Raw genomic sequence first — 57,671 nt, 5'->3', positions numbered from 1 at the left:
TTCGGCCCGTCGACGTCAGCCAGGCGGTTGAGCTTGGGGTCGTCGTTGGCGCGCAGGAAATCGTCGAAGGCCCAGCCGGACAACTCCCACAGCTCGTCATGCAGGAATTCCTTGCTGACGATGCCGCGGTTGTACACGGTCGGTGCGCCCGGGCGATCCCCCTCGCAGTTGGAGACCAGCGGGAAGTCGGTTTCCACCACTTCGGCGCCTGCCGCCTCCAGCGCCTTGCGGGCTTGCTCCCAGAGGTCGATGACGCTGGCGCGGGTGTTGATGCGCTGTCCGGTCGGGCCACCGATGCCTGGTTTTTCCGACGTGCCGGCCTCGGCGTCGGCATTGATGTACATGCGCGGTACGGCAAAGCGCTTGCCCTTGAGCGCGCCGGCGCCGACGGCGAGGTCGAGGTAACTGGCCGGGCGCACGCTCGAGGCTGCCGGGATCGGCACCCAGGGTTGCATGCGCCATAGGTCGCCACGGGTGTCGGCGTCGTCGGCCACCACCACGTCGAGAATTTCCAGCAGATCGGCCATGGTCCGTGCGTACGGCACGACCACATCCATGGTTGGCGTGAGCGGCCAGTTGCCGCGCACCGAGATCACCCCACGCGACGGGGTGTAGGCGCACAGGCCGTTGTTCGAAGCAGGTCCACGACCGCTGGACCAGGTTTCCTCGGCCAGGCCGAAGGCGCTGTAGCTCGCCGCAGTGGCGGTACCGGCGCCGTTGGAGGAACCGGAGGCGAAGGGCGCGGTGAGGTAGGCGGCGTTGTACGGGCTTTCGGCGCGGCCGTAGACGCCCCGCTGCATGCCGCCGTTGGCCATGGGCGGCATATTGGTCTTGCCCAGGCAGATCGCGCCGCCAGCGCGCAGGCGCTCGACGGTGAAGGCATCGCGCTGGGCGACCAGGTGCTCGAATGCCGGGCTGCCGGAGGCGGCGGTCAGGCCCTTGACCAGGTAGCTGTCCTTGGCGGTGTAGGGGATGCCGTCCAGCGGGCCCAGGGTGGTGCCGGCAGCGCGGCGGGCGTCGGAGGCCTCGGCCTCCTTGAGCGCTTCGGGGTTGCGCACCACGACGGCGTTCAGCGCGGTGGCGGTGTCGGCTCCATCGTAGGCGTCGATGCGGGCCAGGTAGGCCTTGACCAGTTCGACCGCCGTCGTGCGGCCGGACTCGAGCGCGTTGCGCAGCTCGGCAATGGAAACCTCGGTTACCTCGATCATGCTGTCACCAAAATGTACAGGTGGATTTTATGCAGGCGAGTGTACAAGAAGCCCTGCGCGGGCGCAGGTTTGCACCAGGGAAAAACCTGTTTGCAGCACGGCATGTGCCGGCAGGCGGGCGTGCGGCGTGGGGGCATGTTCTGAAAGATTCAGAAACATCCGATATGTCACGACGGGCAAAACCATCAGCGTCTACCGTTTGTCGTAGCTAACCGTGCGCATTAAGCGCCCTGATGGAGATTACCCGTACATGGCAAGTTCGCCCGAACAACCTCGCAAGCCCACCATCAATCCACCGGTTTTCTGGATTTCCGCGATCCTGCTGCTGATCCTGGTGCTGTACGCCAGTGTGTTCCAGGCCCATGCCCAGGCGTTGTTCGCACATATCCAGGGCTGGATCATCGGCAATGTCAGCTGGTTCTACATTCTCGGGGTGGCGCTGATTCTCGGCACCGTGGTGTTTCTGGGTGTCAGCCGCTATGGCGATATCAAGCTCGGCCCCGACCACAGCACCCCCGACTACAACAACGCCACCTGGTTCGCCATGCTGTTCTCCGCAGGCATGGGCATCGGCCTGATGTTCTTCGGTGTCGCCGAGCCGGTCATGCACTTTCTCAAACCGCCCATTGGCGAGGGCGGGACGGTGCTGGCTGCCGGTGAGGCGATGCGCATTACCTTCTTCCACTGGGGCCTGCATGCCTGGGCGATCTACGCCATCGTCGCGCTGATCCTGGCCTACTTCAGCTACCGTCATGGCCTGCCACTCACTCTGCGCTCGGCACTCTACCCGTTGATCGGCGAGCGTATCCACGGCCCCCTGGGGCACGCGGTCGACATCTTTGCGATCATCGGCACGGTGTTTGGCGTCGCCACTTCGCTGGGCTTTGGCGTGTCGCAGATCAACACCGGGCTCAATGCGCTGTTCGGCGTGCCGGTATCCACTCCTATCCAGATCGCGCTGATCATCGGCACCACCTTCCTGGCCACCCTTTCGGTGATGTCCGGGCTGGACAAGGGCATTCGTCGCCTCTCCGAACTCAACCTGGGCCTGGCCGTGCTGCTGTTGCTGATGGTCATGCTGCTGGGCCCCACCGTACTGATCCTGCAGACCTTCGTGCAGAACACCGGCGGCTACCTGAGCGAGATCGTCAGCCGTACCCTCAACCTCTATGCCTACCAGCCCACCGACTGGATTGGTGGCTGGACGCTGTTCTATTGGGGCTGGTGGCTGGCCTGGTCGCCCTTCGTCGGGCTGTTCATCGCGCGCATCTCGCGCGGGCGCACCATCCGTGAATTCGTGACCGGCGTGCTGCTGGTGCCGACTGCGTTCACCCTGCTGTGGATGACGGTGTTCGGCAATACAGCGATCCACATGATCCTTGACGAGGGGTTGACCGACCTGGCCGCGGCGGTGGAGCAGGATACGTCGCTTGCACTGTTCGCCTTCCTCGAGCATTTCCCCTTCGCCAGCATCATCAGCACCCTGGCGGTGGTGATGGTGGTGGTGTTCTTCGTCACCTCGGCCGATACCGGCGCGATGGTGGTGGACATGCTGGCCTCCGGCGGCAAGGACGGCACACCGATCCGCCAGAGGATCTTCTGGGCCTCGAGCATGGGCATCGTCGCCATCGCACTGTTGCTGGCCGACGGCCTCAAGGCGCTGCAGACCGCGACCATCGCCAGTGCGCTGCCATTTACCCTGGCGTTGCTGCTGAGCATGCGCGGGCTGCTCAAGGCGCTCAAACTCGACGCCACCAAGCGTGACCTGCGCTACCAGGCGCTGGCTATCTCGCCGACCGCTTCGCGTGCTGCGGGCAACTGGCAGCGACGTCTGCGCACCCTGGCGATGTTCCCGCGCCGTTCACATGTGCAGCGCTTCATCGCTGACGTAGCGCTGCCGGCCTGTCAATCGGTGGCCGAGGAGTGGCGTCGCCAGGGGTATGAATGCAGTGTCGAGGAAGGCGAGGGTGGCCGAGTGACGCTCAAGGTAGGGCCGAGCGATGAGGTGTTCGTCTACGAGATTCGTCCACGCGCCTATGCCATGCCCAGCTTCGTCCTGAGCGATGCCGCCGGGGAGGAGCGCAAGTACTTCCGTGCCGAAGTACATTTGCGTGAAGGTGGCCAGGACCACGATGTGATGGGCTGGTCGAAGGACGAAGTGATCGGTGACATTCTCGACCACTTCGAACGGCACCTGCACTTCCTGCACCTGGTGCGTTGAGCCGGGCGCCCGCGAAGCGGGCGCCGCGACGTCGAGCTCAATCCAGGTCGGCTGCTGAATGCCGCTCCGGCACCTGGCTGGCCTCATCGCCCCAGGTGCGGTTGACCCGGGTGCCGCGCTGCACGGCCGGGCGCTGGGCGATCTCTTCGGCCCAGCGCTGCACGTGCGGATATTCGTCCACCGCCAGGAATTCGGCCGCGCCGTACAGGTTGCCGCGCACCAGCTGCCCGTACCACGGCCATACGGCGATGTCGGCGATGCTGTACTCGTCGCCACCCAGGTAACGGCTCACCCCCAGGCGTCGCTCGAGCACGTCGAGCTGACGCTTGGCTTCCATGGTGAAGCGGTTGATGGCGTACTCGATCTTCTCCGGCGCATACACATAGAAGTGGCCGAAACCACCGCCCAGGTAAGGCGCCGAGCCCATCTGCCAGAACAGCCAGTTCAAGGTCTCGGCGCGTGCCGCAGCGTCCTTGGGCAGGAAGGCACCGAACTTTTCCGCCAGGTGTAGCAGGATCGAACCGGACTCGAACACCCGCATCGGCGGTTCGACACTGCGGTCGAGCAGGGCCGGGATCTTGGAATTCGGATTGACCTCGACGAAGCCGCTGGAGAACTGGTCGCCATCACCAATGCGGATCAGCCAGGCGTCGTATTCAGCGCCGCTGTGCCCCAGGGCCAGCAGCTCTTCGAGCAGGACCGTGACCTTGACGCCGTTGGGCGTGGCCAGCGAGTAGAGTTGCAGGGGATGCTTGCCGACGGGCAGGTTCTTGTCGTGGGTTGGGCCGGCGATCGGGCGGTTGATGCTGGCGAACTGGCCGCCGGCTGCGGCGTCGTTTTTCCAGACCTTCGGTGGGACGTAGGGGCTGCTGCTCATCCGATTAAATCTCCTGATGGTCTTCGATCCCATTGCGATCGCCTGATGCGATCAGGGTGCGATTGGCCAAGACTAGGGCAGGAGAAGTGGTCAAGGGAAGTGAAGTATTGCGCAGGGGTTATAACCGCTGCGCGTCTGCCAGCGGCTTGCAGACGCGCAGCGGGCTGCATCAGGCCACAGGGATCAAGGGGTCGGCTGCGGCGAGGGCGGCCGCGCGTTCGGCCGCAGGTGGGTAGATCCAGATGCTGTTGATCTGGCTCTTGAGTGCCTTGGCCTCGTGCTTGTCTTCCGGCGGGCTGACCTTGCGGTCCCAGCCTTCGGTGTACACCGCGCCCCACGCACCGAGGTCCAGGCAGGTCACGTACTTGGGCTGGCTGTAGGTCATCGGCGCCACGCCGATCAACTCGGCGGCGGCGTTGTTGCCGGCGTAGCGCCCCAGCGGGATGGCGTGCTGGCACGACATCACCGCGAAATTGCCCACCTCGTCGCAGGCGGCATAGGCGACGTCACCTGCCGCGTAGACCGCCGCATTACCCTTGACCTTGAGGGTGCCGTCCACATGCAGACGGCCCTGACGGTCGTGCTCACCGCTGACCTGTGCGGTAAGTGGGTTGGCCACGAAGCCGACGGTCCAGATCACGGTATTTGCCTCGATGCGCTGCCCGTTGTCCAGCGTGACGCCGGCGGCGTCCACTGCGGTTACTGATGCGCCGCAGATCCACTCCACGCCCAACGCTTGCGATGCCTGGACGATCGCCGGGCTGATGCCGTCGCCCAGCGCAGCACCGATTCGTGCACCGCGATCGACCACGACCACGCGATGCTTGACCTGGTCGCCGAGGATCTTGCGCAGCCGTGCGGGCAGTTCGGTGGCCGTCTCGATACCGGTAAAGCCTCCACCGGCAACCACCACGGTATTGCGCGCCGGTGTATCGGGTTGGGCAGGCAACGACTTGAGATGCTCTTCCAGGCGTGTGGCGCTGTCGATCTTGTCGACATCGAAGACCCGCTCGATACCCGCAAGCGCCGGACGATTGAGGATGCTGCCGCACGCCATGATCAGCCGGTCGTAGGCCAGGGTCGCCTCGCTGCCATCTGCGCTGCGATAGCCGACGCGCTGGCCTGCCTCGTCGATGTGGTGGGCCGTGCCTTGTACGAAGCGCACGTTTACTGCGTCGAACAGCGCCTGCAACGGGGCAGCCATCTGGTGAACGTCAGGCTCGTAGAAGCGTGGGCGGATGTGCAGCTCGGCCTGTGGTGCGAGCACCGTGATCTGGACGTCGTCGCGTCCGTGCAGGTCGAGCTGGCGCGCAGCGCCCAGGGCGCTCCAGAGGCCGGCAAAGCCTGCGCCGAGGATCAGGATCTGTTTCATCGTTGTGCTCCTGGAAAATTCCGGATACCGCAAATTATGGGTGTTGTCGGAAACGGGCACGGCACGCGATGACGCAGGAAGAGTCGCTCGAACGGCTGGCGGCGCAGTGCGGTTCGCCTGACTGGCCGAAGTCGATGATAAGGCTTCCCGTCGGCGCACGGCCGTGGCCCGACAGGCGTAGCCGCAAGGCTCGATCTGTCACGGCGATGCTACGTGCGCTGCCGGGCAGGCCCTAGGTCAAAGATCCCTGGATTTCGGCCAGGGGCACGCTACGTGCGAAACGGGCGCGATAGTCGCGCGGGCTGACCTGCAGGTGGCGCTGAAACGCCAGGCGCAGCCTTTCTTCGTTACCGAAGCCGCACAGGCGGGCGATCTGCTCGATCCGCTGCGCCGAGTTCTCCAGCAGGCGGCGCGCGGCTTCCACGCGAAACAGCTCGAGGGTCTTGGCGGGAGTTCGCCCGGTCTTCTGCTTGTACACCCGGGTGAAGTTGCGCAGGCTCATGTTCGCCTGCTCCGCCAGGCGTTCGACGCTCAGGCGCGGGTCGCCCAGGTTGTCGTTGAGCCATAGGTGCAAGGCTTCGAAGGCGCCGCTGTCTTCGCCCTGGACCTTGAGCAGTTGGCTGAACTGGGTCTGGCCGCCGGGCCGCTTGAGAAATACCACCAGCTCCCGCGCCACCTGCATGGCCACTTCGCGGCCACAGTCGGCCTCGACCAGGGCCAGCGCCAGGTCGATGCCAGCGCTGACGCCGGCCGAGGTCCACAAATGCTCCTGTTCGACGAAGATCGACTCGGCATCGACCTGCACCTCAGGGAACAGCCGCTGCAGGTCGTCGCACATCGCCCAGTGGGTGGCGGCACGACGCCCCTGCAGTAAACCGGCTGCGGCAAGCAGGAAGGTGCCGCTGCACACTGATGCAGTGCGTCGTGCCTTGTGGCTGGCGTGTCGCAGGGCTTCGATCAACTCGCCCTGGTCGGGTAGCAGCCCGATCATCTGCGGAGCACCGGGCACTACCAGCGTGTCCAACGCTTGATCGAGCAGGACTTGCAGGCATTCGCTGGCCACCGCCAGGCCCTCGGCTGTGGTGATCAGTCCGCCGCCAAGACTTGCCGTACGCACTTCATAGCCTGGCAGTCCTCGCTCGTTGCGAGCCTTGGTCGCCGCCCAGAACACGGTCTGTGCGCCCGTCAGGTCAAGCAGGCCCATTTGCGGGTAGGCCATGAACAGCACCCGACGCGGCAGGTCGTGGCAGACGTGGGGGGTATCCGGGAAGCTGGCGGGATGGGTCATGGGCATGTCGACGCAGGAAGGACGTCTACATGGTACTGCACCGCGGGTGAGGCCGCGGTGCCGAGCTGCCGGGTGGCGTGCCTTGCAGGTTCAGCACCAGCCGTGCGCTGCGGATCGCTCATCAGTGAGTAGGCATTGCTGAACTGGCGCCCGTCGGCACCTTGCATCTGCACGATGACGTGGCTGCCACCGCTGGAGGCCGGCAGTTCTTTGCCGAGCGGTATCGGGTGCCGGGGTGATGGCGCAGGTTGGTGTCGCTCTCTTCGCGAGCAAGCTCGCTCCTACAGAGAGCGGGCTTGCTGCGAAGATGCCCTTCAGTGTGCGCCGGCAGCCTTGCTCAGGTCACTCTCGGCCCACTCGGTGTACACGCAGGCATCGGCCACCGCCCAGCGTACCTTGACCGTGTCGCCCGGCTGCATCGGCATGCCCGCCGCCGACAGCGCCTTGACCGTCATTTCTGTACCGCCTGCCGTCACCACGTGGCAGGTCTGGCTTTCGCCAAGGAACAAGACTTCGCCGACCTTGGCGTTCACCTCGTTCCAGCCAGCGGGCAGCGGCTCGCGGGTCGCCTGCTCGGTGCTCAGCGCCAGGGCCTTTTCCGGGCGGACCATGATCAGTGCATCCTGACCCGCGGCCAGCCCTGAGGTCAGGCGAATGGCCAGCGACTGGCCCTCGAACGCCGCCGCGCCATGGCTGCTGGCGGTGACCCGGAGGAAGTTGGAGTTACCCAGGAACGAGGCGACGAAGGCGTTGGGTGGGTTCTGGTAGAGGTCGTAACCGCTGCCCAGGCCGACGATCTTGCCGTGGCTGAAGATAGCGATGCGCTGGGACAGGCGCATGGCTTCTTCCTGGTCATGAGTGACGTAGACGATGGTGATGCCCAGGCGCCGGTGCAACTGGCGCAACTCGTCCTGCAGGTCTTCGCGCAGCTTTTTGTCCAGGGCACCGAGGGGCTCGTCCATCAGCAGGATGCGTGGCTCGTACACCAGCGCCCGGGCGATCGCCACCCGTTGCTGCTGGCCGCCGGAGAGCTGGGCCGGGCGTCGGTGTGCGAAGGTTTCCAACTGCACCAGCTTGAGCATGGCGTCGACGCGCTTGGCGATTTCGGCGCTGCCCAGCTTGCGGATGGCCAGCGGGAAGGCGATGTTGTCGCGCACGCTCAGGTGCGGGAACAGCGAGTAGCGCTGGAACACCATGCCGATGTCGCGCTTGTGCGGGGGCACGTTCACCAGCGAGCGGCCTTCGACCAGGATCTCGCCGCTGCTGGGCGTCTCGAAGCCCGCCAGCATCGACAGGGTGGTGGACTTGCCCGAGCCGCTGGAGCCGAGGAAGGTGAGGAATTCGCCGTCCTGGATGTCCAGGCTGATGTTGTCGACCGCGGCGAAGTCGCCGTAGTGCTTGTTCAGGTTGCGCAGGGTGACCAGGGTCTTGCCGTGCGCGGCTTCTTTGATGACTGCACTCATTATTGTTGTCTCCGGCACTCAGGCGTTGGTTTCGTTGCGACGGCGCAGGGCGCTGGCGATGAACATGACCAGGATCGACAGGCCGATCAGCAGCGTCGAGGCCACGGCGATCACCGGGCTCAGGTCCTGGCGCAGGGTGGTCCACATCTTCACCGGCAGGGTCTGCAGGTCGGGGCTGGCCATCATCACGCTGAGCACCACCTCATCCCACGAGACCAGGAAGGCGAACAGGCCGCCGGCGATCATGCCCGGGCGGATGGCCGGGAAAGTCACCTTGACGATCGCCTGCAGCCGCGAAGCGCCGCAGATCACCGCAGCATCCTCGATCGATTGGTCGAACAGCTTCAGCGAGTTGATGATCGAGATGATGGTAAAGGGCAGGGCGACGATCACGTGGCTGACCACGAAGGCGAACAGCGTGCCGGTGTAGCCCAGCTTCAGGAACAGCGCGTAGACCGCGACCGCGATGATCACCAGGGGCACGATCATCGGCATGGTGAACAGGCCGTAGAGCAGCTCGCGCCCGGGAAAGCGCCCGCGTACCAGGGCAAAGGCGGTCGGCAGGCCCAGGGCCACGGCGGCGAAGGTGGTCAGTACGGCAACCTTGAGGCTGGCCAGCGCGGCGTCCATCCACTCGGGGTTGGAGAAGAACTGGTCGTACCATTTGAAGGTCCAGCCGGGAGGCGGGAACACCAGCCACTGAGAGGAGCCGAACGACAGCAGGACGATGAACACCACCGGCAGCAGCAGGAAGGCGGCGATGATCCCGGTGGTCAGGTACAGGCCCGTGCGCAACGGGCGACCCATGGCGTTGGGGGACAGGAGCATGAAGAATTACCTCGCATTGCCGACCGGGGATTCCGGCTGCAGCTTCAGGTACAGGTAGAAGAGCACCAGGGTTATGACCACCAGCAATGCCGCGGCGGCGCTGGCCAGGCCCCAGTTCAGGAACGACTGCACCTGCTGGATGATGAACTCGGGCAGCATCATGTTCTGCGCACCGCCCAGCAATGCCGGGGTGACGTAGTAACCGAGCGACATCACGAACACCATCAGCGCACCCGAGAACAAGCCTGAGCGGCACAACGGGATGAACACCTTCCAGAAGTTGGTCCAGGGGCTGGCGCCGCAGATCGAGCCGGCCTGCAGCACCATCGGGTCGATGGCCTGCATGGTCGCCTGCAGTGGCAGCACGATGAACGGGATCATGATGTAGCTCATGCCGATCACCACGCCCGTGAGGTTGTGCACCATCTCCAGCGGCGCATCGATGATGCCCAGCGCCATCAGCAGCTTGTTGATCACCCCCGAGCCCTGCAGCAGCACCAGCCAGGAGTAGGTGCGGGCCAGCAGGCTGGTCCACATCGACAGCAGCACGATGTTCAGCAGCCAGCGACCCCAGCCGCGAGGCACCAGGGTGATCGCCCAGGCCAGCGGAAAGCCCAGCAACACGCTGATCACGGTCACCAGGCCCGCCACCGAGAAGGTGTTGAACAGCACTCGGGCGTAGGCTGAGTTGGCGAACAGTTGCTCGTAGTTGCCCAGCCCTGGCACCGGCTCCAGCACCCCGCGCAGCAGCAGGCCGATCAATGGCGCGAAGAAGAACAGGCCGAGGAACAGCAAGGCCGGCAGCAGGTTGCGGCTGCCACGCCAGCGCTGGCTCAGCGGCGGTCGGCGCACCGCCGCGCGTGGGGCGCCGGTGCCGGGGTCGGCACCTTGAGCGTTGTGCAGGGCGTTGATGGCGACTTTCATTTGACCAACCACTCATTCCAGCGCGCGGCGATTGCCTGGCCGTTCTTGGCCCAGTAGGCGAAGTCGAGGGTCACCTGGTCCTGGGCATAGGCGGTTGGCAGGTTGGGTGCGAGTTTCTTGTCGAGTTCGGCCACGCTGTCGAGGTTGACCGGGGCGTAGGCGGTAAGGTTGGCGAAGTCGGCCTGGCCCTTGGCGCTGCTGGCGTTGGCCAGGAACTTCATAGCCGCGTCCTTGTTCTTGGCACCTTTGGGGATGACCAGAAAGTCGGCCATGACCAGATTCTGCTTCCAGCTCACGCCCACCGGGGCGCCGTCCTGCTGCAGGGCATAGACGCGGCCGTTCCAGAACTGCCCGAGTGCTGCTTCACCAGAGGCCAACAACTGTTGCGACTGGGCACCGCCGCCCCACCAGACGATGTCTTTCTTGATGGTGTCGAGTTTCTTGAAGGCGCGGTCCAGGTCCAGCGGGTAGAGCTTGTCGGCAGGCACGCCGTCGGCGAGCAGGGCCAGCTCGAGCACGCCGGGGCTCGGCCACTTGTACAGCGCGCGCTTGCCGGGGTAGGTCTTGGTGTCGAACAGCGCGCTCCAGTCGACCGGCTTGTTGGCGCCGAGCTTGCCCTCGTTGTAGCCGAGCACGAAGGAGAAGAAGAACGAACCGACGCCATGGTCGGAGACGAAGCGCGGGTCGATGCGATCACGCTGGATGGTGGAGAAGTCGAGGGGTTCGAGCAGGCCTTCGCTGGCGGCACGCAGGGCGAAGTCGGCTTCGACATCGACCACATCCCATTGCACGTTGCCGCTTTCGACCATGGCCTTGAGCTTGCCGTAGTCGGTCGGGCCATCCTGTACGACCTTGATGTTGCTGCTCTTGCTGAAGGGGTCGGCCCATGCCTGTTTCTGGGCGTCCTGGGTGGTGCCGCCCCAACTGACGAAGTTGAGGCTGTCGGCGGCCTGGGTGGCCTGGCAGGCCAGGGCTAGCAGGCTTGCGGACAGCACAGCGGTGACTCGTTTGCTCAACAGCATGGTTACGCCCTCGTTGCTTTTGTTATTCGAGGCGGGGCTTTTGTCGCGCCCGCCAACTGTGTTCGGGAGCAGCTATTTCAGGTGGTTCGTGGCCGTTGTGTGATTGTAGGTGTGGCCGGCAGATTTAAGGTCTACGGGATATCATATTATGGTATTCCAAGCTTTTGGCAAGACTTCGGTGGTACCAGTCATCCTGCTGTGATGGATGTGGCCCCGCCAGGATCAGTGCTCTTGGAAGGGAATACTCTGCACCACCTCCAGCTCATACCCCGCCAACCCCGCGTACTTGAGCGGTGGGCCAAGATGGCGCAGCTTGCCCACGCCCAAGTCCTGCAGGATCTGGGCGCCGGTGCCCACCTCCGAATACACCTTCGACTGTCCGCGCTGGTAGGGGCGCTGCGGCTGGGTGAGTTGTGGCACGCGTTCGAGCAGGGCCTGGGACGATTCGTGGTTGGCAAGGACCACCACCACCCCGGCGCCCTCCGCCGCGACCCGCTCCAGCGCCGCCCACAGCGTCCAGTTGGCAGGGCCTGCGTATTCGGCGCCGACCAGGTCGCGCAGCGGATCGATGACATGCACGCGCACCAGCGTCGGCTGCTCGCGGCGGATGTCGCCCATCACCATCGCCATGTGCACGCCACCTTCGATGCGGTCCTCGAAGGTCACCAGGCGGAAGGTGCCGTGTACCGTTGGCAGCTCACGCTCGCCGATGCGCCTTACGGTCTGTTCGGTGCTCAGGCGATAGTGGATGAGGTCGGCAATGGTGCCGATCTTGATACCGTGGCGCTCGGCGAACAGTTCCAGGTCCGGGCGGCGGGCCATGGTGCCGTCGTCGTTGAGCACTTCGACGATCACCGAGGCCGGTGCGAAACCTGCCAGGCGTGCCAGGTCGCAACCGGCTTCAGTGTGTCCGGCGCGGGTCAGTACGCCGCCTTCGCGGGCGCGCAGGGGGAAGATATGGCCAGGCTGGACCAGGTGCTCGGGGCGGGCGTCCGCGGCCATGGCTGCAGCCACGGTCCGCGCGCGGTCGGCGGCAGAGATGCCGGTAGTGACACCGCTGGCGGCCTCGATCGATACGGTGAAGGCCGTGCTGAACACGCTGCCGTTGGTCGGCACCATCTGTTCGAGGCCCAGGCGTTGGCAGTGTTCGTCGGTCAGGGTCAGACAGATCAGGCCGCGTGCTTCGCGGGCCATGAAGTTGATGGCATGCGCGTCACAGCGCTCGGCGGCGATCAGCAGGTCGCCTTCGTTCTCCCGGTCTTCGTCGTCCACCAGCAGCACCATCTTGCCCTGGCGGTAGTCTTCGAGAAGGTCTTCGATGCTGTTGAAAGCCATGCTGCACGCTCACTGTGGTCAGGTGTTTTTATGGTATACCATAATACACAAATAACCCTATACAGGAGATCGACGGATGAAGGCTTACTGGATCGCCCATGTGGACGTCACCGACCCGGAGCAGTACCAGCAGTACACCCAGCGAGCGCCAGCGGCGTTCGTGGCATTCGGCGGGCGCTTTCTGGCCCGGGGAGGCAGGAGCGAGGCGATGGAAGGGCGGGCGACGCCGCAGCGCAACGTGGTGATCGAGTTCGACTCGTATGAGCAGGCGCTGGCCTGCTATCGGTCGGATCTGTATCAGGAGGCGTGCCGCTATCGGCAGGGGGTGGCCAAGGCCGAGGTGATCATCGTCGAAGGGTTCGAGCCGTAGAGGTGTTCCGATTCATCCGCGAAAAAACCAGCTTGCCCTGCACAAGTGCAGGGCAAGCGCGTTGCATCAATGTCCGGCAGCGAGCTTGGCGCCCATCTGACGGCGACGGTAGACGCTGTCACGGCTGGCCAGCCACCAGTACAGCGGTGTGGTCACCGCCAGCCCGACCAGCCACGACAGGTCGGCACCATTGATGTGTTCCGATACCGGGCCTACGTACAGCGGCGTGTTCATGAACGGAATCTGCACCACGATCCCGACGGCGTAGGCGATCAGCGCCTGCGGGTTGTAACGCCCATAGATCCCGCCGTCGACCTTGAAGATCGACTGGATGTCGTACTCGCCCTTGTGGATGGCATAGAAGTCGATCAGGTTGATCGCGGTCCACGGCACCAGCACGACCAGCAGCACCAAGACCATGTCGACGAAGTGACCGATGAAGTCGGACGAGGCGAAGACTGCCACCACGCTGCACGCGGCCAGCACGATCAGCGAGAGGACGGCGCGGGTCTTGGCGGTCGGGATCCAGCGATAGGCGAAGGTTTGCACCAGGGTGATGATCGACAGTACCGCACCATACAGGTTGAGCGCGTTGTGGCTGATCACACTGAGCAGGAACAGCACCAGCATCAGCGGGCCAATGGCGCCGGTGGCCAGCTTTACGGCGTCCATGGTGTCCATCCCGGCGGGGATCGCCAGCACGGCGACTGCGCCGAAGATGAACGACAGGCTCGAACCCAGGGCTGAGCCCAGGTAGGTGGTCCAGAAGGTCGACGACACTTTCACATCGGCCGGCAGGTAGCGCGAGTAGTCCGACACGTAAGGGGCGAAGGCGATCTGCCACAGCGCTGCCAACGACACAGTGGCCAGCCAGCCGGAGATGTTGAAGTTGCCACGGGTCAGGAAGTCATCGCTCTGCACGTGGGTGAAGATATAGCCAAAGCCCACCACGATGCCGATGCCCAGCACCCAGGTGCCGATGCGGTTGAGCACATGGATGAAGCGGTAGCCGATGATGCCAATGATCCCCGACCCCAGGGCGCCGATGACGATGCCCACTGGCACGGGCACGCTGTCGACCACACCGTGCAGCGATTTGCCCGCCAGCACGATGTTGGAGGCGAAGAAGCCGATGTACATCACCCCTGCGATCACCACCACCAGCAGCGCGCCGAGGGTGCCGAACTGGGCGCGGCTCTGGATCATCTGCGGGATGCCCATCTGCGGGCCCTGGGCCGAGTGCAGGGCCATCAGCACACCACCGACCAGATGACCGACCAGGATGGCGACGATGCCCCAGATCAGGTTCAGGTGGAACAACTGCACGCCCAGGGCGCCGGTGACGATGGGCAGCGGCGCGATGTTGCCGCCGAACCACAGGGTGAACAAGTCCTTTACCTTTCCATGGCGGTCTTCGGGGGGCACGTATCCGATCGTGTGTTTTTCTATGAGAGGTGCCGATGTGGCTGCGCTGGTCATGACGGACTCCAAGGCAAGGATGGGCACTTCAAAGGTGCCCGGATGCGCGTCGGCAAAAGGCGACGCTTTCTTGTTGGAAGCGATCATGGGGCGTGGGCGCAGATGGATAAATTAGTAAATATGTGCTCATGAACGTTAAAAAAACTAAGTTCGCGAATGGGGCACGGTAGGCCGTCGCAAAGGCTGTGCCACTGGGCTGCAGCGCGCACGGGACGGGGTAGGCAGGGGGAGGTTGCGGCGCTTTTGCACCAAAAGAGTGCCTGTGGTGCGCTGGTGGGGCGGGTCAGGAAAAATCGGGGAGGGCGTCCGGGGCGCTGGAGAGCGCCCCGGAGTCGAGGAGGGTCAAGCCTGGGCGGCGACCGTTCGCGGGGTTACCGGCCGGAGCAGGGCGCTCAAGGCAAGCAGCAGTACAGCGCCACCCGCCATGACGGCCCAAGCCCAGTGCAACGAGCTGAACTCGTCACGCACCAGCCCGGCCACCACCGGCATCGAGGCAGCAATCAGGTAGCCACCCCCTTGCACGAAGGCCAGCAGCGACCCGGCTTCGGTCGGTGAGCGTGCATGATCGAGGGTGACGATCAGCGACAGCGGGAACAACGCACCGATGCCCAGCCCCAGGCACAGGATGGCCAAGGCGGCCAGTTGCAGCGGCGCCGCCATCAGGCAGGCCAGCCCGCCGATCAGTAGCAGGATCACCAGCGCCAAGGGTTGGCGGCGATCCGGGAAACGGTGAATCAGCGCCGACACCAGCAAACCGGCGATGACCTCGGTGATGGTCAGTGCGCCGAGCAGGTAGCCGGCACTTTTCGCTGTCCAGCCCAGTTCGATGTAGAAGGGCGGCAGCCAGGCGAGCACCAAGGTGTACGCCCCGGTGCCGATCCCGAAGAACACCAGCAGCAGCCAGGCCCGGCCACTGCGCCAGGGCAGGCCGGCCGCCGTGGGATAGGCATGCACGTTGCCTGCGGCGAGCAGCCAGGCGATCAGCGCAATCATTGCCGGAATGGCGGCATAGCCGAGAGTGAGGTTCCAGCCCAGCTTGCCCGCGCTGGGAGCGGCAATGGCGGCGGCGATGGCCGCACCGCCCATGATCCCCGTGGTGAACAGCCCCATGAGCATCCCTGCGCTTTGCGGATGGTTGCGCTTGATGAACGCGGGCATCAGCGACTGGATCACGGCAATGCCGACGCCACCCACGGCAGCGCTGGCGATCAGTGCAGAGGACGATTCGACGTAGGTGCGTACCGCACAGGCTGCGGCAATCAGCGTCATGCCGATGGCCACGCCCTTGACCTCACCGAGCAGGCGCAGCAGCCAAGGCCCGGCGAGGGCGAACAGGCCCATCATCATCACCGGCAGTGTGGTCAGCAAGCCGCCCTGGAAGTTGCTCAGGCCCAGGTCGCGTTGCAGCAGATCGAGCAGCGGGCCGACCGAGGCCATGATCGGTCGCAGGTTGATGCCGACCAGAATCGCCAGCAGCACTACGCTGGCCTTGGAGGGTGTGTCACCCATGTCGCTGTTGCTCCTGCAGGAAACCACTGAGTGCCCGGTTGAAGGCCGGGGCATGGGAAACGTTGAAGACATGGCCGTCGCCTGGAAAAGTGATGAGCTGGGCGTGAGCAATACGTCTGGCAATGGCCTCGGCCTCGCCAGGTGGGCTGATGCGGTCGCCGTCGGCGGCAAGCACCAGGGTGGGTGCCTGGATGTGTGACAGTCGATCGCTCGGGTCGTAGGTTTTCATACCCTCGCACCAGTTGGTCTGGCAGCGCGCCCGTTGCATGGCAGCCTGGGCATGCCAGGCCTGGTAGAGGCTCTGTCCTTGGCTGGAGGCGGCGAAGGAACTGCCGACCAGTTGCGGCCATGTCGTCTTGAAGCGCTTCAGGCAGCCGTCCGGTTGGCAAAGGTTTTCGACCCACTCATCGAGCTGGTGATGGCGCGCGGAGCTGTTCATGCTGGCGAAGGTCGCGGCCACTACCAGTTTGTCCACGGCATCTGGGTAGGTGCAGGCCAGTTCCAGGGCAATCATGCCGCCCAGCGAAAGCCCGATCAGTTGAGTGCTGGCCAGCCCAAGGTGATCCAGCAATGCGATCAGCTCCTGGGCTTGCAGGTGAGGCGTGATGTGTTCCGGCGCATTGCTAGACGCGCCATGGCCGAGCAGGTCCGGTACGATGACGCGATGGCCCAGGCGCAGCAGGGCCCCGACCTGGTCCGTCCAGGCGCGGCCACTGTTGCCCAGCCCGTGCAGGAGCAGGGTGGGGGTGCCGGCCCCGGCGTCAAAGTAGTAATAGCGATTTCGGTTGTGTTCGAAGAACGCCATGTTCCCTCCCGATTCATACCTCGTGCATATCAAGATAACTTAACGTTAAGATACTTGGAAGGTGCCGGGGTACGGCAGGGATGTGGCCCTTGGGGAGTTCAGGGTGAACGGACGGTTATGCCAATGAAAGATCATGTCGATTTCGTCGTCGCGCAATGGGCGCAGGCGATGCCCTCGGTGGACGCTTCGTCCATGGAAGTCTTCGGGCGCATGGCGCGCCTGCAGAAACACCTCGAGCGCCGACGTTGCGCGGTGCTCGATCAATACGGTTTCAAGGAAGGGGAGTTCGATGTCATGGCGACCTTGCGCCGCTCCGGCGCACCGTACCAGCTGACCCCGACCGAGCTGTACAACTCGTTGTTGATCACATCCGGGGCGATGACCAATCGACTGAGCCGTCTCAAGGAGGCGGGCATGGTCGAGCAGATCCACGACCCTGCCGACAAGCGCAGCTACAAGGTGGCGCTGACTGCAGCCGGGCTTGCGGCCATCGAAAAAGCGGTTTTCAGCCACACCGACTTGCAAAACCAGTTCCTGGCACCGCTGCTGCCCGAGCAGCGCGAAGCCCTGGCGCAAATGCTCAAACTGATGCTGGCCAAGCTCCCCGAAGACGTCGATCCCATTCCATGAACATGATGACCCAGGAGGCCCCTGCATGCTTCACAGCAATTACCTGAAGCAGCTGGACCTGCAAGACATCGTGGTGTTTCTCAACTTGCTGGAATATCGCAGTGCCAAGCGCACCGCCGAACTGATGAACGTCAGCCAGCCCACGGTGAGCTACTGCCTCAAACGCCTGCGCGGTTGTTTCGACGACACCCTGTTCGCCTCCTCGCAGGGTTTGCTGCAGCCAACCGCCAAGGCGGAAAAGATCGCACCCTACCTGCGCGTGGTGATCGAGTCGGTCAACCGCTGCGCCGAGGATGATCCTGCGGGCGATGGCGTCACGGCCCCCAGGATCTGGCGTCTGTGCGCGCCGGAATACTTCGAGCTGGCCTTTCTGCCCCAGGCTCTGGCGACCTTGTCGCGCAGCCATGCCAACACCTCCCTGCACCTCGATCGGCTGAGCCGCGACCTGCCGGTGGACCGGTTGATTTCCGGTGATATCGACCTGGCCATCGGTTTCGGGCCGAGTTACCACCAACTGCACCCCGAGCTGCAATGGCAGCCGGTGCTCAGCGACGGTTTCGTCTGCCTGACCAGCCAGCGTGGACTTGCGCTGGACGGGGCCATGAGCCTGGATGAGTTCTGTGCCTCGGCGCATGTCTTCCCCACACCGTGGATCTCGGAGAAGAACATGGTCGACAGCTGGCTGGAGAAGATTGGTCGCACGCGCATCGTGCTGGTGCGGGCGAACGGCTACCAGGCCTGCGTCAACATCCTCACCGCAGTCCCTTCGACCGTCTCCTTGCCAGCGCGCCTGCTGCCCCACCTGCGCATCCCCGAGGGGGTGAGGGTGTGTCAGCCACCGATGGGGTTTCCGGTGTTCACGGTGGACATGATCTGGTCGCGGGACCGGGGGCTGGGTACGGATGTCGCCAGTTTGCGCACGTTGATCCAGGACGTGGCCGCAGAGTTGCTCCGCGCTGGGTGAAACAGCTTTTTTGACACGGATTGCAGGCGCTCAGGATGAGTGAACATTCAGTGGTTACAGGGCTCTTTAGGGCCTCTTCGCGTCAAGCCATGCCTATTGGCACCTCTTCCTCGGGGGCGAGGGTCCGCGCCCGGACAACGCCTTCCCCCTGTGCGTTCCCTCGCACGCACGCACTTTTAATTTTTCATCATGGCTTTAGGTTTCTTAAAACCAGCATCCACGACATTTCCCCTAACGTGTTTGCGTCAGGCGGCGGACGGCCTGCCTGTCTGTAATCCATTTCCCAAGGAAGATGTCAGATGTTGGCCCACACTCACGCGAAAGTTCTACCCTTCTACCGTCATCCCACGCCGTGCTATGGCTTTGAATGTGTCTATGCCGTCGAACCGGGACTGCGCGTCTTCGATTCGATGAGCACTGCGGCACTCTATGAAGATTTGGCCCACAGCGGTGCGGTGATCTACCGCGACTTCAGCGACTCGCTCGAAGACTTCAACGACTTCGTCAGCGCGCATTCCTCCCGGGTCACCTTCGATCCGGCGCGCAAGGCCGCCACGGCCAACACCGCCGAGATCGAGGCAGGCGTCCACGAGATGGGACTGCACCGAGAAAACGGTAATTTGCCGTTCAACCCCGACCTGCAGTGGTTCTACTGCCTGGAAGCGGCGTCGGTTGGCTCCGAGACCACGCTGTGCGATGGCGAGCGCGTGCTATTCGACCTGTCGTCGAAAACCCGTAAAAGCTTCGAGTCCCGTGCCATTCGCTATGCGCGGCGCATTCCCTGGCACAACGTGCGGCGCTTTCTGAGCATCGAGCTGCAGTTGCCGATCGACAGCATCACCGACGAGCACCTGCAGCAGGTCAACGACCAGGTGGCCGGCCAGACCTACCGTCGCATCGACCAGAACCTGATCGCCTCCGAACTGGTGATCAGCGCGGTGGAAACCAGCTGCTTCAGTGGTCGCAAAGCCTTCTGCAACTCGATGCTCGGCCCCAGCGTCAATTACGAGCCGCCACGCATCACCTGGGCCGACGGCGAGGAGATCGCCCTTGAAATCTGGGACGAGATCAAGGAAATCACCGCCCGTAACACCTACAGCCACTTCTGGAAGAAGGGCGACATCGTGGTCATCGACAACACCCGCGTTATGCATGGCCGCCGTCGCCTCGACGATATCAGCCGACGCATCTTCGGCGCCCAGAGCTACCGCATCGGGGGTAACGGCCAATGATCAGCCAGAAAATGCAGCACTACCTGACCACCAGCACGGACCGCGTGGTGATCCGCGAGATGCACGGGCGCGACTACACCCTGCATGGCCTGCGCGATGACGTCGAACGCCTGGCCCAGGCACTGCAGGCTCGGGTCGGCAACTGCGAGCGCAAGGTGTTCGGTATCGCGATGCGCTCATGCTACGAGTGGGTGTACACCCTGCTGGCGATCCAGAAGGTTGGTGGTGTGTTGCTGCCGGTGCCCATCGAATTTTCCGACGATCAGATCGGTAGCCTGCTCGGCAAGGCCGCCGCCGTGTTCGTCAGTGATGAGCCGACCGCCCGGCGCCTGCAGCGGATCCTGCCAGACAAGCCCAGCTTCATCCCCCGGCAATTGATGACCCGGTCCACGGACACGCCCTGGGCCCAGGACGACGAACTGATCCCCGCGGGTATCGTCTCGGTGATCCACACCTCGGGCACCACCTCCAAGCCCAAGGGCGTGATGATTCGCGACGCGGCCGTGGGGCTGCTGGTCGACAACGTGATGAAGCGCCTGCCGCAGCAGCCGCTGCATTACTTCTCGATCGTGCCGATGAGCCTGCTGATCGAACAGGTGCTGGGCGTGTTCATTCCGATCCTGTCCGGCGGCACCCTGACGCTGATGCCCGAAGGTGTCACCGAGTACGGCGCGGCCAGCGGCAATGCCCGTCATTATCTGGAGCTGATCGCACCTAACCGGCCCAACTTCCTCTACCTGCCGCCCAAGCTGCTGGAGGAGGCCAACCTGCTGCTCGAACAGGGTGCCACTGTCGAGCAACTGTTCGGCCCAGCCAGTCCGCACATCATCACCGGCGGCGCGAAGATCCCGGCCACCGTGCTCCAGGCCCTGGAGGCCCGAGGCGTGCAAGTGTTCGAGGCCTACGGGCTGAGCGAGAACTCCTCGATCATCTCGCTGAACTCGCCTGCAGAACGGCGTATCGGCTCGGCTGGCAAGCTGCTCGACGGCATCGAGCCCAAGCTGGTCGACGGCGAGTTGCTGGTGAAGACGCCGACCCTCTGCGCGGGTTACTACAACGCCGACGACACGGCCTGCGACCTGTCCGACGGCTACCTGCACACCGGCGATATCGCCGAGTTCCGTGACGGTTTCCTGTACATCACCGGGCGCAAGAAGCACGTGATCATCCTCTCGACGGCGCGCAACATTTCGCCTGAGTGGGTGGAGAACGTCTACAAGGAGAGCGCGCTGGTCGACGACATGATCGTCATGGGCGAGGGGCGCGACGAGCCGTGTGCCATCGTCCTCAGCACCGCGAGCCCCGCCAGCGTGCGGGACGAGATGGCGCGCCTGGAGCACCGCCTTGCCGACTTCGCGCGGGTGCGACGGGTCGAGGTGGTCGAGGACATTGCCGCGTTTCGTGACCAGTTCTACACGGTCACCGGACGACCGCGGCGCGCCGAGATCGAAGCGCGATTCATCGATCAACTGTACGCCTAGGACGGGACGTCGCCCATGTACATCGTGCGCAATTTCTACAAGGGTCGCCCCGGCTACCGCTGCCTGCAGGAGGCGGTAAGGGGTCATTACCTCAAGCACTACGAGGCAACGCCCGTGCCGCAGCCCGACCTGTTCGCCTGCCTGACCGGCTCGACCGGTGGGGCGCCAGGCTACGCCTGTGCCGGCATCAGCTACGGCGACTCCGGCAAGCTGTTCAGCGAGTACTACCTGGACCATGCGCTGGATGAACGCTATGCCATCGACCGTGCGCGTATCGCGGAGATCGGTGCTTTCGCCTCGTTCCAGAGCGGCAGCGGCGCCGGCAAGTACCTGCTCGACAACGTGATCCGCACCCTGGCGCTGCGCAACTTCGGCCTGGTGGTGCTGACCGCCACGCCACAGGTCCAGCAGCTGCTGGCAGCGATCGTCGACAACCTCGACGACCTGGGCCTGGCCGATCCGCGTCGGGTCAAGGACCCCGGTGTCAACTGGGGGACCTACTACGACCAGGCACCGCGCGTACTGGTTTCGCGCCTGTCCTCGCCCAGTGCCTGGCTCAAGGCCCCGGCACCTTCCATCCCGCCACCGCAGTTCGCCCACCAGGCATCTGTCTGACCCATGTGCGTGCCGGGCGCTTCGCTGCCCGGCACGCCGGAGATCCTATGCACGCCAATACGCGTTATGAAAACTTCATCGTCTTCCTCGCCCCGCTGGTCAACAGTCTGGGGGGCATCGCCATCGATCTGTATGCACCGAGCCTTCCGTCCATCGGACGCGAACTGGGCGCGGGGCCTGCGCTGATGCAGAACACCATCACCATCACGCTGCTGTTCTATGCCCTGGGGCAGCTGTTCTTCGGCGTGATGGCCGACGCGCGCGGGCGCCGGCCTGCCGTACTGCTGGGCCTGGGCGTGTTCGTGGTCGGCAGCCTGCTGGCCACTGCTGCGACGTCCATCGAGATGCTGCTGCTGGCGCGTGCGCTGCAGGGCTTTGCCATTGGCGCCTGCCAGGTCGTTGCCCGTGCTGTGTTGGTCGACATCGTCAAAGGCCCGCGCTTCTATGTCGCGATCATCTACCTCAGCCTGGCGTTCGGCCTGGGGCCAGTCATCGCGCCCTATATCGGCGGGCTGATCGAGGTGCATTTCGGCTGGCGCTACAACTTCGTGCTGTATGCCGCCTATGCCCTGATGGTCCTGGCTTTCGTCGTTGCCGGGCTCAAGGAGTCACTGCCGACCGGTGCCCGTCGCAGTGCCTTGCAGACGGTGGTCGGCTATCGGTTCATCCTGGCCGACAAGCGCTTCCGTGCCTCGGTGGTGGTGCTCGGCGCGAGCTTTTCCGCATTCCTGCTGTGGAACGTGTTTGGGCCACATATCGTCCAGGATGTGCTCGGCCATGACGCTCATTACTTCGGCACCACTGCGCTGGGTGTGGGCTGCTGCTATCTGGTCGGCACACTGACCAACCGTGCGCTGGTCCGTACCGTTTCACCCGATACCTTGATGTGGAGCGGGCTGGCGCTGTTTCTGGTGGGGGTACTGTGCATCGCGGCGGCTGCCGACACCTTGAGCCTGGCGAACATTCTCGCGGGTATCATGCTGATCGCCTTCGGCCAGGGTTTTATCTTCTCCAATGCTATGGCCCGTTCGATGGCACTGTTTCCTGATCGCGCTGGGGTGGCTGCGAGTCTGCAGGGCTGCTTGATGCTGGTGTTCGGTTCGATTGCCTCGGCGACGGTCAGTGGCTTCGGGTTGGAGTCGAACCTGCCGATCGCCGGGGTCTTCGCAGTACTGATGCTGGTATCTTTTTCCGGGATGCTGGGTGCACGGATCGCGCGCCAGGCGTCCTTGGCCTAGGTGCTTGTGCGAATCGTAGAGCGCCCAGCGCCCGATCAATCCAGTGGCTGGGACAGCAGACGGTCCAGCTACTGGGCATAGGCAGCAAGCGCTGCCAGCCTCGCGCAACCGTCACCCCAGTGCTTCGTGCTCTTGCTTGTACAGTTGCAGGCCACGGGCCTGATAGTTGGCCAGGGCGGCGGGATGGTCGAGGCTGCAGGTGTGCACCCAGACCCGCCGCGTGCCAGGCCACTCCCACGCGCTGCGGATGGCCTGGCTGAGCAGCGGGCCGCCGAAGCCCTTGTCAAGGAACTGCGGGGCGAGGCCGAAGTAGCGGATCTCGGTGTTCTCGCCGTCGGGGCGGTGCAGTTCGTAGTAGCCGGCGATGGCGCCACGGTGGTAGGCCACCCAGGTGCGGTGGCAGTCCTGGCCGACAACCGCCAGCCACTGTTCGTCGCTCCAGCTGTTCAGGTCGGTCCAGCCCCAGGCCTTGCCCACCAGTTGGTACAGGAAGCGGTTGAGCTCCGGCTGGACGACTTCGCATTCGACGATCGTCAAGCCATCGGGGGCAGGCTTGCTGCGCAGGGCATCCGGGGAGGTCATTTCCAGGTAGAAGGTGGTCAGCGTGGCGGTCACCGGTGCGGCTCCAGGTCGGGGGCAAGACCGCTAGCGTACCTGCCAGGACGTGCGGATCAAAGCCTGGTGGCCATTACTCAGGTCGATGTGGGCGGGATATCGGCGGGTGTGTCGATGTCACGCAGGATGCCAGGGTCGTTGAGATCCAGCACAAGGCAGGCGTGGGGGTTGGCCTCGATGACCGGTCGCCCACCCTGGTCACCTTGCAGGCGGGTGAGGGCTGCCCAGAAATGGCGCCCGAAGATGACCGGATGGCCACGTCGGCCTTGGTAGCACGGCAGGACGATACGTTCGGCAGCGAGGTGACCGAGCAGGTGCTCGAAGGTGCGTGGTGCGATCCACGGCATATCGCCAAGCAGCACGGCCACGGCCGGGGCATCGATGCTGGCCAGGGCCGTGATGCCGGCCGCGAGGCTCGCTCCCATGCCATCAGCTGCCTGTGAGGCGCGTACGATGTGGGCTTGCGCGTCGATGCCCAGGGTTTGCGGATCATCGTCGCAGCGCAGCACCACATACACCGGGTCGAAACAGGCTTGTACCTGTTTCAAGGTGCTGGCCAGTAGGCCCTGTCCGTCCGCGAGCACGGCCTTGCGCTTGTCGCTGCCAAAGCGCGTGCCGCGTCCGGCGGCGAGCACCAGGGCGGCGCAGCGAGCTCTGGCTTGGGGTTCGGTCATGGTGGGTTGTCCGAGTGTGGCGGCATGGGGTGCAGGCAAGCATACCGCAGGGTCAGGCGGCAGGCAGCGCCTGTTGTTCGCGCGCCTGCTTGGCCTTGGTGACGTTCACCGCGCCGGGCAGTTCGACGCCGTTCTTGGCGGCAAGGATCTCGGCCATCACACTCACGGCAATCTCGGCCGGAGTCTTGCTGCCGATGTAGATGCCGATGGGGCCGTGCAGGCGCGCAAGGCTGGCGTCGGTTTCACCGAAGTGCTCGATCAGCCGCGCGCGACGCTGCTGGCTGTTGCGCCGCGAGCCGATGGCACCGATATAGAAAGCCGGGCCACGCAGCGCTTCGAGCAGGGCCAGGTCGTCGAGCTTGGGGTCGTGGCTGACCGCAATGATGCAGGTACGCAAGTCCGGGGCGTAGTCGCGCACGACATCGTCGGGCATGCCGACCAGGCACTCGACGCCGGCCACGTTCCAGCCGTCGATGTACTCGGGCCGCGGGTCGCAGACCGAGACACGAAAACCGTTGAACAGGGCCATGGTCGCCAGGTATTCGGCCAGGGCGCCGGCCCCGATCAGCAGCAGTCGATAACCCGGGCCCAGGGTGCTGGCCATGTGCTCGCCATCAACGCTGAACTGCTCCGGGGCAGCGCTGGCGAGAAGGGTGGCCGCGCCGCTGTGCAGGTCGACCTGACGGCGCACCAGTTGGCCGCTGTCGAGCTGCTCAAGCAGTTGGGCCAGCGACTGCCACGACGGTGAAAACTCCAGAATCAGCTCCAGCGTGCCGCCACAGGGCAGCCCGAAGCGATGGGCCTCGTCGGCGGTAACGCCGTAGCGCACGCGCTGCGGGGTGCTTTCAGGCAGGCCGGGGCCACCGTAGGCGGTGGTGTAGCGGTGGATCAGGTCGTCTTCGATACAGCCGCCGGAGACGCTGCCGACCACCCGCCCGTCGCTGCGCAAGGCCATCATCGAGCCGACCGGGCGTGGCGATGAGCCCCAGGTACGGGCGACGGTGGCCAGTAGCACGCGGTGGCCGGCTTGCAGCCAGTCCCGAGCGGTGCGCAGGACCAGCAGGTCGATACTTTCCATGGGCGCTCCTTCAACGCATATGCAGCACGATCGGGCTGCTGCTGGCAGGGTCGGTATGCTCGCGAAGCTTGGCCACTGCCTTTGCATCGACCGCACCACCGGTATTACCCCAGGTCGTACGGACGAAGCTCAGCACCTCGGCGATCTCCTGGTCCGACATCTGTTCACGCAGCGCGGGCATCCGGTAGGCATCCGGCACCCCGGCGGCGACGACACGCTGCGAGCCGTTGAGGGTGATATTGATTGCCGAAGCGTTTTCCTTGGCCAGCATCGAGGTCGCGCCGGCCAGTGGCGGTATCCACTCGGCCTGGCCCTGGCCGTCCAAGCCATGGCACGACGCGCAGCGGGTTACGTAGCTGTGCGCGCCCGGTGCATCCAGACGGGTAGCCGCCGACATGGCCTGATACTGCCAGGGGGCGCCGTCGCGCTGGGGATCACCCGGCAGGGACTTCAGGTAGCGGGCAATCGCGCCCAGGTCGTCGTCGCTCATGAACTGCGTGGAGTTGTTGAACGCCTCGGTCATCGAACCGTACACCACCGCATGCTTGTTGCGACCGGTCTTGAGGAACTGCACGATCTCGGGTTCGCTCCAGCGCCCGAGCCCGGTGTTGTGGTCCTGGCGCAAGCTCGGCGCATACCAGCCGTCGAGCAGGGCTCCGGCGAGAAACGCCTCGCCGGAGTCGTCCAGCGCTTTTTCGTTGAAGGCAAGGCCACGTGGCGTATGGCAACTGCCGCAGTGGCCCGGGCCCTGGACGATATAGGCGCCGCGGTTCCACAGGGGGTCTTCGGTGGGCTTTTCAGCGTAGGGCTTGTCGGCGGCGAACAGGCCGTTCCACAAGGCGATCGGCCAGCGCAGGTTCAGCGGCCAGGGAATATCGCTGGGGATATTGGCCTGGTCGGACGGTTGCACGCCCTTCATGAAGAAGGCATACAGCGCCCTCATGTCGTCATCGCTGAGCTTGGCGTAGGAAGGGTAGGGCATGGCCGGGTACAGCCGGCGCCCGCCCGGCGCGACGCCATGGCGCACGGCGCGGTCGAAGTCAGCGAGGCTGTAGCTGCCGATACCGTTTTTGCGGTCCGGGGTGATATTGGTGGCATGGATCGCGCCCAGGGGCGTTGCCATTTCCAGGCCGCCGGCGAACGGCGCCTTGCCGGGCAGGCTGTGGCACGCCACGCAATCGCTCAGGCGCGCGACATATTCGCCGCGGGCGATCAGCGCCTGGTCGGGACTTGGTGTTTCCTGCTCGAAGGGCGAGGTGACCTCGCGGGTGACATACCAGGCCAGCAGGCCTGCCGCGACAAGGCAGGGCAGCGCAAGCCAGCGAGTGGTGGTGACCAGTCGGCTGTTTTTCATGAGGGCTTCCGTGTCAGGCAAAGGTATGGCGGCTGAGGGGCAGGCTGCGTGCGCGTTGGCCGGTCAGCCGCGCCACGGCGTTGGCCACCGCTGGTGCCACTGCCGGCAGCGGCGGCTCGCCGATGCCACCCATCTTCGCCCCGCTCTCGACGATGCGCACATGCACCCGGGCCATGCGCGATGGCGGCAGGATCGGGTACAGGTCGTAGTTACGCGCACGCGGCATGCCGTTGACCCACACCGCTTCCTCCACCAGTGTCTGCGACAGGCCGAGCGCCACGGCGCCGTTGACCTGATGCTCGACGATCGCCGGGTTGACGATGCTGCCCGGGTCGATCGCCTGCCAGATGTCGTGCACCTTGACCTGGCCGTTCTCGATCGATACTTCGGCAATCACCGCCGCCTCCGAACCGAACGGCGAGGCCATGGCCACGCCGCGGGCCCGCTTGGTTCCATCTTCGGCGGTGAAGGGGCCACGCTTCCAGCCACCGGACAATTCGCCGACAGCCTGCAGCAGGGTGGTCAGGCGTGGGTTGTCGCGCAACAGATGCAGGCGCAGCTCGAACGGGTCGTGCCCGCCTTTGTCGGCCAGTTCATCGAGGAACGACTCATAGAAGAAGTCGTTCAGCGAATTACCGACCGAACGCCAGTAGCCCAGCATGGCAGGGCCCTTCACATAAATTTGCGCGATGCGTTTGTTGGCAATGGCATAGGACTTGCCCGCCAGGCCTTCCAGGGCAGTGGGGTCGATCTTCTCGCCCTGTTTGCCGGCGATTGCCTCGGTCGGGCCCTCGGTCGCGCTGACCGCTTCGATGGCAACCGGCAGGCCCTTCTCGTCGAGCCCGGCGCGGAACTTGACCACTGCCACGGGCCGCAGCACGTCACGTACGAACTCTTCCTCGCGGGTCCAGATCAGCTTGACCGGGCGCCCGACCGCCTTGGCCAGGGCAATGGCCTGTGGGTAGGGGTTGGCCGAGTCGTACAGGAAGTGGCGCCCGAAGAAACCGCCCAGAAGCGGCGAATGCAGGATGATCTGTTCCTTGGCAAGGCCGGTGCGCTTGGCGATGTCGTCGCGGAACATGTCCGGCGCCTGGTTGGGCAGCCAGACTTCGAGCGACCCATCGGAATTGAAGCGCGCGAGCGCCGACGGCGGTTCGAGCTGGCCGTGGTTGAGGTACTGGTTGTGGTAGGTGGCTTCCACCTGGGTCTTGGCCCCCTTGAGCGCAGCCGCTACATCGCCTTCGTTCTCGTCATCGCGCGCCGGGCCGGTTTGTGCGGCCAGGTGATCGCGATAGGCATCGCTAGAAAAGTCAGCCGGCATCGTGCGTACCTTCGAATCGGCCCCCGGCTCCTGCCAGTCGACCTGTACCGCCTCCACTGCACGCTTGGCATGCCACCAGCGTTCGGCGACCACCGCCACTGCACCCGGCAGGACATGCACCGAATGCACGCCCTTCATCGCCTTGACCTGCGCTTCGTTGCGCAGGCCGCCCACCGTCATGCCCAGTCGTGGCGCGTGCTGCACCGCTGCGTGGAGCATGTCGTCGACCTTGAGGTCGATACTGTACTGAGCCTTGCCGGTGGACTTGTCGTAGGCATCGAGACGGCGTACCGGCTTGCCGATCCAGCGGAACTGGCTGGGATCGCGCAGCTTGACGCTGGCCGGGTCCGGCACAGGCAGGTCCATGGCGCGCTCGGCCAGGTCGCCATAAGCGACCGAGCGGCCGGAGGCTGCATGCACCACCTTGCCCGGTTCGGTGCTCAGCTCGCCGACCGGGACTTTCAGGGTGTCGGCACCGGCCTGCAGCAGCATGGCCCTGGCCAGCGCGCCAAGGCGGCGCATGGTTGGGTAGCTCATGCGTACCGACATGCTGCCGCCGGTGATGCGTAGGCCATTCTCCATCACCACATAGGCTTCGCCAGGTGGTGCGGCATCGATCAGGAAGTGGGCCGGTTCCACATCCAATTCTTCGCCGACGATCTGCGCCATGGCGGTGAATGTGCCCTGGCCACCTTCCATGAAGGGGCAGAGCAGGCGCACGGTGCCGTCAGGGCGGATTTCCAGGAATGCCGGCACCTGCGTGCCGCGCTCTGCGGTCACCGCGGTGGCGGCCTGGACCCGGGCCGAGCCGATCGGCAAGCCAAAGCCGATCACCAGGGCGCCGATGGCGCTCCCCGCAAGAAAGCGCCGACGCGACAGGTTGACCGGCTGATCCAGTTTCAGGTCGCGCAGTTCGGACGGGATGTCGATGGGCGAGTTCATCAGACGCTCTCCTTGGCGGCGGGCTGGGCGGCGAGCTCGTGCACCGCGGCGTGGATCGCGTTGTAGGTGCCGCAGCGGCACAGGTTGACCATCGCGGCGCTAATCTGCTCGTCGCTCGGTGCTGGCGTGTGCTTGAGCAGGGCGGTCGCGGCCATCACCTGGCCAGACTGGCAGTATCCGCACTGGGCGACCTGATGTTCGACCCAGGCCGCAACCACGCGCTTGCCCACCGGGTCGGCCTCGATCGCTTCGATGGTGGTCACTTCACGGCCAACCACACCGGCCACCGGCGTGACACAGGCACGCACCACGTTGCCGTCCACCAGCACCGAGCAGGCGCCACACTGGGCCAGGCCGCAGCCGTATTTGGTGCCGGTCATGCCCAGGTCATCGCGGATCACCCACAGCAGGGGGGTATCGGCGTCGGCGTCGACCTGATAGGTCTTCTGGTTGATGCGTAGTTCCATGGCGTTCACCCGCTGATCATCGGTTGGTGTTTCGTCGTTATAGGCAGGGCAGTGCATCGAGGCAGGGCCCTGGTAGGAATGCCGCGCGCGCATGAGGCGGGTTCCCGATCTGAAAACTCTAGACCCTGGTGGACAGGTTTCCTATCCGTCGGGCAGCAGGTTCAGAGAATCAGGCAAGAAATCAGGTGGATTGCGCTAGTGACAGGACTGGGCGGCTGCATCGCGCGGCGAGCCGTCGGTAAAAGCGCCGACATCGATCACGGATGTCGGCATCAGGCCAGTTGAACCAGGGGCCCGCGTTCGTTATCGGCGCGCGACGGCGTGATGGACGCACTGTTCGTAGTAGGTCTGCTTGATGGCGTTCGGCGGCAGGCGTGAGCTGCTGCTGTAGGTTTGCTCGGTGATGCCGAACGCCGTCATGCGCATCCAGGGTTTGGCGAAGCGCCGCACTTGCAGTTTCTTGCGCTGCGCATAGAGCGTCACCCCGGAGAGCTTGGCATGCTGCGCGTCGGCGGCGATCTGCGCGCCCCAGCCACACACGCTGCGATCGTTCTGGCTCAGCGGCCTGGCCTGGGCGCCGAATGCGGTGACCACCAGTACGCAGCTGGCCAGGGTTGCTAGAAATACCCGCATGTTGCTGTCCTAAGCGTCTGAAGAAAAAGGGAGTTTGCCTTCGCTTTGAACGCCTGGGGGCCAGCAATTTGCCGTCAGACGACAAGCAGCTTTGTCGGGCAGGAGGTGGGCAGGCGCAGGGAGAACCAAGCCAGCCCAGCAACCCAGAGCACCGCCACGCCGTAGTTGATTCGTTGATAGAGACCGAAGAGCTGGCCTGTTTCGGCTGCCCGTGCCATCAACGCCACCGTGCCGATGGAGAACACCACACAAAGCAGGGAGCCAATGGCGAGCAGCCGTGAATCACCCATGCGCAGTGCCAGCCAGACCCACAGCAGGCTGGCCAGGGTCAACGACAGGAACATCAGCAGACCGCTGAGGTTATGCATGTGCTGGGAGAACGAAGGCTCTGTGGGGGTGCAACCTGGGTCGCAGGCGAATACCCCAGTCCCCAGGCTTGCAACACCGTGCAACAGCACCAACAGCGCGCTCGCCAGGGCGACGTTCGAGTGACGCCAGCGACGGGCTAGCCCCCAGGCGAACAAGGCAAACAGCAGTGCCAATGGGAAGTTGTTGACCCAGGGCGAGAATGCCGCGGTCGGTGCGCCTGTCGCCCCGAGCTGGCTCATGGCCTGCTGCAGGTGCTGGTAACCGGGGTAAGCCTGAGCGGTGAGCCAAACCCCCAGCAGCAACCAGAGTGGGATGAACAGGCCGGTGGTGAGCAGGGCTCGGTCGAGTTTCGTCATAAGATGCCTTCCTTGGGCCATGCCGCTACATCTGGCGGCACGTGAACCCGCACACTACAGGCCTCGGCGGGCGGTTCGCCAGCCGTTTCGCTCAGCGGCCGGTCCCCAGCATCACCACCAGCACGCAGGCCAGCAGTGCCAGGTAGGCCCGCGCATGCAGGGTATCGCTCAGGCGCCCCAGCAGCGGCGCCGCCAGGTGCATGCCGAGCCAGGCGCCTGCGGCCATTGCCAGTGCCGCACGCAGGTCGATGTAGCCCAGCAGGCCCGTGCCCAGGTCCGTTCCCGGAGTCGGCACCAGGGCATACACCAGGGTCGCGGCCAGCGCCATGGGCAGTGACAGCGGGTTGGCCATGGCGGTGGCGGTGCTCATGCTGGCGCCGCGCCTGCGCATCAGCGGCACGGTCATCACACTGCCGCCGACTCCCAGCAGCGCTGCCAGTGCGCCGATCGGCAGGCCGGCGAGGGTGGCCGCTGCCTTGCCCAGCGGCGCCGGGCGGTGGTTGTCAACGCGCATGAAGCCTGGACGCAGCCATGCATCGAGCAGGCTCAGCAACAGGTAGCCGATGAATAGCCAACGCAGCCAGGTGCTGTCCAGGTACAGGGCGGCCCAGGCGCCAGCCAGTGCCCCCAGCGCGATGGCCGGCGCCAGAGGGCGTACCAGGTCCCAGCGCAGCGTGCCGGCGCGCTGGTGCCGCCAGGTGGCCAAGGCGCTGCTGAAGATCATCACCATGGCAGAGGTGGCCACGGCGATCTGCATGGCGTGCAGTGCCACCGGGGAGCCCGCCGCGTGGCTGGTGAGCAGCAATGCGTAGAGCAAGGGCACAGCGAAGAAACCGCCGCCGAAGCCGAACAACAGCGTGGTGACGCCAGCGCACACGCCGAAGACACCGAGCAGGGGGTACAGCATGATCGTCAGCCTTTATTGAGAGAGTGGAGGTGCAGGGTAGGAGGACGAGGGCTGGCCAGCATTCGAACATTGGCCAATAATCCGTGTGTTTCAGCCATGGAGGCTCCAATGCGCAATGTGCCGCTGTTCCAGGTCGATGCCACGCCGCGCCCGGTGTTGGCGATCGCCACCGATTACCCGCCCGACACGCTATTGCCACGGCATGTGCACCGGCGTGCTCAGTTCCTCTATGGCATGAGCGGGTTGATGGAAGTCCTGACCGACGATGGCGCCTGGGTCATCCCGCCCTACAGCGGTGTGTGGATTCCGCCCGGCAAGCCCCATCAGGTACTGATGCGCGGCGTGAGCACGCGCAGCCTGTACATCGAGGCCGTTGCGGCGCCGAGGCTGGGGCAGGCCTGCGAAGCGCTGCTGGTCACGCCGCTGCTGCATCAGTTGCTGCTGGCCAGTGCCGAACTGCCTGCGCTGTACGACCCTCAAGGGCGCGATGGCCAACTGGTCGGCTTGATCCTGCATGAGTTGCGCAGCGCCGAGCGCCTGCCGCTGTTCGCGCCGATGCCAGGGGAGCCGCGTCTGGCGCAATTGTGCCTGGCGTTTCTCGCGGCGCCGTCGATCAGCACTACGGCCGAGGCCTGGGCGATACACCTGAACTGGAGCCCTCGGACGTTCAGCCGACGCTTTCGCGAGCAGACCGGGCTGTCGTTCGGTCAATGGCGCCAGCAAGCCTGCCTGATGGCAGCGGTCACGCGACTGGCAGCGGGTGAGGCGGTCACCCGGGTTGCCCTCGACCTCGGGTATGACAGCCCCAGTGCGTTTTCCAGCATGTACCGCAGGGTCATGGGCGAGGCGCCGTCGGCGGTTCGGCAAAAGGCATTGGCGGCGAGATGAAAACCCTGGCGGATGTATGTGATCGTACAACTGCATGAGCTATGATGACGGCTGTCTTTTCACGATGAAACGTACAGGGCATGACAGAGCAGCAACTACAGGCACGTACCCGACGCAAACCGCGCAGTCTGGCGCAGGAACTGGTCACGGTGCTGACCGAACGTATTCGCAGCGGCCAACTCAAGCGTGGCGACAAACTGCCGACCGAATCGCAGATCATGGTCGAGGAGGGCGTCAGCCGCACGGTGGTGCGTGAGGCGATCTCGCGGCTGCAGGCGGCCGGCCAGGTGGAGACCCGCCACGGCATTGGCACCTTTGTGCTCGACGCGCCGAGCACCGGCGGTTTCCGTATCGACCCGGCGACCATCGTGACCCTGCGCGAGGTGCTGGCGGTACTGGAGTTGCGCATCGCCCTGGAGATCGAGTCGGCCGGGCTTGCCGCCCAGCGTCGCAGCGATGAACAACTGACCGGCATGCGTGCTGCGCTCGACGAGCTCAACGAAGGTGCCGCGCATGCCTCCGATGCGGTCTCGGCGGATTTCCAGTTCCACCTGCGCATCGCCCAGGCCAGTGGCAATCATTATTTCGCTGACATCATCAATCACCTGGGTACCAGCATCATTCCCCGCACCCGGCTCAATTCGGCGCGCCTGGCCCACGATGACCAGGCCCATTACCTGAGCCGCCTGAGCCATGAGCACGAGGCTATCTATGAAGCTATTGCCCGACGCGACAGCGAAGGAGCGAAAATGGCCATGCGCCTGCACCTGAGCAACAGCCGCGAGCGGCTGCGCCAGGCGCATGAGGCGGCTGAGGCACAGGGGGGCTGATCGAACCATTGGCTTGAATGCGGGCCCATGACTATTTCTTGAAGAGAAATAATCAATTGCCACCTGCACTGATTCTAAGGGTCGGGCGAATGAGTAAGGATTGATACACCCTCACTCAACCGCCCAGGTGCCACCATGAACAAGCCTACGTCGGACCTCAAGCCCTCGCCATGGCACGACGGCGAGCTTGCGCTGCAACGCAGCGTCGGCGCGGTCGAACGCATGGTGGGGACCGGCAAGGTGCAGATGTCGCGCGACTTCATGCCCGACCAGCACCGCGAGTTCTATGCCCAACTGCCTTTCGTGGTGCTCGGCAGCGTCGATCCGCACGGCAATCCGTGGGCAACGCTGCGCACCGGCCAGCCCGGCTTCATGCAATCCCCCGATCCGCGTCGGCTGCTGCTGGACCTGCCCCGTGAGCCCGCCGATCCCGCCGATGCCGGGCTGGAGGACGGTGACGGCGTGGGCATGCTCGGCATCGAGTTGCACACCCGCCGACGCAATCGCCTGAACGGCTTCGTGCGCCGGGCAGACGACAGCGGTTTTACCATCGAGCCGACCCAGTCCTATGGCAACTGCCCGCGCTATATCAATCTGCGCCGCTATGTCTTCGATGACAGCACACCCGGTGAGCCCTGCGAGTCTACCGAGCTGAGCGCAGCGGACCGTGCCGTGGTGGCCGCCGCCGATTCCTTCTATGTTGCCTCGTATGTGGTGCGCGATGGCGTGCGCCAGGTGGATGTCTCGCACCGCGGCGGCAAGCCAGGCTTTGTCCACATCGACGCCGACGGCACGCTGAGCGTCCCTGATTTCAATGGCAACCTGTTCTTCAACACTCTGGGCAACATGCTGCTCAACCCCCGTGCCGGGCTGGTGTTCGTCGACATGCGCAGCGGCGACCTGCTGCAGATGACCGGGCGTACCGAGGTGATCGTCGACGATCCACAGACACTGGCCTTCATCGGCGCCGAGCGCATGTGGCGGTTTTACCCCGAGCGGGTCGTGCGCCGACCGGGAGGGTTGGCGCTGCGCTGGGTCGACATGGATGACGGCATCTCGCCCAATGTGTTGATGACCGGTAGTTGGGAGGACATGCAGGCGCGCCTGAAAGCCGCGGCATTGCAGCAAAGCTGGCGTCCGTACCGGGTAACGCAGATCGTCGACGAGAGCGAGCACATCCGTTCGTTCCACCTGGCGCCCGACGATGGTTTGGGCTTGCCGGTGCGCCAGGCGGGGCAGCACCTGCCGATCCGAGTACGGTTGCCTGGAGAGGAGGCGCCATTGGTGCGCACCTACACCTTGTCTGGCGCGCCGGCGGACGATGCGCTGCGCATCAGCGTCAAGCGTGAGGGTGTGGTCTCTCGGCACCTGCATGAGCAGGTCAGGGTCGGTGACCTGATCGAGGCGCGTGCGCCGGCTGGAGCCTTCACCCTCGATGCTGCGGTACGCCGGCCCGTGGTGCTGCTGGCTGCGGGCGTGGGGGTGACCCCGGCATTGGCCATGGCCAGGCACCTGGTCAATGAGGGACGGCGTACACGCTACGCCCGGCCTGCCTGGGTGTTCCAATCGGCGTCGAACCGGGCGCAACTGGCCTTTGCCAGCGAGTTTGCCGCGTTGGTGGCAGCCTCCGAAGGCAAACTCAGGCATATGCGCCTGCTCAGCGATGCCCGCGGTGCGGTCGCAGGTGAGGACTATGAGCGCGAGGGGCGCCTGGGCGTCGATCTGCTGCGCGAGGTGCTGCCTTTCGATGACTACGACTTCTACCTGTGCGGGCCGCAGGGTTTCATGCAGCAGATGTACGACGGCCTGCGCGCACTGGATATCAACGATGCACGGATCCACGCCGAAGCCTTCGGCCCATCGAGCCTGCGCCGCACGCGCAACGAGCAGCAGGCCGCGCCGGCCTTGCCGGCGGTGGCCGCTGAGTCGGTTGCGGTGATGTTCATGGACTCGGCGAAAGAGGCGCGCTGGAACCCGGGAGATGGCTCGCTGCTGGAGCTGGCCGAGCAGCGTGGCCTTGAGCCGCCTTTTGGCTGCCGTGGCGGGTCGTGCGGAAGCTGTCGGACCCGCGTGCTCAAAGGGGCGGTTACCTATGCCGAGGCACCGGAGTTCGCCGTGGCGCAGGACGAGGCGTTGATCTGCTGCGCCATGCCGGCCGACGGATCCGGTCCCTTGCATCTGGCGTTGTGATAGCAAACTGTCTCTTGGATTGGACTGCCCCCAACAAGTTGGACACAAATCCAACCCTTGGGGGCAGTCCACCCTGTGGGAGCGGGCTTGCCCGCGAACACGGGCGTAGCCCGTGCCAGGCAGCGCGGTATCTTTTTCGCGGGCAAGTCGCAGCGGCGAACCGCCGCTCCTACAAGCGCGCGTCAGAGCGCGCCGTCGCTCCACTGACCATTGACCAGGCGCCGCAACCCCAGTGGGTTGCCGTCCTGCAGGGCCTTTGGCAACAAGGCTTGCGGGTAGTTCTGGTAGCACACCGGACGTAGGAAGCGATCGATGGCCAGGGTGCCGACCGAGGTGCCGCGGGCGTCGGAGGTGGCCGGGTAGGGGCCGCCGTGCACCATGGCATCGCATACCTCAACACCGGTCGGATAGCCGTTGACCAGAATCCGTCCGACCTTTTCTTCCAGCAGCGGCACCAGCCAGGCATAGGCGTCGAAGTCTTCGGGCTCGCCGATCAGGGTGGCCGTGAGCTGGCCGCGCAGGCCCAGCAGCGCGGCGCGCAACTGCTCATCGTCACAGACTTCGACCGCCACGGTGGTGGGGCCGAACACTTCTTCCTGCAGCAGCGGATCGGCATCCACCAGCAGGCGTGCGTCGGCCTTGAACAGTTGGGCGCGGGCCTGGCTGCCTTCCTGCGCCTGGCCGGCCAGGTGCTTGATGCCGGCGTGCGCGTGCAGGTGTTCCAACCCGCCCACATAGCTGCGCAAGCCGCCGGCATTAAGCAGGGTCTGCCCCGCCTGCTGCGCCAGGTGTTGGCCGAGGTCTGTGAGCAACTGGCTGAACTGTGCCGACTGCAAGCCGATCACCAGCCCTGGGTTGGTACAGAACTGACCGGCCCCCAGGCACACGGAGCCTGCCAGTTCACGGGCGATGGCCTCGCCGCGTTTGGCCAATGCGCCAGGCAGCACGATTACCGGGTTGATGCTCGACATCTCGGCGAATACCGGGATCGGCTGCGGACGTTCGGCGGCCATGCGGCACAAGGCATCGCCGCCCTTGAGCGAGCCGGTGAAGCCGACCGCCTGGATGGCCGGGTGCTTGACCAGCCACTCCCCCACGCCACCGCCGAAGACCATGTTGAACACGCCCTTGGGCATGCCGGTGCGTTCAGCGGCACGGACGATGGCGCAGCCCACCAGGTCGGCGGTGGCCATGTGGCCGCTGTGCGCCTTGAACACTACCGGGCAGCCGGCAGCCAGCGCAGCCGCGGTATCGCCGCCTGCGGTGGAAAACGCCAGTGGGAAGTTGCTGGCGCCGAACACCGCCACCGGGCCCACGCCGATGCGCATCTGGCGCAAGTCCACTCGTGGCAGGGGTTGACGGTCCGGCAGCGCCAGGTCGATACGGGCACCGAGGAAATCGCCCCGGCGCAGCACTTGGGCGAACAGGCGCATTTGCCCGCTGGTACGGCCGCGCTCGCCCTGAATGCGGGCGGCGGGCAGGGCGGTTTCGCGGCAAACGATAGCGACGAAGCTGTCGTCCAGCTCATCCAGTTCGGCGGCAATGGCGTCGAGGAACTCGGCGCGACGGGTTGGCGGCAACTGGCGGAATTCCGCGAAGGCGGTGGCAGCGGCTTTGGCAGCTTGATCGACTTCGTCTTCGGTGGCTTGCATGAAGCTGTAGGGCAAGGCCTCGCCAGTGGTGGCGTCCAGGCTCTGCAGGCGCTGCTGGCCGGCGGCACTGCGCTGGCCGGCGATGAAGTTATGGCCGAGGATCTCAGGCATGAGGTGCTCCTGTAGGTAAAGTGCAAGGTCCATCCATCCCCCATGGAGGGAAGGCTGTCAGGTAATCGGTGCCGGGTTGAACAGAGTGATGTCGTTATGCAACTTGTGCCGCTCGGCCCAGGTCTGCTTGCGGCCGCTGGCAACGTCCAGGTAGTAGTGGAAGAGCTCCCAGCCCAGCTCCTCGATGCTTGCGCGGCCGCTGGCGATACGCCCGGCATCGATGTCGATCAGGTCGGGCCAGCGCTGGGCCAGTTCGCTGCGGGTGCAGACCTTGACCACGGGGGCCATGGCCAGCCCGTAAGGTGTGCCGCGACCTGTGGTGAACACATGCAGGTTCATGCCCGCTGCCAGCTGCAGGGTGCCGCAGACGAAGTCGCTGGCCGGCGTCGCGCAGAAGATCAGGCCTTTGCGTGCGACGCGCTCGCCCGGGCCGACCACGCCCTGGATCGCAGCGCTGCCGGACTTGACGATCGAGCCCAGGGACTTTTCGACGATGTTCGACAGCCCGCCTTTCTTGTTGCCCGGCGTGGTGTTGGCGCTGCGGTCGGCTGCACCCTGTTGCAGGTAGCGGTCGTACCAGTCCATTTCGCGCACCAGCGCTTCGGCCACTTCCGGGGTTTCTGCACGGGAGGTGAGCATGTAGATGGCATCGCGGACCTCGGTGACCTCCGAGAACATCACCGTGGCACCGGCGCGCACCAGCAGGTCGGCGGCATAGCCCAGCGCCGGGTTGGCGGTGATGCCGGAGAAGGCGTCGCTGCCGCCGCACTGCATGCCCAGGATCAGCTCACTGGCCGGCACCGTTTCGCGACGGCGCTGGTCGAGCTTCCTCAGGCGGGTTTCAGCCAGTTGCATGATCTGTTCGATCATCTCGACGAAACCCAGCGAAGCGTCCTGCAGGCGATACAGCCAGGGCTCGCTGAGGTCCACGGACGGGTCGTCTTCGTGCATCACCTGGCCGGCCTGCAGCTTTTCGCAACCCAGGCTGATGACCAGGGCTTCGCCGCCCAGGTTGGGGTTGCGCGCCAGGTTGCGCACGGTGCGGATGGGTATATAGGCGTCACGCGCGTTGATCGCCACGCCACAGCCGTAGCTGTGGGTGAGGGCGACCACGTCGTCGACGTTGGGATACTTGGGCAGCAGCTCGTCGCGGATGCGTTTGACCGCGTGGTCGATCACGCCGGTCACGCATTGCACGGTGGTGGTGATGCCGAGGATGTTGCGGGTACCGACGGTGCCGTCGGCGTTGCGATAGCCTTCGAAAGTAAAGCCTTCAAGAGGTGGCAGGGCCGCGGGAACCGCGTCGCAGCGCGGCAGGCTGTCGAGTTCGGGGGCAGCGGGCATCGATAGCTGGGTTTCCTGAACCCAACTGCCCTGACGCAGGTCTTGCAGGGCATAACCGATGATCTGTCCATAGCGGCGTACAGGCTCGCCCTGGTGGATATCGACGGTGGCGACCTTGTGGCTTTGCGGCACGCCCTCGACCAGGGTCAGGCCATCGGCGAAGCGCGCACCTTCGCCCAGGCCACCGTCATTGACCACCACCACGACATTGTCGTCATCGTGCAGGCGGACGTAGCGGGGCGACTCGGAATGTTCGATCAACTGCATGGTCAGGCCCTTCTTGTGATTTCTTTCAGGCTTTTATACGGCCACCGACGCCCATCCCGGGGCGTCGGCGTACTTCAGGTTACTGGCGCGAGCCGGCCAGTTCGGCGTTGGGCGCCGCTTGCGGTGTGGCTCCGTCCTTGAGCTCGATGCGCTTGATCGGGCCGACGATCACCAGGTAGCTGAATACCGCTACCAGCGCATTGGCACCCACGTACACCAGTGCCCATTTGAACGAGCCGGTGGCACTGATGATGTAGCCGATGACGATCGGCGTGGTGATCGAAGCGATGTTGCCGAAGGTATTGAACAGGCCGCCCGAGAGCCCTGCGATCTGTTTGGGCGAGGTGTCGGCGACCACTGCCCAGCCCAGGGCGCCGATGCCTTTGCCAAAGAAGGCCAGGGTCATGAAGCCGACCACCATCCATTCGGCGTCCACGTAGTTGCAGAACACCATGGTGGTGGACAGCAACAGGCCACAGACGATGGGCAGCTTGCGCGAGAAGGTCAGCGAGTTGCCGCGGCGCAGCAGCCAGTCCGACAGCACACCGCCCAGCACCCCACCGATGAAGCCGCAGATGGCCGGCAAGGAGGCTATGAAGCCGGCCTTGAGGATGGTCATGCCGCGCTCCTGCACCAGGTACACCGGGAACCAGGTCAGGAAGAAGTAGGTGATGGCGTTGATGCAGTACTGGCCCAGGTACACGCCCAGCAGCATGCGGCTGGTCAGCAGTTGCTTGATGTAGCCCCATTTCGGGCCGTCGTTGCCGCGTTTCTGGTCCATGTCCACCAGGCCGCCGTTCTGCTCGATGTGCTCGAGTTCGGCCGGGCTGATGCGCGGATGCTGGCGAGGGTTGTAGATGGTCTTCATCCATACCATCGAGAACAGGATGCCCAGGCCACCCATGACCACGAACACGTGTTCCCAGCCGAAGCTGAACACGATCCAGCCCATCAGCGGTGCGAACAGCGCGGTGGCGAAGTACTGCGCCGAGTTGAAGATCGCCGAGGCCGTGCCGCGTTCGGCGGTGGGGAACCAGGCCGCAACGATCCGGGCGTTGCCCGGGAACGACGGGGCTTCGGCGAACCCGACCAGAAAGCGCAGGGTGAACAGGGTGACGACTGCCCAGGCCACCGGCAGGCCGCCGACGAAACCTTGCAGCAGGGTGAACAGCGACCAGGTGAAGATGCTGAATGCGTAGACGTTCTTCGAACCGAAGCGGTCCAGCAACCAGCCGCCGGGAATCTGCCCGGCCACGTAGGCCCAGCCGAAGGCGGAGAAGATATAACCGAGGGTGACCGCGTCGATGCCCAGATCCTTCTGCAGGCTTGAACCGGCGATGGCGATGGTGGCGCGGTCGGCGTAGTTGATCGTGGTCACCAGGAACAGCATGAACAGGATCAGGTAGCGTACATGCGTCTTTTTCGTCGCTTGCATGCTGGTGTTCTCCCACTATTTATTGTTGTGCGGGGCATTCGGATTGTGGGCCGGAGCGCGGCTGGCGCTCCGGCAGCGGCATTGGCAGGCCGCGGGGGTCGCTTATTGCGGGCCCATTTTGTCCATCAGGGCGGCGAGCATTTCGTACTCTTCGCCGGTCAGGTCGGTCAGCGGGGTGCGTACCGGGCCTGCGTCGTAGCCCGCGAGTTTGGCGCCGGCCTTGACGATGCTCACCGCGTAACCGGCCTTGCGGTTGCGGATGTCCAGGTACGGCAGGAAGAAGTCATCGATCAACTTGCCGACCGTGGCGTGGTCGTCGCGGGCGATGGCGTTGTAGAAGTCCATTGCGGTCTTGGGTACGAAGTTGAACACGGCCGAGGAGTAGACCGGCACGCCCAGCGCCTTGTAAGCCGCAGCATACACCTCGGCGGTCGGCAGGCCACCCAGGTAGCTGAAGCGATCGCCCAGGCGGCGACGAATCGACACCATCAGCTCGATATCACCCAGGCCATCCTTGTAGCCGATCAGGTTCGGGCAGCGCTCAGCCAGTTTTTCGAGCTGTGCAGCGTTCAGGCGGCAGACGTTGCGGTTGTACACCACCACACCGATCTTCACCGACTTGCACACGGCTTCCACGTGGGCGGCTACGCCGTCCTGGCTGGCTTCGGTGAGGTAGTGCGGCAGCAGCAGCAAGCCCTTGGCACCCAGACGCTCGGCTTCCTGGGCGTACTCGATGGCCTGGCGGGTGGCACCGCCTACACCAGCCAGGATCGGTACGGAGGTGGCGCAGGTGTCAACGGCAGTCTTGATCACCTGGCTGTATTCGCTGGCAGCGAGGGAGAAAAACTCACCGGTGCCTCCGGCGGCGAACAGCGCGCTGGCGCCGTAGGGGGCCAGCCATTCCAGACGCTTGATGTAGCCGGCGGGATTGAAGTCGCCCTGGGCGTTGAAGTCGGTGACGGGGAACGACAACAGGCCGTGGGAGAGGATGGATTTCAGTTCTTGTGGATTCATTGTTGTAGGCATCCTGGGGGCGCTTGGGTAAGAAGGTGTACCAAGGTGAGAGGTAAGTTATCGTACAACTTACACGATGACTAGCCCTGCCTGAGAAAATTTTTGAAGCGACGCCTATCCGTAGGGCCCTGTCGCGGTGTGCGTCAGCTCCCGGTGGATCAGCCATAGCTGTGATTTTGTAGGAGCGGCCTCGTCCGCGATAGAGCCGCAACCACCAGCCGAAACGGCTGATCGTGCACTACGGCCGATCAGTCATCGTATGTCTTGAGGGAAAAAAAGATCGCGGAGACAGGCACAAGCCCGCCGCCCGCTTCCACGGGAAGTGTTCTGGGACCAGCAGAGGGTGACCGGGGAAGCAGGGGCGACCTTGCGCCGCCCCGCGATCAAAGCTAACGAAGAGGGGTCAGGCCGCCTGGTGGCGCTTGCTGGCCTGGGACTTGCGGACCTGGGCGCGGCAGGCGTCGCCGAAGGCTTGGAACATCTTGATCGAATCAGGGTTCTTCGCCGCTTGCCACTCGGGGTGCCACTGCACCGCGAACAGGAAGGGCGAAATGCTCGGTGCATGAATTGCCTCGACCAGGCCGTCTTCGGCGTGGGCGATCGGCTCGATGCCTTCACCCAGGTTGCGCAGGCCCTGACCGTGCAGCGAGTTCACTCGGATCTCGTCGGTGCCCAGGGTGTCGCGCAGCCAGCTACCGGGCTTGATCTTCACGCCGTGGGAGGCGGCGTATTGCACATCGACCGGGTCTTCAGGGTTTTCGCGGTGGTCGTTGAAGCCAGGTTCGGCGTAGACCTTCTGGTAGATGTCACCACCCAGGGCCACGTTGATTTCCTGCATGCCACGGCAGATGCCGAAGATCGGCAGGCCGCGGGCGATGGCCAGTTGTACCAGGGGGATGTCGAACAGGTCGCGATCCTTGTCCTGGGCCTTGCCGGGGGTTTCGTTCTCCTGGCCATAGAGGGCCGGATCGATATTGCTGCCGGCGCCGGTCAGGTAGACGCCGTCGGCCATGTCCAGGTACGCCTCGAGGGCGTCGGTGCCGCAGCAGGTAGGGACCAGAACCGGTACGCAGTCGGCGAAATCGACCAGGGGAGTGATGTATTTATGGGTCATGACCTGATAGTCGTGACCTTTGCGCTCTTGGGTACCCATGGTCATCAGGACGACGGGTTTGCGCAGGGCGGGTTGCTTGTTGCCAATGTTGCTGTTGGACATATGTCACCTTGGGACAGGTTTTACCTGTCGTTGTTGTGCAGGTCCGCGGCCTTTGGCCCTTGATGCGTGACCTGTGGTCCCGAGCACTGCCGGCGCGGCCTGAAGGCTGCGGACCGGTCGGGACATGCTTCATAGCTTGCCAGAGCCGTTTAATATGTCAAACGACTGGCGGGTCGGTTTCAGGGGGCGATCTGCCTGTTTTTGGGGGCTTCGCCTGCTGGAAGCCCGAGCCGACAAGGCTTTGGCAGGGCAGTCGGTCAATAATATTTAACGACGCAGTTGGGTCATTGCAGCGCTGCAATAAACCTGGCGTTTGCGCGCTTGCCGGATTTGACAGCACACCCTTGCCGAGGGAAGAGTGGCAGGCATTGCCCTGGGCTATCGCCATTCCAAATCCAATAAAGGGAGTTTCAGATGTCTGCACCATCCACCGATCCCGTCGTACGTGTGCCTCTTGCGCAGTTGCAGGAGCGGTTGCAGCAGATCTTCCAGCGTCATGGATGCAGCGAGTCAGTGGCCGCAGTGCTGGCCGCCAACTGCGCCAGCGCCCAGCGCGATGGTGCTCACAGCCATGGTGTGTTCCGCATGCCGGGTTATGTCTCGACGCTAACCAGCGGTTGGGTCGATGGCGCTGCGGTGCCCGAGGTCACGGATGTCGCCCCGGCCTTCGTGCGGGTCGATGCCAAGGGCGGTTTCGCCCAGCCAGCCCTGGCTGCGGCACGCACGTTGTTGGTGGAGAAGGTGCGGCAGGCGGGTATTGCCGTGCTGGCTATCCATAACTCCCACCATTTCGCGGCGCTTTGGCCGGATGTGGAACCCTTTGCCGAAGAGGGCCTGGTTGCATTGAGCGTGGTCAACAGCATGACCTGCGTGGTACCCCATGGCGCCCGCAAACCGTTGTTCGGCACCAATCCCATCGCGTTCGCCGCGCCTTGCCAGGGACCCGCCCCGATCGTCTTCGACATGGCCACCAGTGCCATGGCCCATGGTGATGTACAGATCGCCGCGCGCGAGGGTGAGCAGTTGCCGCCCGGTGTTGGCGTCGATGCCGAGGGTAAACCGACCACCGATCCCAAGGCCATCCTCGAAGGCGGCGCCTTACTGCCGTTCGGTGGGCATAAGGGCTCTGCGCTGTCGATGATGGTCGAGCTGCTCGCGGCGGCGCTGACGGGCGGGCATTTTTCCTGGGAGTTCGACTGGTCGCAGCATCCAGGCGCCAAGACACCCTGGACCGGACAGCTGATCATCGTCATCGACCCGAGCAAGGCTGAAGGTGGACGCTTTGCCGAGCGCAGTCGGGCGTTGGTGGAGCAGATGCAGGCGGCAGGGTTGTCGCGCCTGCCTGGGGAGCGGCGGTTCAGGGAGCGGGCGGTTTCGGAGCGGGAAGGGGTGGCGGTTGGGGAGGCGGAGTGGAATAGGCTTGAGGCGCTCTCCAACTGAGTGGGCACAAACTGCGGGGCCTGCAGGCCCCGTCAGGGCTCGCGGTCGGACCAGCGGATGCGCTCGAACAGTAGAGGAAAGCCTGCAAGTATAAAAAAGATGCTCCAGTCTCCGCCGTCCCAATAGAGGACTTCGCGACTGCCTATTTGAGTACAGGCCGCAATGCCTGTCGCCATGAAAAATAAATACAGGAGTCTGCGTAGCGCAATGGGCTTGCATAGCCAGTCGAGTAACAGGCTGGTGACGACAATGCACGCTATCTGGATTATTTCAGGCATCTCGTTCTCATAGAATCATCATGACTGTAGTGTGCTGTGGGCCAATACCACCCTCGACCGATGCTTCTAGGGCAACAAGTACATCGCCGGCATGAAAGGTCGGTATCTTTCCTTTGATCAGCCAACTTGCAGCAGCCCCTGCAGCCGTACCGACAGCTGCGCCCGCTAAAGTGCCTGCTCCACTGGCGACCTGTTTCCCGGGAAGCATCCGCTCATAGAGCTCCTGTGCTTTCTCAAGTATCTGATGACGCGATTTGTGTGCGTAAGGTAAGGAAAGTGTTCGGATGTCACAGCATTCGCCTGGTTGGATAGTGAATTCACTGACGTCGAATGCAATTCCGTAGTGACCGATATAGTGATAAGTCTTTTCGGTTCGCATGCGCGCTCCTCAGCTGATGGGCTGGTCCGACGAGCTGCGAACGATGCCTGGATGGGGATACAGCAATCTGCCGGTTGGATCCGGCTTTTCTGTGGGAATCTCCTGCAATCTTGCTCAGTACCTGAAAAACGGCTCGCACCTACGGGAATCGCGCAGCAAATATCAGCAGATGTGCACTATCGGCACTGCTATGCAAACCTGCATTCACACCTTGCACATTCAGTGATGTTCCTTGCGCGTCACTGCAGGTATGCTCGGGGAAGCCTTTCCGAACTGTCCTGATCCAAGGAGCTGCACGCTGTGTTCAAACATGTCGATGCCTATGCCGGCGACCCGATTCTCTCGTTGATGGAAGCCTTCAAGGTCGATCCCCGCGCCGACAAGGTCAACCTGAGTATCGGTCTGTACTACGACGAAGCTGGCGTGGTGCCGCAGCTGCCGTCGGTGGGCAAGGTCGAGGAGCGTCTGGCCGGCCAGCCGCATGAGGCTTCGCTTTACCTGCCCATGGAAGGCCTGGCCAGCTACCGCCAGGCGATCCAGGCGCTGCTGTTCGGTGCCGACCATCCGGCAGTGACCGGCGGACGTGTCGCCACCGTGCAGACCGTGGGCGGCTCGGGTGCACTGAAAGTCGGTGCCGACTTCCTCAAGCGCTACTTCCCGCAGTCCGAGGTGTGGGTGAGCAATCCGACCTGGGACAACCATCGCGCGATCTTCGAAGGCGCGGGCTTCAAGGTGCACACCTACCCGTACTTCGACCAGGCCACCCGCGGCCTGGACTTCGACGGCATGCTGGCGAGCCTGCAGACCCTGGCCAAGCACAGCATCGTCCTGCTGCACCCGTGCTGCCACAACCCTACCGGCGTCGACCTGAGCCAGAGCCAGTGGCAGCAAGTGGTTGAGGTGGTCAAGGCTCGCGAGCTGATTCCGTTCCTCGACATCGCCTATCAGGGCTTCGGCGAAGGTCTGGCCGAAGACGCCTACGCTATCCGTGAAATGGCCCGTGCCGGTGTGCCGTGCCTGGTCAGCAACTCGTTCTCCAAGATCTTCTCGCTGTATGGCGAGCGGGTAGGGGGCCTGTCGGTGGTCAGCGATGATGCCCAGAGCGCCCAGAGCGTGCTGGGTCAGCTCAAGGCCACGGTGCGCCGCAACTACTCCAGCCCACCCAGCCATGGTGCGCTGCTGGTCGCCGGCGTGCTCGGCGATGCCGGCCTGAACGCCCAGTGGCAGGCGGAAGTCGAGACCATGCGCAAGCGTATCCTCGACATGCGCCAGGGGCTGGTCGATGCACTGGCCAAGCAGTTGCCAGGCCAGGACTTCCAGTTCTTCCTGCGCCAGCGTGGCATGTTCAGCTACACCGGCTTCAGTGCCGAGCAGGCGCGCCGCCTGCGTGACGAATTCGGTGTCTACATCATCGACAGCGGCCGGGTGTGCATGGCTGGCTTGCGTCCGGACAACCTGCAGCGTGTCGCCGAGGCGTTTGCGGCGGTGCAGCAGGGCTGATCCGCCGGGCCAGGCATGCCTGGCCTGTGGGAGCGGGCTTGCCCGCGAAACAAAGAGGTGAGATTACCGACGCCTTCGCGGGCAAGTCGCAGCGGCGAACCGCCGCTCCCACAACGATTCGCTTCCTCTTCTCAAAACAGGTGCCGTCCCTCGGACGGGGCTTCGCAACAGCACCTATTCAGTGCACAATCGCGCCCCTCTTTTTCGGTTGAGGTGGCGTGAGGCTTCTATTTCGCCACTCTCAGCCTGTTGCAGTCTTGCGAGTGGAGTTGCACCCGGAATGAATGAGCAGGCCCAAAGCGTCGAACAACGCTTCGAATCGACCCAACAAGCCACCCTCGGTAGCTGGTCGCGTCAAGACACCACCTGGATGCTGGGCCTGTTCGGCACGGCCATCGGCGCAGGCACGCTGTTCCTGCCGATCAACGCCGGCCTCGGCGGCTTCTGGCCGCTGCTGATCCTGGCCGTGCTGGCCTTCCCCATGACCTACTACGCACACCGTGCGCTGACCCGTTTCGTGCTGTCCGGCAGCAAGGGCGGCGATATCACCGAGGTGGTCGAGGAGCATTTCGGCATCACCGCCGGTGCGCTGATCACCGTGCTGTACTTCTTCGCCATCTTCCCGATCCTGCTGATCTACAGCGTGGCGCTGACCAACACGGTCGCAAGCTTCATGGAGCACCAGTTGCACATGACGCCACCACCCCGCGCGATCCTCTCGTTCGTGCTGATCCTCGGCCTGCTGGCCATTGTGCGCTGCGGTGAGCAGGCCACGGTCAAGGTCATGAGCCTGCTGGTGTATCCCTTTATCGTCGCCCTGGCGCTGCTGGCCCTGTACCTGGTGCCGCACTGGAATGGTGGCATTCTCGATACTGCTGGCCAGTTGCCGTCTGGTTCGGCCTTCCTCCACACCCTGTGGCTGGCGATCCCGGTAATGGTGTTCTCGTTCAACCACTCGCCGATCATTTCGGCCTTCGCGGTCGATCAGAAGCGCCGTTATGGCGAGCATGCCGACGCGCGCAGTGGGCAGATCCTGGCCCGTGCCCATCTGCTGATGGTGGTGATGGTGCTGTTCTTCGTGTTCAGCTGCGTGCTGACCCTGAGCAGCGCGCAACTGGCCGAGGCCAAGGCGCAGAACCTGTCGATCCTGTCGTACCTGGCCAACCACTTCAGCAATCCGGCCATCGCCTTCGCCGCGCCGCTGATCGCCTTCGTCGCCATCGCCAAGTCGTTCCTGGGCCACTACATCGGTGCCAGCGAAGGCCTCAAGGGGATCATCGTCAAGACCGGCCTGCGCCCGGGGGCCAAGGCCCTGGATCGTGTGGTCGCGGCGCTGATGCTGGTGGTGTGCTGGATCGTCGCCACGCTCAATCCGAGCATTCTGGGCATGATCGAGTCGCTGGGCGGCCCGATCCTCGCGGTGCTGCTGTTCCTGATGCCGATGTACGCCATCCGTCGTGTGCCGTCGATGCGCAAGTACAGCGGTGCGATGTCCAACCTCTTCGTCGTGGCGATCGGCCTGGTGGCCCTGAGTTCGGTGGTCTACGGCCTGCTGAACTGAGGCCGTCGCACAGAGCAGGCGGGCGCGCGGCAATCCGCGCCTGCCTGTTGCTCGAAGCTTGCAGCCCGACGCTAAAAGCGATTAACTCGGAATCCTTTTCAAACCCCTATAAGGATTTCTGCCATGGCTCAAGTGACTCTCAAAGGCAACCCGGTTCAGGTCAAGGGCGAGCTGCCCAAGGTCGGTGCCCAGGCGCCTGCCTTTTCCCTGGTCGGCGAAGGCCTGGCCGACAAGTCGCTGAAGGACTATGCCGGCAAACGCAAGGTGCTGAACATCTTCCCGAGCGTCGACACTCCGACCTGCGCTACCTCGGTGCGCAAGTTCAATGCCCAGGCCAATGACCTGGCCAACACTGTGGTGCTTTGCATCTCCGCCGACCTGCCGTTCGCCCAGGCGCGCTTCTGCGGCGCCGAAGGCCTGGAGAATGTAAAGAACCTGTCGACCCTGCGTGGTCGTGAGTTCATCGAGAACTACGGCGTTGCCATCGCCGACGGCCCGCTGGCCGGCCTGACTGCCCGCGCCGTTGTGGTACTGGACGAGAACGACAAGGTGCTGCACGCCGAACTGGTCGGGGAAATCGCCGACGAGCCGAACTACGACGCCGCTCTGGCTGTTCTGAAGTAAACGCGGGCAGAGGGCTGCAGTGCGGCCCTAGCGGTTTACACACTGTTACGCCGGCCCGGAAGCCATTCCGGGCCGTTTTCATTTAAAGTTCATCGTTTTAGCAACGTCAGCCAATGGTAAATGCCTGGTAAAGGCCCTTTGCTAAAGCGATGCCAGTGCTTATCGTTCAATCTCCCCCGGTCGCCACTCTCTGAACAAGGTTCGTTCAACCCATGCAAGCTTCTGCCTCCCGTTCTCCCCGTCGCTGGCTGTTCGGCCTGCTGATCCTGCTGCTGGTGGCCTTGCTGGCCTGGTGGCTGTGGCCTGCCGCTGCCCCGACGCACAAGGAGCAGGGCGTGCGCATGGGCAAAGGCGGGCGCCCAGGCTTCGGGGCCTCCAGCGACCCGGTGCCGGTGCGCGTCGAACCTGTGCGGGTCGGCGACTTCCCGCTCTACTACAAGGCACTGGGTACGGTCACGGCGGCTAACACGGTCAATGTTCGCAGCCGGGTGGCGGGTGAGCTGGTCAAGATCCACTTCAAGGAAGGGCAGCAGGTCAAGGCTGGCGACCTGCTGGCCGAGATCGACCCGCGCTCGTACCGGATTGCCCTGCAGCAGGCAGAGGGCACCCTGGCGCAGAACCAGGCGCAGCTGAAGAACGCCCAGGTCGATCTGGCCCGCTATAAAGGCCTGTACGCCGAAGACAGCATCGCCAAGCAGACACTGGACACCGCCGAAGCCCAGGTCGGGCAGTTCCAGGGGCTGGTCAAGACCAACCAGGCTGCGGTGAACGACGCACGCCTGAACCTGGAGTTCACCCAGATTCGTGCCCCCATCAGCGGTCGCCTGGGCCTGCGCCAGCTCGATCTGGGCAACCTGGTGGCGGCCAACGACACCACCGCGCTGGTGGTGATCACCCAGACCGAACCGATCAACGTCGCCTTCACCCTCCCTGAAACCGAACTGGCCACCGTGCTCGAGCGCTACCGCAGTGGCGCGCGCCTGCCGGTCGAGGCCTGGGACCGCGGTGACCGCAAGCTGCAGTCCACCGGTGTGCTGGGCAGTTTCGACAACCAGATCGACACCACCACTGGCACCCTGAAGTTCAAGGGTTTCTTCGAGAACAAGGACCTCGCCCTGTTCCCCAACCAGTTCGTCAACGTGCGCCTGCTGGCCGATACCCTCAAGCAGGTGGTGCTGGCCCCGGCGGCGGCGATCCAGTTCGGCAACGACGGCACCTTCGCCTATGTGGTCAACGCCGAGAACAAGGTCAATGTCCGCAAGCTCAAGGTTGGTGCCAGCGACGGCGAGAACAGCGTGATCCTGGAGGGCCTGAAGGCCGGCGAGCGCCTGGTGCTCGAAGGCACCGACCGCCTGCGCGAGGGCACCCAGGTCGAGGTGGTCGACGACAGCTCGCAAGTGCCGACCACCCCTGGCCAGCACCTGCAAGGCCAGGAAGCCAAGGGCTCGGCCCAGACCGGTGAGTCGAGCAAGGCGGGCGCATGAACATCTCGCGGCTGTTCATCCTGCGCCCGGTCGCCACCACGCTGAGCATGCTGGCCATCGTCCTGGCCGGCCTGATCGCCTACAAGATGCTGCCGGTGGCAGCCTTGCCCCAGGTCGATTACCCGACCATCCGTGTCATGACCCTCTACCCGGGCGCCAGCCCCCAGGTGATGACCAGCGCGGTCACTGCGCCGCTGGAACGCCAGTTCGGCCAGATGCCGGGCCTTAGCCAGATGGCCTCGACCAGTTCGGGCGGCGCCTCGGTGCTGACCCTGCGCTTCAACCTGGACATGAACATGGACGTTGCCGAGCAGCAGGTCCAGGCTGCGATCAACGCCGCCAGCAACCTGCTGCCCAGCGACCTGCCGGCCCCGCCGGTGTACAACAAGGTCAACCCGGCCGATACCCCGGTGCTGACCCTGGCCATCAGTTCCGGCACCATGCCGCTGCCCAAGCTCAACGACCTGGTCGACACCCGTGTAGCGCAGAAAATCGCCCAGATCAGCGGCGTCGGCATGGTCAGCATCGCCGGCGGCCAGCGCCAGGCGGTGCGGATCAAGGTCAACGTCGATGCCCTGGCCGCCAACGGCCTGAACCTGGACGATGTGCGCACCTTGATCGGCGCCTCCAACGTCAACCAGCCCAAGGGCAACTTCGATGGCCCGACCCGGGTGTCGATGCTCGATGCCAACGACCAGCTGCGTTCGCCCGACGAATACGCCAACCTCATCCTCAAGTACAACAACGGCGCACCGCTGCGCCTGAAGGACGTCGCCGAGATCGTCGACGGTGCCGAGAACGAGCGCCTGGCGGCCTGGGCCAATGAAAACCACGCGGTGCTGCTGAACATCCAGCGCCAGCCCGGGGCCAATGTCATCGAAGTGGTCGACCGCATCAAGGAGATGCTGCCGTCGATCACCGACAACCTGCCGGCTGGCCTCGACGTCAGCGTGCTCACCGACCGAACCCAGACCATCCGCGCCGCGGTGCGCGATGTGCAGCACGAGCTGCTGTTCGCCATCGCCTTGGTGGTGATGGTCACCTTCGTCTTCCTGCGGCGGGTCAGCGCCACGATCATTCCGTCGATCGCCGTACCGCTGTCGCTGATCGGCACCTTCGGTGTGATGTACCTGGCCGGCTTTTCGATCAACAACCTGACCTTGATGGCCCTGACCATCGCCACGGGTTTCGTGGTGGACGATGCCATCGTCATGCTGGAGAACATCTCCCGGCACATCGAAGAAGGCGAAACGCCGATGCAGGCAGCGCTCAAAGGCGCCCGGCAGATCGGATTCACCCTGATTTCGCTGACCTTCTCGCTGATCGCGGTGCTGATTCCGCTGCTGTTCATGGCCGATGTCGTCGGCCGGCTCTTCCGCGAGTTCGCCATCACCCTGGCGGTGGCGATCCTGATCTCGCTGGTGGTATCGCTCACGCTCACGCCGATGATGTGCGCGCGTTTGCTCAAGCGCGAACCCAAGGAAGAAGAGCAGAGCCGCTTCTACCGCGCCAGTGGTGCCTGGATCGACTGGCTGATCGAACGCTACAGCCACGCCCTGACGTGGGTGCTCAAGCACCAGCCGCTGACCTTGCTGGTTGCGGTGGGCTCGCTGGCGCTGACGGTGTTCCTCTACATCATCGTGCCCAAGGGCTTCTTCCCGGTGCAGGACACCGGGGTGATCCAGGGCATTTCCGAAGCCCCCCAGTCCATCTCGTTCAGCGCCATGAGCGAGCGCCAGCAGGCGCTGAGCAAGGTGATCCTGCAGGACCCGGCGGTACAGAGCCTGTCTTCGTACATTGGTGTGGACGGGGACAACGCTACGCTCAACAGCGGGCGCCTGCTGATCAACCTCAAGCCCCATGCCGAGCGCGATGTCACGGCCAGCCAGGTGATCAGCCGCCTGCAGCCGCAGCTCGACCGGCTGGTGGGTATTCGCCTGTTCATGCAGCCGGTACAGGACCTGAGCATCGAGGACCGGGTCAGCCGCACCCAGTACCAGTTCAGCCTGTCCTCGCCTGACCCGGACATGCTCGCCGAGTGGAGCGGCAAGCTGGTCCATGCCCTGCAACAGCGCCCTGAGCTCACCGACGTTGCCAGCGACCTGCAGGACAAAGGCCTGCAGGTGTATCTGGTGATCGACCGCGACATGGCCAGCCGCCTGGGCATCACCGTCGCGCAGATCACCAACGCCTTGTACGACGCCTTCGGGCAGCGGCAGATCTCGACCATCTACACCCAGGCCAGCCAGTACCGCGTGGTGCTGCAGTCGCAGGCGGCGGCCAGCATTGGCCCGCAGGCGCTGGAGTCGATTCATGTCAAGGCCACCGATGGCGGCCAGGTTCGCCTCTCGGCGCTGGCGCGCATCGAACAGCGCCAGGCGCAGTTGGCCATTTCGCACATCGGCCAGTTCCCCGCCGTGATGATGTCCTTCAACCTCGGGCAGGGCGTGTCGTTGGGCGAAGCGGTGCAGGTGATCGAGCAGGTGCAGCAGGACATCGGCATGCCGCTGGGCGTGCAGACCCGCTTCCAGGGCGCCGCCGAAGCCTTCCAGGCCTCGCTGTCGAGCACCTTGCTGTTGATCCTCGCCGCCGTGGTGACCATGTACATCGTGCTCGGCGTGCTCTACGAGAGCTACATCCACCCGGTGACCATCCTCTCGACCCTGCCGTCGGCGGCCGTGGGTGCCTTGCTGGCGCTGCTGCTCAGTGGCAACGACCTTGGGATGATCGCCATCATCGGTATCATCCTGCTGATCGGTATCGTCAAGAAGAACGCGATCATGATGATCGACTTCGCCCTGGAGGCGGAGCGTCACCAGGGCATGAGCCCGCGCGAGGCGATCTACCAGGCCGCGCTGCTGCGCTTCCGGCCGATCCTGATGACCACCCTGGCAGCGCTGTTCGGCGCCTTGCCGCTGATGCTCGCCACCGGCTCCGGCGCCGAACTGCGCCAACCGCTGGGCCTGGTGATGGTCGGCGGGCTGCTGGTCAGCCAGGTGCTGACGCTGTTCACCACGCCTGTCATCTACCTCTACTTCGACCGCCTGGCGCGCCGCTGGCGCCCGGCCGCTGATACCGCGCAGGCCGAGGCATGAACCTGTCCGGACCGTTCATTCGCCGGCCCGTGGCGACCATGCTGCTGAGCCTGGCGATCATGCTGCTCGGTGGCGTCAGTTTCGGCCTGCTGCCGGTCTCGCCGCTGCCGCAGATGGACTTCCCGGTCATCGTGGTGCAGGCCAGCCTGCCAGGCGCAAGCCCGGAGGTGATGGCCTCGACCGTGGCAACGCCGCTGGAGCGCAAGCTGGGCAGCATCGCCGGGGTCAGCACCCTGACCAGCAGCTCAAGCCAAGGCTCGACACGGGTGATCATCGGCTTCGACCTGGGACGCGACATCGACGGCGCGGCGCGCGAGGTGCAGGCTGCAATCAACGCCACCCGCAACCTGCTGCCCAGCGGCATGCGCAGCATGCCCACCTACAAGAAGGTCAACCCGTCGCAGGCGCCGATCATGGTGCTGTCGCTGACCTCGGACGTGCTGTCCAAAGGGCAGTTGTACGACCTGGCCGACACCATCCTCTCGCAGAGCCTGTCGCAGGTCAGTGGGGTAGGGGAAGTGCAGATCGGCGGCAGTTCGCTGCCGGCGGTGCGCATCGAGCTTGAGCCCCAGTTGCTCAACCAGTATGGCCTGGCGCTGGACGATGTACGCACCGCCGTGGCCAACGCCAACCAGCGTCGGCCCATGGGCTTCGTCGAGGATGCCGAGCGCAACTGGCAGGTTCGCGCCAACGACCAGCTGGAAAAGGCCGATGACTACAAGCCGCTGGTGATCCGCCAGCAGAACGGTGCCATCCTGCGCCTGGCCGATGTGGCCAAGGTCAGCGACGGTGTCGAGAACCGCTACAACAGCGGTTTCTTCAACGACGATGCGGCGGTGCTGCTGGTGGTCAACCGCCAGACCAACGCCAACATCATCCAGACCGTGCAACAGATCAAGGACCAGCTTCCGGCCCTGCAGTCGCTGCTGCCGGCCAGCGTCAAGCTCAACGTCGCCATGGACCGCTCGCCGGTGATCAAGGCCACGCTCAAGGAAGCCGAGCACACGCTTCTGATTGCCGTGGTGCTGGTGATCCTGGTGGTCTACCTGTTCCTGGGTAATCTGCGTGCCTCGTTGATTCCGAGCCTTGCCGTGCCGGTGTCGCTGGTGGGCACTTTTGCGGTCATGTACCTGTGTGGCTTTTCGCTGAACAACCTGTCGCTGATGGCATTGATCCTGGCCACAGGGCTGGTGGTGGACGATGCCATCGTGGTGCTGGAGAACATTTCCCGGCACATCGAGAATGGCGCCAAGCCCATGCGCGCTGCGTTTCTGGGTGCCAAGGAAGTGGGGTTCACCCTGCTGTCGATGAACGTTTCGCTGGTGGCGGTGTTCGTCTCGATCCTGTTCATGGGCGGTATCGTGCGCGGGCTGTTCCAGGAATTTTCGATCACCCTGGCCGCAGCAATCCTGGTGTCGCTGCTGGTGTCGCTGACCCTCACGCCGATGCTCTGCTCGCGCTGGCTCAAACCCCATGCCCCACAACACCAGACGCGTTTGCAGCGCTGGAGCGACCGGGTGCACCAACGCATGGTCGAGGGGTACGACAAGAGCCTGGGCTGGGCCGTGCGTCATCGCCGGCTGACGCTGATCAGCCTGTTGGCGACCATCGTGCTCAACGTCGCCCTGTACGTGATCGTGCCCAAGACCCTGATGCCGCAGCAGGATACTGGTCAGTTGCAGGGCTTCGTGCGGGGCGATGACGGGCTGTCGTTCACCGTGATGCAGCCGAAGATGGAAATCTACCGCCGGGCGCTGCTCAAGGACCCGGCCGTGCAGAGCGTCGCTGGTTTCATTGGCGGTAACAGCGGCACCAACAACGCCTTCGTCCTGGTACGGCTGAAACCGATCGCCGAGCGCAAGGAGAATGCGCAGAAGGTCATCGAGCGTCTGCGCAAGGAGTTGCCGAAGGTGCCGGGCGGGCGCCTGTACCTGATGGCCGACCAGGACCTGCAGCTGGGCGGTGGCGGGCGTGATCAAAGCACCTCGCAATACCTCTACACCCTGCAAAGCGGGGATCTGGCAGCCCTGCGCGAGTGGTTCCCCAAGGTGGCCGCGGCCTTGCGCAAATTGCCCGAGCTGACGGCCATCGACGCCCGCGATGGTGCCGGCACCCAGCAAGTGACCCTGGTGGTCGATCGCGACCAGGCCAAGCGCCTGGGCATTGACATGGACATGGTCACTGCCGTGCTGAACAACGCCTACAGCCAGCGGCAGATTTCGACCATCTACGACAGCCTCAACCAATACCAGGTGGTAATGGAGATCAACCCCAAATACGCCTGGGACCCGAGCACCCTGGAGCAGGTGCAGGTGATCACGGCCGAGGGTGCGCGGGTGCCGCTGTCGACCATCGCCCGTTACGAGAACAGCCTGGCCAATGATCGGGTCAGCCATGAGGGGCAGTTCGCCTCCGAAGACATCTCCTTCGACGTTGCCGAGGGCTACAGCGTCGACCAGGCCCTGGCGGCGCTGGAGCGCGAGGTGGCCAAGCTGGGCCTGCCGGAGTCGGTGATCGCCAAGCTCGGTGGCAGTGCCGACGCCTTCACCAAGACCGCCCAGGGTCAGCCGTTGATGATCCTCGGTGCACTGGTTCTGGTGTACCTGGTGCTGGGCATCCTCTACGAGAGCTACATCCACCCGCTGACCATCCTCTCGACCCTGCCGTCGGCGGGGGTTGGTGCATTGCTCACGCTTTACGTGACCGGCGGGGAGTTCAGCCTGATCTCGTTGCTGGGGCTGTTCCTGCTGATCGGGGTGGTGAAGAAGAACGCCATCCTGATGATCGACCTGGCCCTGCAACTGGAGCGCAATGAAGGCCTGTCGCCGGAAGAGTCGATCCGTCGCGCCTGCCTGCTGCGCCTGCGACCGATCCTGATGACCACCATCGCCGCCATCCTCGGCGCATTGCCGTTGCTGCTCAGCCAGGCCGAAGGCGCGGAAATGCGCCAGCCGCTGGGCCTGACGATCATCGGTGGCCTGGTCTTCAGCCAGATCCTCACCCTTTACACCACGCCCGTGGTCTACCTGTACCTGGACCGCGCGCGCCACCGTTTCAACCGTTGGCGCGGCGTGCGCACCGACGCCGCCCTGGAAACCCCGCTATGAACTTTGCCCAGACCCCGCTGCACCGCGCCCTGCAATTGCTGACCCGTGGCCGTGGATCGCGCCTGCTTGGCGCCGGCCTGTGCGTGGCGATGCTCAGTGCCTGTACCCTGAGCCCCGATTATCACCGCCCCGAGGTCAGCACCCCGACGCAGTTCAAGCAGGCCGAGGGCTGGACCCAGGCCAACCCCTCGGATGCCATCGCCCGCGGTGCCTGGTGGGAGCTGTATGGCGACAAGGGCCTGAACGCCCTGGTCGAGGAACTCAACCGCAGCAACCAGACGGTCGCCCAGTATGAAGCGCAGTACCGTCAGGCCCAGGCCCTGGTACGCAGCAGCCGGGCGTCGCTGTTCCCGTCGCTGAACCTCACCACCAGCAAGAACCGTTCAGCCCAGGGCACTGGCAGTTCCAGCTCGAGCCTGTCGAACAACAGCAGCGGCATTCGCGACACCTACAACGCGCAGTTGGGCGTGAGCTGGGAAATCGACCTCTGGGGCAAACTGCGCGAGACCATGAATGCCAACGAGTCCAGCGCCCAGGCCAGCCTCGCGGACATGGCGGCGATTCGCCTGAGCCAGCAGTCGGAACTGGTACAGAACTACCTGCAGCTGCGGGTCATCGACGAACAGAAACGCTTGCTCGAAGCCACCGTGGCCGCTTACGAGCGCTCGCTGCGGATGAACGAGAACCAGTACCGCGCCGGCGTCGCCGGCCCGGACGCTGTCGCCCAGGCACGTACCCAGCTCAAGAGCACCCAGGCCGACCTGATCGACCTGGCCTGGCAGCGCGCCCAGTATGAAAATGCCATCGCCGTGCTCATGGGCAAGGCGCCGGCCGAGTTCTCGCTGGCCGTCAGCAACGATATCCCTGCGCTGCCGCCGATCCCGGTGAGCTTGCCGTCGCAGTTGCTGGAGCGTCGTCCGGATATCGCCTCGGCCGAACGCAAGGTCATGGCCGCCAACTCGAACATCGGCGTCTCGCGCGCGGCCTATTTCCCCGATCTGTCGTTGAGCATGAATGGCGGCTATTCGAGCAGCAGCTTCAACAACTGGATCGAGCTGCCGAATCGCTACTGGTCGGTCGGGCCACAACTGGCATTGACCCTGTTCGACGCTGGCAAGCGTAGCGCCGAGGTGGACCGCACCGTGGCGGTCTACGACCAGACCGTAGCGCAGTATCGCCAGACGGTGCTCGATGGCTTCAAGGAGGTCGAGAACTACCTGGTGCAGTTGAAGGTGTATGCCGACGAAGCGGTGGTACGCCAGGAAGCGCTGGATGCTGCCCGTGAATCGTTGCGCCTGACCGAGAACCAGTACCGTGCCGGATTGATCGGCTATCTGGATGTGGTGAACGTGCAGACCACGGCGCTGAGCAACGAACGCAGTGTGCTGAATCTGCTGCAGGGGCGCCTGGTGGCCAGCGTGCAGTTGATCGCGGCATTGGGCGGCGGCTGGGAAGCGGGGCCGGCGTTCGCAGAGGCTGACAAACAGTAAGGTTGCAGTGCCGGCGTTATCGCGGGGCAAGCCCGCGATAACGCCGGCACCGTGCGTAACCGACCGCGGGATCTTCCACCCTGTAGTCCCCGCAAAATCCCGTGCCTTTCCTCCCTGTTCGCGTAAAATCCTCCGCCTTTTCCGGGCCCTTCCTCGCCCTCTGCCGGAACTTGAAATGCTGACAGGTAG

47 protein-coding genes (2 of these 47 only partly in view) are annotated in these 57,671 nt (G+C 64.4%); 20 read left to right on the top strand and 27 right to left on the bottom strand.

The window, feature by feature from the left end; genetic code table 11:
• Window positions 1-1,208, bottom strand: the 5' portion of a protein-coding gene (locus tag ACK3BK_RS13775) for an amidase (protein WP_186664234.1). Its footprint begins 496 nt before the window's first position; only the first 1,208 of its 1,704 coding nucleotides appear in the window; the start codon lies at window positions 1,206-1,208; its stop codon lies beyond the left edge, outside the window.
• Window positions 1,209-1,458: 250 nt separating this feature from the next.
• Between ACK3BK_RS13775 and betT the strand changes: the two genes are divergently transcribed.
• Entirely contained in the window at window positions 1,459-3,429 is a 1,971-nt protein-coding gene (gene betT / locus ACK3BK_RS13770; RefSeq protein ID WP_411382621.1) for a choline BCCT transporter BetT, read from the top strand.
• A gap of 37 nt (window positions 3,430-3,466) precedes the next feature.
• Here the strand turns inward: betT and yghU are convergent, their stop codons facing one another.
• From yghU to ribBA, 8 genes are all read right to left on the bottom strand, one after another.
• Entirely contained in the window at window positions 3,467-4,306 is an 840-nt protein-coding gene (gene yghU, locus ACK3BK_RS13765) for a glutathione-dependent disulfide-bond oxidoreductase (RefSeq protein ID WP_411382620.1), read from the bottom strand.
• Between the two features lie 169 nt (window positions 4,307-4,475).
• Window positions 4,476-5,678 carry an NAD(P)/FAD-dependent oxidoreductase gene (locus tag ACK3BK_RS13760; RefSeq protein WP_411382619.1) on the bottom strand — a complete coding sequence of 401 codons (1,203 nt, stop codon included), beginning with the start codon at window positions 5,676-5,678 and terminating at the stop codon, window positions 4,476-4,478.
• A gap of 232 nt (window positions 5,679-5,910) precedes the next feature.
• Window positions 5,911-6,966: a GlxA family transcriptional regulator gene (locus ACK3BK_RS13755; protein WP_411382618.1), complete on the bottom strand. Its 1,056-nt coding sequence runs from the start codon at window positions 6,964-6,966 to the stop codon at window positions 5,911-5,913.
• Window positions 6,967-7,280: 314 nt separating this feature from the next.
• Window positions 7,281-8,429, bottom strand: coding sequence for an ABC transporter ATP-binding protein (locus tag ACK3BK_RS13750; RefSeq protein ID WP_186720413.1), 1,149 nt, complete (start codon window positions 8,427-8,429; stop codon window positions 7,281-7,283).
• 18 nt (window positions 8,430-8,447) lie between these two features.
• The gene (locus ACK3BK_RS13745; RefSeq protein ID WP_186664240.1) at window positions 8,448-9,257 is read right to left on the bottom strand and encodes an ABC transporter permease; all 810 of its coding nucleotides are present in this window, start codon (window positions 9,255-9,257) and stop codon (window positions 8,448-8,450) included.
• A gap of 6 nt (window positions 9,258-9,263) precedes the next feature.
• Complete coding sequence (locus ACK3BK_RS13740; RefSeq protein WP_054890793.1) at window positions 9,264-10,181, bottom strand: ABC transporter permease; 918 nt, start codon at window positions 10,179-10,181, stop codon at window positions 9,264-9,266.
• Window positions 10,178-11,203, bottom strand: a complete 1,026-nt coding sequence (locus tag ACK3BK_RS13735) for an ABC transporter substrate-binding protein (protein ID WP_186664244.1) — start codon at window positions 11,201-11,203, stop codon at window positions 10,178-10,180. The genes ACK3BK_RS13740 and ACK3BK_RS13735 overlap by 4 nt, the downstream gene beginning before the upstream one ends.
• 222 nt (window positions 11,204-11,425) lie before the next feature.
• Window positions 11,426-12,538, bottom strand: a complete 1,113-nt coding sequence (gene ribBA, locus ACK3BK_RS13730) for a bifunctional 3,4-dihydroxy-2-butanone-4-phosphate synthase/GTP cyclohydrolase II (RefSeq protein ID WP_411382617.1) — start codon at window positions 12,536-12,538, stop codon at window positions 11,426-11,428.
• 76 nt (window positions 12,539-12,614) lie between these two features.
• Here ribBA and ACK3BK_RS13725 point away from each other — a divergent pair, with 76 nt between their 5' ends.
• The gene (locus ACK3BK_RS13725; RefSeq protein ID WP_186664252.1) at window positions 12,615-12,908 is read left to right on the top strand and encodes a DUF1330 domain-containing protein; all 294 of its coding nucleotides are present in this window, start codon (window positions 12,615-12,617) and stop codon (window positions 12,906-12,908) included.
• 66 nt (window positions 12,909-12,974) lie between these two features.
• Here the strand turns inward: ACK3BK_RS13725 and ACK3BK_RS13720 are convergent, their stop codons facing one another.
• From ACK3BK_RS13720 to ACK3BK_RS13710, 3 genes are all read right to left on the bottom strand, one after another.
• Window positions 12,975-14,387: a purine-cytosine permease family protein gene (locus ACK3BK_RS13720; protein ID WP_186664254.1), complete on the bottom strand. Its 1,413-nt coding sequence runs from the start codon at window positions 14,385-14,387 to the stop codon at window positions 12,975-12,977.
• Window positions 14,388-14,729: 342 nt separating this feature from the next.
• A complete protein-coding gene (locus ACK3BK_RS13715; RefSeq protein WP_186711730.1) occupies window positions 14,730-15,896 on the bottom strand; it encodes an MFS transporter in 1,167 nt (388 codons plus the stop codon).
• Window positions 15,889-16,701, bottom strand: coding sequence for an alpha/beta fold hydrolase (locus ACK3BK_RS13710; RefSeq protein ID WP_186711729.1), 813 nt, complete (start codon window positions 16,699-16,701; stop codon window positions 15,889-15,891). The genes ACK3BK_RS13715 and ACK3BK_RS13710 overlap by 8 nt, the downstream gene beginning before the upstream one ends.
• A gap of 123 nt (window positions 16,702-16,824) precedes the next feature.
• On the opposite strand from ACK3BK_RS13710, the gene ACK3BK_RS13705 reads away from it, so the two are divergent.
• The 6 genes from ACK3BK_RS13705 (at window position 16,825) to ACK3BK_RS13680 (ending at window position 22,861) form a co-directional block, all read left to right on the top strand.
• Window positions 16,825-17,331: a MarR family winged helix-turn-helix transcriptional regulator gene (locus ACK3BK_RS13705; RefSeq protein ID WP_186664260.1), complete on the top strand. Its 507-nt coding sequence runs from the start codon at window positions 16,825-16,827 to the stop codon at window positions 17,329-17,331.
• A gap of 25 nt (window positions 17,332-17,356) precedes the next feature.
• A complete protein-coding gene (locus tag ACK3BK_RS13700) occupies window positions 17,357-18,295 on the top strand; it encodes a LysR family transcriptional regulator (protein ID WP_411382616.1) in 939 nt (312 codons plus the stop codon).
• A 299-nt stretch (window positions 18,296-18,594) separates the two neighbouring features.
• Window positions 18,595-19,527, top strand: a complete 933-nt coding sequence (locus ACK3BK_RS13695) for a TauD/TfdA family dioxygenase (RefSeq protein WP_411382615.1) — start codon at window positions 18,595-18,597, stop codon at window positions 19,525-19,527.
• Window positions 19,524-21,008, top strand: a complete 1,485-nt coding sequence (locus ACK3BK_RS13690; RefSeq protein ID WP_411382614.1) for an AMP-binding protein — start codon at window positions 19,524-19,526, stop codon at window positions 21,006-21,008. The genes ACK3BK_RS13695 and ACK3BK_RS13690 overlap by 4 nt, the downstream gene beginning before the upstream one ends.
• A gap of 15 nt (window positions 21,009-21,023) precedes the next feature.
• Window positions 21,024-21,623, top strand: coding sequence for a thermostable hemolysin (locus ACK3BK_RS13685; RefSeq protein WP_411382613.1), 600 nt, complete (start codon window positions 21,024-21,026; stop codon window positions 21,621-21,623).
• A 47-nt stretch (window positions 21,624-21,670) separates the two neighbouring features.
• Window positions 21,671-22,861 (top strand): multidrug effflux MFS transporter, encoded by a 1,191-nt coding sequence (locus ACK3BK_RS13680; protein WP_411382612.1) that lies wholly within the window; start codon window positions 21,671-21,673, stop codon window positions 22,859-22,861.
• A gap of 111 nt (window positions 22,862-22,972) precedes the next feature.
• Here the strand turns inward: ACK3BK_RS13680 and ACK3BK_RS13675 are convergent, their stop codons facing one another.
• From ACK3BK_RS13675 to ACK3BK_RS13635, 9 genes are all read right to left on the bottom strand, one after another.
• Window positions 22,973-23,476 carry a GNAT family N-acetyltransferase gene (locus ACK3BK_RS13675; RefSeq protein WP_186664272.1) on the bottom strand — a complete coding sequence of 168 codons (504 nt, stop codon included), beginning with the start codon at window positions 23,474-23,476 and terminating at the stop codon, window positions 22,973-22,975.
• A gap of 77 nt (window positions 23,477-23,553) precedes the next feature.
• Window positions 23,554-24,150, bottom strand: a complete 597-nt coding sequence (locus ACK3BK_RS13670) for an NTP transferase domain-containing protein (RefSeq protein WP_411382611.1) — start codon at window positions 24,148-24,150, stop codon at window positions 23,554-23,556.
• Between the two features lie 52 nt (window positions 24,151-24,202).
• Window positions 24,203-25,228 carry an XdhC family protein gene (locus tag ACK3BK_RS13665; protein WP_411382610.1) on the bottom strand — a complete coding sequence of 342 codons (1,026 nt, stop codon included), beginning with the start codon at window positions 25,226-25,228 and terminating at the stop codon, window positions 24,203-24,205.
• A 10-nt stretch (window positions 25,229-25,238) separates the two neighbouring features.
• The gene (locus tag ACK3BK_RS13660; protein ID WP_186664278.1) at window positions 25,239-26,582 is read right to left on the bottom strand and encodes a c-type cytochrome; all 1,344 of its coding nucleotides are present in this window, start codon (window positions 26,580-26,582) and stop codon (window positions 25,239-25,241) included.
• A 13-nt stretch (window positions 26,583-26,595) separates the two neighbouring features.
• Window positions 26,596-28,845 carry a molybdopterin cofactor-binding domain-containing protein gene (locus ACK3BK_RS13655; protein WP_411382609.1) on the bottom strand — a complete coding sequence of 750 codons (2,250 nt, stop codon included), beginning with the start codon at window positions 28,843-28,845 and terminating at the stop codon, window positions 26,596-26,598.
• The gene (locus ACK3BK_RS13650; RefSeq protein WP_054890890.1) at window positions 28,845-29,312 is read right to left on the bottom strand and encodes a (2Fe-2S)-binding protein; all 468 of its coding nucleotides are present in this window, start codon (window positions 29,310-29,312) and stop codon (window positions 28,845-28,847) included. Before ACK3BK_RS13650 ends, ACK3BK_RS13655 begins: the two co-directional genes overlap by 1 nt.
• A 303-nt stretch (window positions 29,313-29,615) precedes the next feature.
• On the bottom strand, window positions 29,616-29,945 hold the full coding sequence (locus ACK3BK_RS13645; RefSeq protein ID WP_186664282.1) for a hypothetical protein: 330 nt from the start codon (window positions 29,943-29,945) through the stop codon (window positions 29,616-29,618).
• A gap of 74 nt (window positions 29,946-30,019) precedes the next feature.
• Window positions 30,020-30,670, bottom strand: a complete 651-nt coding sequence (locus ACK3BK_RS13640) for a DUF998 domain-containing protein (RefSeq protein WP_186708906.1) — start codon at window positions 30,668-30,670, stop codon at window positions 30,020-30,022.
• A 91-nt stretch (window positions 30,671-30,761) separates the two neighbouring features.
• Window positions 30,762-31,577, bottom strand: coding sequence for a sulfite exporter TauE/SafE family protein (locus ACK3BK_RS13635; protein WP_202885241.1), 816 nt, complete (start codon window positions 31,575-31,577; stop codon window positions 30,762-30,764).
• A 108-nt stretch (window positions 31,578-31,685) separates the two neighbouring features.
• Here ACK3BK_RS13635 and ACK3BK_RS13630 point away from each other — a divergent pair, with 108 nt between their 5' ends.
• From ACK3BK_RS13630 to ACK3BK_RS13620, 3 genes are all read left to right on the top strand, one after another.
• Window positions 31,686-32,465: an AraC family transcriptional regulator gene (locus ACK3BK_RS13630; protein ID WP_186664286.1), complete on the top strand. Its 780-nt coding sequence runs from the start codon at window positions 31,686-31,688 to the stop codon at window positions 32,463-32,465.
• Window positions 32,466-32,545: 80 nt separating this feature from the next.
• A complete protein-coding gene (locus tag ACK3BK_RS13625; protein ID WP_186708909.1) occupies window positions 32,546-33,295 on the top strand; it encodes a FadR/GntR family transcriptional regulator in 750 nt (249 codons plus the stop codon).
• Window positions 33,296-33,430: 135 nt separating this feature from the next.
• Window positions 33,431-35,485: a pyridoxamine 5'-phosphate oxidase family protein gene (locus ACK3BK_RS13620; RefSeq protein ID WP_411382608.1), complete on the top strand. Its 2,055-nt coding sequence runs from the start codon at window positions 33,431-33,433 to the stop codon at window positions 35,483-35,485.
• Between the two features lie 182 nt (window positions 35,486-35,667).
• Here the strand turns inward: ACK3BK_RS13620 and ACK3BK_RS13615 are convergent, their stop codons facing one another.
• From ACK3BK_RS13615 to ACK3BK_RS13595, 5 genes are all read right to left on the bottom strand, one after another.
• Window positions 35,668-37,248 (bottom strand): aldehyde dehydrogenase (NADP(+)), encoded by a 1,581-nt coding sequence (locus ACK3BK_RS13615; RefSeq protein WP_411382607.1) that lies wholly within the window; start codon window positions 37,246-37,248, stop codon window positions 35,668-35,670.
• A 57-nt stretch (window positions 37,249-37,305) separates the two neighbouring features.
• Window positions 37,306-38,859 carry a galactarate dehydratase gene (gene garD / locus ACK3BK_RS13610; RefSeq protein WP_411382606.1) on the bottom strand — a complete coding sequence of 518 codons (1,554 nt, stop codon included), beginning with the start codon at window positions 38,857-38,859 and terminating at the stop codon, window positions 37,306-37,308.
• A gap of 79 nt (window positions 38,860-38,938) precedes the next feature.
• Window positions 38,939-40,294, bottom strand: coding sequence for an MFS transporter (locus ACK3BK_RS13605; RefSeq protein WP_411382605.1), 1,356 nt, complete (start codon window positions 40,292-40,294; stop codon window positions 38,939-38,941).
• A gap of 102 nt (window positions 40,295-40,396) precedes the next feature.
• Window positions 40,397-41,308: a 5-dehydro-4-deoxyglucarate dehydratase gene (kdgD, locus tag ACK3BK_RS13600; RefSeq protein ID WP_186664298.1), complete on the bottom strand. Its 912-nt coding sequence runs from the start codon at window positions 41,306-41,308 to the stop codon at window positions 40,397-40,399.
• A gap of 403 nt (window positions 41,309-41,711) precedes the next feature.
• Window positions 41,712-42,524, bottom strand: a complete 813-nt coding sequence (locus tag ACK3BK_RS13595; protein WP_186664299.1) for a gamma-glutamyl-gamma-aminobutyrate hydrolase family protein — start codon at window positions 42,522-42,524, stop codon at window positions 41,712-41,714.
• A 414-nt stretch (window positions 42,525-42,938) separates the two neighbouring features.
• Between ACK3BK_RS13595 and ACK3BK_RS13590 the strand changes: the two genes are divergently transcribed.
• Complete coding sequence (locus ACK3BK_RS13590) at window positions 42,939-43,964, top strand: Ldh family oxidoreductase (RefSeq protein ID WP_411382604.1); 1,026 nt, start codon at window positions 42,939-42,941, stop codon at window positions 43,962-43,964.
• Between the two features lie 285 nt (window positions 43,965-44,249).
• Here the strand turns inward: ACK3BK_RS13590 and ACK3BK_RS13585 are convergent, their stop codons facing one another.
• Window positions 44,250-44,621 (bottom strand): hypothetical protein, encoded by a 372-nt coding sequence (locus tag ACK3BK_RS13585; protein WP_411382603.1) that lies wholly within the window; start codon window positions 44,619-44,621, stop codon window positions 44,250-44,252.
• A gap of 300 nt (window positions 44,622-44,921) precedes the next feature.
• On the opposite strand from ACK3BK_RS13585, the gene ACK3BK_RS13580 reads away from it, so the two are divergent.
• The 8 genes from ACK3BK_RS13580 to ACK3BK_RS13545 all read left to right on the top strand — a co-directional run.
• A complete protein-coding gene (locus ACK3BK_RS13580) occupies window positions 44,922-46,121 on the top strand; it encodes an aromatic amino acid transaminase (protein WP_186664305.1) in 1,200 nt (399 codons plus the stop codon).
• A gap of 280 nt (window positions 46,122-46,401) precedes the next feature.
• Window positions 46,402-47,682 carry a serine/threonine transporter gene (locus ACK3BK_RS13575; protein ID WP_186664307.1) on the top strand — a complete coding sequence of 427 codons (1,281 nt, stop codon included), beginning with the start codon at window positions 46,402-46,404 and terminating at the stop codon, window positions 47,680-47,682.
• A gap of 123 nt (window positions 47,683-47,805) precedes the next feature.
• The gene (gene tpx, locus ACK3BK_RS13570) at window positions 47,806-48,306 is read left to right on the top strand and encodes a thiol peroxidase (RefSeq protein WP_186664309.1); all 501 of its coding nucleotides are present in this window, start codon (window positions 47,806-47,808) and stop codon (window positions 48,304-48,306) included.
• A gap of 212 nt (window positions 48,307-48,518) precedes the next feature.
• The gene (locus tag ACK3BK_RS13565) at window positions 48,519-49,790 is read left to right on the top strand and encodes an MdtA/MuxA family multidrug efflux RND transporter periplasmic adaptor subunit (RefSeq protein WP_411382602.1); all 1,272 of its coding nucleotides are present in this window, start codon (window positions 48,519-48,521) and stop codon (window positions 49,788-49,790) included.
• Complete coding sequence (locus tag ACK3BK_RS13560) at window positions 49,787-52,885, top strand: MdtB/MuxB family multidrug efflux RND transporter permease subunit (protein WP_411382601.1); 3,099 nt, start codon at window positions 49,787-49,789, stop codon at window positions 52,883-52,885. The genes ACK3BK_RS13565 and ACK3BK_RS13560 overlap by 4 nt, the downstream gene beginning before the upstream one ends.
• Window positions 52,882-55,992 (top strand): efflux RND transporter permease subunit, encoded by a 3,111-nt coding sequence (locus ACK3BK_RS13555; RefSeq protein ID WP_186708926.1) that lies wholly within the window; start codon window positions 52,882-52,884, stop codon window positions 55,990-55,992. The genes ACK3BK_RS13560 and ACK3BK_RS13555 overlap by 4 nt, the downstream gene beginning before the upstream one ends.
• Window positions 55,989-57,482: an efflux transporter outer membrane subunit gene (locus ACK3BK_RS13550; protein WP_411382600.1), complete on the top strand. Its 1,494-nt coding sequence runs from the start codon at window positions 55,989-55,991 to the stop codon at window positions 57,480-57,482. Before ACK3BK_RS13555 ends, ACK3BK_RS13550 begins: the two co-directional genes overlap by 4 nt.
• Before the next feature lie 175 nt (window positions 57,483-57,657).
• On the top strand, window positions 57,658-57,671 hold the 5' portion of the coding sequence (locus ACK3BK_RS13545; RefSeq protein WP_411382599.1) for a putative bifunctional diguanylate cyclase/phosphodiesterase. Its footprint extends 2,059 nt past the window's final position; 14 of the gene's 2,073 nt are visible here — the first part of the coding sequence; it begins with the start codon at window positions 57,658-57,660; the stop codon falls past the right edge of the window.

Origin of the sequence: Pseudomonas sp. L7 (assembly GCF_046605565.1) — a bacterium.
Taxonomy (GTDB): Bacteria; Pseudomonadota; Gammaproteobacteria; order Pseudomonadales; family Pseudomonadaceae; genus Aquipseudomonas; species Aquipseudomonas wayambapalatensis.
The sequence above is the reverse complement of the archived record's forward strand: the minus strand, read 5'-3'. Positions and strand labels throughout refer to the sequence as shown.

Coding starts and splice junctions, on each gene's coding strand:
- betT (WP_411382621.1), top strand. CDS start 1,459: ATGGCAAGTTCGCCCGAACAACCTCGCAAGCCCACCATCAATCCACCG.
- yghU (WP_411382620.1), bottom strand. CDS start 4,306: ATGAGCAGCAGCCCCTACGTCCCACCGAAGGTCTGGAAAAACGACGCC.
- ACK3BK_RS13760 (WP_411382619.1), bottom strand. CDS start 5,678: ATGAAACAGATCCTGATCCTCGGCGCAGGCTTTGCCGGCCTCTGGAGC.
- ACK3BK_RS13755 (WP_411382618.1), bottom strand. CDS start 6,966: ATGACCCATCCCGCCAGCTTCCCGGATACCCCCCACGTCTGCCACGAC.
- ACK3BK_RS13750 (WP_186720413.1), bottom strand. CDS start 8,429: ATGAGTGCAGTCATCAAAGAAGCCGCGCACGGCAAGACCCTGGTCACC.
- ACK3BK_RS13745 (WP_186664240.1), bottom strand. CDS start 9,257: ATGCTCCTGTCCCCCAACGCCATGGGTCGCCCGTTGCGCACGGGCCTG.
- ACK3BK_RS13740 (WP_054890793.1), bottom strand. CDS start 10,181: ATGAAAGTCGCCATCAACGCCCTGCACAACGCTCAAGGTGCCGACCCC.
- ACK3BK_RS13735 (WP_186664244.1), bottom strand. CDS start 11,203: ATGCTGTTGAGCAAACGAGTCACCGCTGTGCTGTCCGCAAGCCTGCTA.
- ribBA (WP_411382617.1), bottom strand. CDS start 12,538: ATGGCTTTCAACAGCATCGAAGACCTTCTCGAAGACTACCGCCAGGGC.
- ACK3BK_RS13725 (WP_186664252.1), top strand. CDS start 12,615: ATGAAGGCTTACTGGATCGCCCATGTGGACGTCACCGACCCGGAGCAG.
- ACK3BK_RS13720 (WP_186664254.1), bottom strand. CDS start 14,387: ATGACCAGCGCAGCCACATCGGCACCTCTCATAGAAAAACACACGATC.
- ACK3BK_RS13715 (WP_186711730.1), bottom strand. CDS start 15,896: ATGGGTGACACACCCTCCAAGGCCAGCGTAGTGCTGCTGGCGATTCTG.
- ACK3BK_RS13710 (WP_186711729.1), bottom strand. CDS start 16,701: ATGGCGTTCTTCGAACACAACCGAAATCGCTATTACTACTTTGACGCC.
- ACK3BK_RS13705 (WP_186664260.1), top strand. CDS start 16,825: ATGAAAGATCATGTCGATTTCGTCGTCGCGCAATGGGCGCAGGCGATG.
- ACK3BK_RS13700 (WP_411382616.1), top strand. CDS start 17,357: ATGCTTCACAGCAATTACCTGAAGCAGCTGGACCTGCAAGACATCGTG.
- ACK3BK_RS13695 (WP_411382615.1), top strand. CDS start 18,595: ATGTTGGCCCACACTCACGCGAAAGTTCTACCCTTCTACCGTCATCCC.
- ACK3BK_RS13690 (WP_411382614.1), top strand. CDS start 19,524: ATGATCAGCCAGAAAATGCAGCACTACCTGACCACCAGCACGGACCGC.
- ACK3BK_RS13685 (WP_411382613.1), top strand. CDS start 21,024: ATGTACATCGTGCGCAATTTCTACAAGGGTCGCCCCGGCTACCGCTGC.
- ACK3BK_RS13680 (WP_411382612.1), top strand. CDS start 21,671: ATGCACGCCAATACGCGTTATGAAAACTTCATCGTCTTCCTCGCCCCG.
- ACK3BK_RS13670 (WP_411382611.1), bottom strand. CDS start 24,150: ATGACCGAACCCCAAGCCAGAGCTCGCTGCGCCGCCCTGGTGCTCGCC.
- ACK3BK_RS13665 (WP_411382610.1), bottom strand. CDS start 25,228: ATGGAAAGTATCGACCTGCTGGTCCTGCGCACCGCTCGGGACTGGCTG.
- ACK3BK_RS13660 (WP_186664278.1), bottom strand. CDS start 26,582: ATGAAAAACAGCCGACTGGTCACCACCACTCGCTGGCTTGCGCTGCCC.
- ACK3BK_RS13655 (WP_411382609.1), bottom strand. CDS start 28,845: ATGAACTCGCCCATCGACATCCCGTCCGAACTGCGCGACCTGAAACTG.
- ACK3BK_RS13650 (WP_054890890.1), bottom strand. CDS start 29,312: ATGGAACTACGCATCAACCAGAAGACCTATCAGGTCGACGCCGACGCC.
- ACK3BK_RS13645 (WP_186664282.1), bottom strand. CDS start 29,945: ATGCGGGTATTTCTAGCAACCCTGGCCAGCTGCGTACTGGTGGTCACC.
- ACK3BK_RS13640 (WP_186708906.1), bottom strand. CDS start 30,670: ATGACGAAACTCGACCGAGCCCTGCTCACCACCGGCCTGTTCATCCCA.
- ACK3BK_RS13635 (WP_202885241.1), bottom strand. CDS start 31,577: ATGCTGTACCCCCTGCTCGGTGTCTTCGGCGTGTGCGCTGGCGTCACC.
- ACK3BK_RS13630 (WP_186664286.1), top strand. CDS start 31,686: ATGCGCAATGTGCCGCTGTTCCAGGTCGATGCCACGCCGCGCCCGGTG.
- ACK3BK_RS13625 (WP_186708909.1), top strand. CDS start 32,546: ATGACAGAGCAGCAACTACAGGCACGTACCCGACGCAAACCGCGCAGT.
- ACK3BK_RS13620 (WP_411382608.1), top strand. CDS start 33,431: ATGAACAAGCCTACGTCGGACCTCAAGCCCTCGCCATGGCACGACGGC.
- ACK3BK_RS13615 (WP_411382607.1), bottom strand. CDS start 37,248: ATGCCTGAGATCCTCGGCCATAACTTCATCGCCGGCCAGCGCAGTGCC.
- garD (WP_411382606.1), bottom strand. CDS start 38,859: ATGCAGTTGATCGAACATTCCGAGTCGCCCCGCTACGTCCGCCTGCAC.
- ACK3BK_RS13605 (WP_411382605.1), bottom strand. CDS start 40,294: ATGCAAGCGACGAAAAAGACGCATGTACGCTACCTGATCCTGTTCATG.
- kdgD (WP_186664298.1), bottom strand. CDS start 41,308: ATGAATCCACAAGAACTGAAATCCATCCTCTCCCACGGCCTGTTGTCG.
- ACK3BK_RS13595 (WP_186664299.1), bottom strand. CDS start 42,524: ATGTCCAACAGCAACATTGGCAACAAGCAACCCGCCCTGCGCAAACCC.
- ACK3BK_RS13590 (WP_411382604.1), top strand. CDS start 42,939: ATGTCTGCACCATCCACCGATCCCGTCGTACGTGTGCCTCTTGCGCAG.
- ACK3BK_RS13585 (WP_411382603.1), bottom strand. CDS start 44,621: ATGCGAACCGAAAAGACTTATCACTATATCGGTCACTACGGAATTGCA.
- ACK3BK_RS13575 (WP_186664307.1), top strand. CDS start 46,402: ATGAATGAGCAGGCCCAAAGCGTCGAACAACGCTTCGAATCGACCCAA.
- tpx (WP_186664309.1), top strand. CDS start 47,806: ATGGCTCAAGTGACTCTCAAAGGCAACCCGGTTCAGGTCAAGGGCGAG.
- ACK3BK_RS13565 (WP_411382602.1), top strand. CDS start 48,519: ATGCAAGCTTCTGCCTCCCGTTCTCCCCGTCGCTGGCTGTTCGGCCTG.
- ACK3BK_RS13560 (WP_411382601.1), top strand. CDS start 49,787: ATGAACATCTCGCGGCTGTTCATCCTGCGCCCGGTCGCCACCACGCTG.
- ACK3BK_RS13555 (WP_186708926.1), top strand. CDS start 52,882: ATGAACCTGTCCGGACCGTTCATTCGCCGGCCCGTGGCGACCATGCTG.
- ACK3BK_RS13550 (WP_411382600.1), top strand. CDS start 55,989: ATGAACTTTGCCCAGACCCCGCTGCACCGCGCCCTGCAATTGCTGACC.